At 39.4% G+C, this 57,298-nt stretch carries 58 protein-coding genes, 1 pseudogene, 1 riboswitch and 1 other annotated feature (1 of these 61 cut by a window edge); of the genes and pseudogenes, 38 read left to right on the top strand and 21 right to left on the bottom strand.

The features are described from left to right. On the top strand, window positions 1-1,139 hold the 3' portion of the coding sequence (locus ACIFOT_RS20085; RefSeq protein WP_430067109.1) for a glycogen/starch/alpha-glucan phosphorylase. Its footprint begins 1,255 nt before the window's first position; the window shows 1,139 of its 2,394 coding nt (coding positions 1,256-2,394); its start codon lies off the left edge, out of view; the stop codon is at window positions 1,137-1,139. 36 nt (window positions 1,140-1,175) lie between these two features. On the opposite strand, the gene ACIFOT_RS20080 is transcribed toward ACIFOT_RS20085, so the two are convergent. Continuing rightward, on the bottom strand, window positions 1,176-2,114 hold the full coding sequence (locus ACIFOT_RS20080; RefSeq protein WP_430067108.1) for a 1,4-dihydroxy-2-naphthoate polyprenyltransferase: 939 nt from the start codon (window positions 2,112-2,114) through the stop codon (window positions 1,176-1,178). 342 nt (window positions 2,115-2,456) lie between these two features. Between ACIFOT_RS20080 and ACIFOT_RS20075 the strand changes: the two genes are divergently transcribed. The 6 genes from ACIFOT_RS20075 to menC all read left to right on the top strand — a co-directional run bounded on the left by ACIFOT_RS20075 (window position 2,457) and on the right by menC (window position 9,959). After that, window positions 2,457-3,863 (top strand): isochorismate synthase, encoded by a 1,407-nt coding sequence (locus ACIFOT_RS20075; protein WP_430067107.1) that lies wholly within the window; start codon window positions 2,457-2,459, stop codon window positions 3,861-3,863. Beyond that, on the top strand, window positions 3,860-5,611 hold the full coding sequence (menD, locus tag ACIFOT_RS20070; RefSeq protein WP_430067106.1) for a 2-succinyl-5-enolpyruvyl-6-hydroxy-3-cyclohexene-1-carboxylic-acid synthase: 1,752 nt from the start codon (window positions 3,860-3,862) through the stop codon (window positions 5,609-5,611). Before ACIFOT_RS20075 ends, menD begins: the two co-directional genes overlap by 4 nt. Then, entirely contained in the window at window positions 5,608-6,417 is an 810-nt protein-coding gene (menH, locus tag ACIFOT_RS20065; protein ID WP_430067105.1) for a 2-succinyl-6-hydroxy-2,4-cyclohexadiene-1-carboxylate synthase, read from the top strand. The genes menD and menH overlap by 4 nt, the downstream gene beginning before the upstream one ends. Window positions 6,418-6,434: 17 nt before the next feature. Then, window positions 6,435-7,253, top strand: a complete 819-nt coding sequence (gene menB / locus ACIFOT_RS20060; protein WP_430067104.1) for a 1,4-dihydroxy-2-naphthoyl-CoA synthase — start codon at window positions 6,435-6,437, stop codon at window positions 7,251-7,253. A gap of 109 nt (window positions 7,254-7,362) precedes the next feature. Beyond that, on the top strand, window positions 7,363-8,853 hold the full coding sequence (locus ACIFOT_RS20055) for an o-succinylbenzoate--CoA ligase (protein ID WP_430067103.1): 1,491 nt from the start codon (window positions 7,363-7,365) through the stop codon (window positions 8,851-8,853). Beyond that, window positions 8,850-9,959 carry an o-succinylbenzoate synthase gene (gene menC / locus ACIFOT_RS20050; protein WP_430067102.1) on the top strand — a complete coding sequence of 370 codons (1,110 nt, stop codon included), beginning with the start codon at window positions 8,850-8,852 and terminating at the stop codon, window positions 9,957-9,959. The genes ACIFOT_RS20055 and menC overlap by 4 nt, the downstream gene beginning before the upstream one ends. A 45-nt stretch (window positions 9,960-10,004) precedes the next feature. On the opposite strand, the gene ACIFOT_RS20045 is transcribed toward menC, so the two are convergent. Both ACIFOT_RS20045 and ACIFOT_RS20040 read right to left on the bottom strand, forming a co-directional pair. Continuing rightward, complete coding sequence (locus ACIFOT_RS20045; RefSeq protein ID WP_430067101.1) at window positions 10,005-10,163, bottom strand: DUF1540 domain-containing protein; 159 nt, start codon at window positions 10,161-10,163, stop codon at window positions 10,005-10,007. Window positions 10,164-10,264: 101 nt separating this feature from the next. Further along, window positions 10,265-11,203, bottom strand: a complete 939-nt coding sequence (locus ACIFOT_RS20040; protein ID WP_430067100.1) for a metal ABC transporter solute-binding protein, Zn/Mn family — start codon at window positions 11,201-11,203, stop codon at window positions 10,265-10,267. A 205-nt stretch (window positions 11,204-11,408) separates the two neighbouring features. Between ACIFOT_RS20040 and ACIFOT_RS20035 the strand changes: the two genes are divergently transcribed. Further along, on the top strand, window positions 11,409-11,972 hold the full coding sequence (locus tag ACIFOT_RS20035; protein WP_430067099.1) for a beta-class carbonic anhydrase: 564 nt from the start codon (window positions 11,409-11,411) through the stop codon (window positions 11,970-11,972). Here ACIFOT_RS20035 and yidD read toward each other — a convergent pair. After that, window positions 11,969-12,196, bottom strand: coding sequence for a membrane protein insertion efficiency factor YidD (gene yidD / locus ACIFOT_RS20030; protein WP_430067098.1), 228 nt, complete (start codon window positions 12,194-12,196; stop codon window positions 11,969-11,971). The two genes, ACIFOT_RS20035 and yidD, sit on opposite strands and share 4 nt — an antisense overlap. A 142-nt stretch (window positions 12,197-12,338) precedes the next feature. Between yidD and ACIFOT_RS20025 the strand changes: the two genes are divergently transcribed. After that, complete coding sequence (locus ACIFOT_RS20025; protein WP_430067097.1) at window positions 12,339-12,812, top strand: S-ribosylhomocysteine lyase; 474 nt, start codon at window positions 12,339-12,341, stop codon at window positions 12,810-12,812. 152 nt (window positions 12,813-12,964) lie between these two features. Here the strand turns inward: ACIFOT_RS20025 and ytzI are convergent, their stop codons facing one another. Both ytzI and ACIFOT_RS20015 read right to left on the bottom strand, forming a co-directional pair. Continuing rightward, window positions 12,965-13,135 (bottom strand): YtzI protein, encoded by a 171-nt coding sequence (gene ytzI, locus ACIFOT_RS20020; RefSeq protein WP_430067117.1) that lies wholly within the window; start codon window positions 13,133-13,135, stop codon window positions 12,965-12,967. A gap of 95 nt (window positions 13,136-13,230) precedes the next feature. After that, window positions 13,231-13,488: a DUF6154 family protein gene (locus ACIFOT_RS20015; RefSeq protein ID WP_223595769.1), complete on the bottom strand. Its 258-nt coding sequence runs from the start codon at window positions 13,486-13,488 to the stop codon at window positions 13,231-13,233. 220 nt (window positions 13,489-13,708) lie between these two features. On the opposite strand from ACIFOT_RS20015, the gene ACIFOT_RS20010 reads away from it, so the two are divergent. Both ACIFOT_RS20010 and ytkD read left to right on the top strand, forming a co-directional pair. Beyond that, window positions 13,709-14,032, top strand: a complete 324-nt coding sequence (locus ACIFOT_RS20010; protein ID WP_430067096.1) for a hydrolase — start codon at window positions 13,709-13,711, stop codon at window positions 14,030-14,032. An 84-nt stretch (window positions 14,033-14,116) separates the two neighbouring features. After that, window positions 14,117-14,587, top strand: a complete 471-nt coding sequence (gene ytkD, locus ACIFOT_RS20005) for an RNA deprotection pyrophosphohydrolase (protein WP_430067095.1) — start codon at window positions 14,117-14,119, stop codon at window positions 14,585-14,587. 21 nt (window positions 14,588-14,608) lie between these two features. On the opposite strand, the gene ACIFOT_RS20000 is transcribed toward ytkD, so the two are convergent. From ACIFOT_RS20000 to ACIFOT_RS19990, 3 genes are read right to left on the bottom strand one after another with little or no spacing between them, the layout of a single operon-like run. Beyond that, window positions 14,609-15,415 (bottom strand): ABC transporter permease, encoded by an 807-nt coding sequence (locus ACIFOT_RS20000; protein ID WP_430067094.1) that lies wholly within the window; start codon window positions 15,413-15,415, stop codon window positions 14,609-14,611. After that, window positions 15,396-16,172 (bottom strand): ABC transporter ATP-binding protein, encoded by a 777-nt coding sequence (locus ACIFOT_RS19995; protein ID WP_430067093.1) that lies wholly within the window; start codon window positions 16,170-16,172, stop codon window positions 15,396-15,398. Before ACIFOT_RS19995 ends, ACIFOT_RS20000 begins: the two co-directional genes overlap by 20 nt. A 22-nt stretch (window positions 16,173-16,194) precedes the next feature. Further along, the gene (locus tag ACIFOT_RS19990; protein WP_430067092.1) at window positions 16,195-17,214 is read right to left on the bottom strand and encodes an ABC transporter substrate-binding protein; all 1,020 of its coding nucleotides are present in this window, start codon (window positions 17,212-17,214) and stop codon (window positions 16,195-16,197) included. A 107-nt stretch (window positions 17,215-17,321) separates the two neighbouring features. Between ACIFOT_RS19990 and ACIFOT_RS19985 the strand changes: the two genes are divergently transcribed. From ACIFOT_RS19985 to ACIFOT_RS19965, 5 genes and pseudogenes are all read left to right on the top strand, one after another. Then, window positions 17,322-18,122, top strand: coding sequence for an alpha/beta hydrolase family protein (locus ACIFOT_RS19985; RefSeq protein WP_430067091.1), 801 nt, complete (start codon window positions 17,322-17,324; stop codon window positions 18,120-18,122). A 38-nt stretch (window positions 18,123-18,160) separates the two neighbouring features. Further along, on the top strand, window positions 18,161-18,403 hold the full coding sequence (locus ACIFOT_RS19980; protein WP_430067090.1) for a DUF2584 domain-containing protein: 243 nt from the start codon (window positions 18,161-18,163) through the stop codon (window positions 18,401-18,403). A 977-nt stretch (window positions 18,404-19,380) separates the two neighbouring features. Then, window positions 19,381-19,899, top strand: coding sequence for an RNA polymerase sigma factor (locus ACIFOT_RS19975; protein ID WP_430067089.1), 519 nt, complete (start codon window positions 19,381-19,383; stop codon window positions 19,897-19,899). Next, complete coding sequence (locus tag ACIFOT_RS19970; RefSeq protein ID WP_430067088.1) at window positions 19,883-20,839, top strand: hypothetical protein; 957 nt, start codon at window positions 19,883-19,885, stop codon at window positions 20,837-20,839. The genes ACIFOT_RS19975 and ACIFOT_RS19970 overlap by 17 nt, the downstream gene beginning before the upstream one ends. An 82-nt stretch (window positions 20,840-20,921) precedes the next feature. Continuing rightward, window positions 20,922-22,104, top strand: a pseudogene (locus tag ACIFOT_RS19965) (IS3 family transposase). Here the strand turns inward: ACIFOT_RS19965 and pckA are convergent. Beyond that, the gene (pckA, locus tag ACIFOT_RS19960) at window positions 22,101-23,684 is read right to left on the bottom strand and encodes a phosphoenolpyruvate carboxykinase (ATP) (RefSeq protein WP_430067087.1); all 1,584 of its coding nucleotides are present in this window, start codon (window positions 23,682-23,684) and stop codon (window positions 22,101-22,103) included. The pseudogene ACIFOT_RS19965 and the gene pckA overlap by 4 nt on opposite strands. 264 nt (window positions 23,685-23,948) lie before the next feature. Then, window positions 23,949-24,078, top strand: a riboswitch (SAM riboswitch). Between the two features lie 267 nt (window positions 24,079-24,345). Here pckA and metK point away from each other — a divergent pair. Beyond that, complete coding sequence (gene metK / locus ACIFOT_RS19955; protein ID WP_430067086.1) at window positions 24,346-25,545, top strand: methionine adenosyltransferase; 1,200 nt, start codon at window positions 24,346-24,348, stop codon at window positions 25,543-25,545. Between the two features lie 213 nt (window positions 25,546-25,758). Beyond that, window positions 25,759-27,663 (top strand): asparagine synthase (glutamine-hydrolyzing), encoded by a 1,905-nt coding sequence (gene asnB, locus ACIFOT_RS19950; RefSeq protein WP_430067085.1) that lies wholly within the window; start codon window positions 25,759-25,761, stop codon window positions 27,661-27,663. 167 nt (window positions 27,664-27,830) lie between these two features. On the opposite strand, the gene ACIFOT_RS19945 is transcribed toward asnB, so the two are convergent. Further along, on the bottom strand, window positions 27,831-28,343 hold the full coding sequence (locus tag ACIFOT_RS19945) for a gamma carbonic anhydrase (RefSeq protein ID WP_430067084.1): 513 nt from the start codon (window positions 28,341-28,343) through the stop codon (window positions 27,831-27,833). A gap of 108 nt (window positions 28,344-28,451) precedes the next feature. Between ACIFOT_RS19945 and ACIFOT_RS19940 the strand changes: the two genes are divergently transcribed. Continuing rightward, complete coding sequence (locus tag ACIFOT_RS19940; RefSeq protein WP_430067083.1) at window positions 28,452-29,255, top strand: lysophospholipase; 804 nt, start codon at window positions 28,452-28,454, stop codon at window positions 29,253-29,255. 18 nt (window positions 29,256-29,273) lie between these two features. Further along, complete coding sequence (locus tag ACIFOT_RS19935; protein WP_430067082.1) at window positions 29,274-30,356, top strand: tetraprenyl-beta-curcumene synthase family protein; 1,083 nt, start codon at window positions 29,274-29,276, stop codon at window positions 30,354-30,356. A 22-nt stretch (window positions 30,357-30,378) separates the two neighbouring features. Here ACIFOT_RS19935 and ACIFOT_RS19930 read toward each other — a convergent pair whose 3' ends face one another. Next, complete coding sequence (locus ACIFOT_RS19930; protein WP_430067081.1) at window positions 30,379-30,951, bottom strand: class I SAM-dependent methyltransferase; 573 nt, start codon at window positions 30,949-30,951, stop codon at window positions 30,379-30,381. A 4-nt stretch (window positions 30,952-30,955) separates the two neighbouring features. Next, a complete protein-coding gene (locus tag ACIFOT_RS19925) occupies window positions 30,956-31,906 on the bottom strand; it encodes a TIGR01212 family radical SAM protein (RefSeq protein ID WP_430067080.1) in 951 nt (316 codons plus the stop codon). Window positions 31,907-32,164: 258 nt separating this feature from the next. Between ACIFOT_RS19925 and ACIFOT_RS19920 the strand changes: the two genes are divergently transcribed. The 7 genes from ACIFOT_RS19920 (at window position 32,165) to ACIFOT_RS19890 (ending at window position 39,860) form a co-directional block, all read left to right on the top strand. After that, complete coding sequence (locus ACIFOT_RS19920; protein WP_430067079.1) at window positions 32,165-32,428, top strand: YtzC family protein; 264 nt, start codon at window positions 32,165-32,167, stop codon at window positions 32,426-32,428. Between the two features lie 14 nt (window positions 32,429-32,442). Further along, window positions 32,443-32,622, top strand: coding sequence for a glycogen biosynthesis protein GlgD (locus ACIFOT_RS19915; protein WP_430067078.1), 180 nt, complete (start codon window positions 32,443-32,445; stop codon window positions 32,620-32,622). Window positions 32,623-33,046: 424 nt separating this feature from the next. Next, the gene (locus ACIFOT_RS19910; protein WP_430067077.1) at window positions 33,047-33,559 is read left to right on the top strand and encodes a NapC/NirT family cytochrome c; all 513 of its coding nucleotides are present in this window, start codon (window positions 33,047-33,049) and stop codon (window positions 33,557-33,559) included. A 2-nt stretch (window positions 33,560-33,561) separates the two neighbouring features. Then, window positions 33,562-35,016, top strand: a complete 1,455-nt coding sequence (locus ACIFOT_RS19905) for an ammonia-forming cytochrome c nitrite reductase subunit c552 (protein WP_430067076.1) — start codon at window positions 33,562-33,564, stop codon at window positions 35,014-35,016. 353 nt (window positions 35,017-35,369) lie between these two features. After that, the gene (locus tag ACIFOT_RS19900) at window positions 35,370-36,554 is read left to right on the top strand and encodes an MDR family MFS transporter (protein WP_430067075.1); all 1,185 of its coding nucleotides are present in this window, start codon (window positions 35,370-35,372) and stop codon (window positions 36,552-36,554) included. Window positions 36,555-36,689: 135 nt separating this feature from the next. Beyond that, window positions 36,690-36,912: a binding site (T-box leader), on the top strand. 168 nt (window positions 36,913-37,080) lie between these two features. Next, the gene (gene leuS, locus ACIFOT_RS19895) at window positions 37,081-39,498 is read left to right on the top strand and encodes a leucine--tRNA ligase (protein WP_430067074.1); all 2,418 of its coding nucleotides are present in this window, start codon (window positions 37,081-37,083) and stop codon (window positions 39,496-39,498) included. Between the two features lie 56 nt (window positions 39,499-39,554). After that, entirely contained in the window at window positions 39,555-39,860 is a 306-nt protein-coding gene (locus ACIFOT_RS19890; protein ID WP_430067116.1) for a rhodanese-like domain-containing protein, read from the top strand. 34 nt (window positions 39,861-39,894) lie between these two features. On the opposite strand, the gene ACIFOT_RS19885 is transcribed toward ACIFOT_RS19890, so the two are convergent. The 3 genes from ACIFOT_RS19885 to ACIFOT_RS19875 are packed head-to-tail and all read right to left on the bottom strand — an operon-like array spanning window position 39,895 to window position 41,667. Further along, on the bottom strand, window positions 39,895-40,422 hold the full coding sequence (locus ACIFOT_RS19885) for a ferric reductase-like transmembrane domain-containing protein (RefSeq protein WP_430067073.1): 528 nt from the start codon (window positions 40,420-40,422) through the stop codon (window positions 39,895-39,897). After that, window positions 40,409-41,296, bottom strand: a complete 888-nt coding sequence (locus tag ACIFOT_RS19880) for an FAD:protein FMN transferase (RefSeq protein WP_430067072.1) — start codon at window positions 41,294-41,296, stop codon at window positions 40,409-40,411. Before ACIFOT_RS19880 ends, ACIFOT_RS19885 begins: the two co-directional genes overlap by 14 nt. Continuing rightward, entirely contained in the window at window positions 41,296-41,667 is a 372-nt protein-coding gene (locus tag ACIFOT_RS19875) for a hypothetical protein (protein WP_430067071.1), read from the bottom strand. Before ACIFOT_RS19875 ends, ACIFOT_RS19880 begins: the two co-directional genes overlap by 1 nt. Before the next feature lie 148 nt (window positions 41,668-41,815). Between ACIFOT_RS19875 and ACIFOT_RS19870 the strand changes: the two genes are divergently transcribed. Next, a complete protein-coding gene (locus ACIFOT_RS19870) occupies window positions 41,816-42,001 on the top strand; it encodes a sporulation protein Cse60 (protein ID WP_223595723.1) in 186 nt (61 codons plus the stop codon). A gap of 109 nt (window positions 42,002-42,110) precedes the next feature. Here ACIFOT_RS19870 and ACIFOT_RS19865 read toward each other — a convergent pair whose 3' ends face one another. Next, window positions 42,111-43,379, bottom strand: a complete 1,269-nt coding sequence (locus tag ACIFOT_RS19865; protein ID WP_430067070.1) for an NAD(P)/FAD-dependent oxidoreductase — start codon at window positions 43,377-43,379, stop codon at window positions 42,111-42,113. A gap of 192 nt (window positions 43,380-43,571) precedes the next feature. Here ACIFOT_RS19865 and ACIFOT_RS19860 point away from each other — a divergent pair, with 192 nt between their 5' ends. Beyond that, complete coding sequence (locus ACIFOT_RS19860) at window positions 43,572-45,209, top strand: putative polysaccharide biosynthesis protein (RefSeq protein ID WP_430067069.1); 1,638 nt, start codon at window positions 43,572-43,574, stop codon at window positions 45,207-45,209. Further along, window positions 45,199-45,918 (top strand): pseudouridine synthase, encoded by a 720-nt coding sequence (locus tag ACIFOT_RS19855; protein WP_430067068.1) that lies wholly within the window; start codon window positions 45,199-45,201, stop codon window positions 45,916-45,918. The genes ACIFOT_RS19860 and ACIFOT_RS19855 overlap by 11 nt, the downstream gene beginning before the upstream one ends. Before the next feature lie 27 nt (window positions 45,919-45,945). Here ACIFOT_RS19855 and ACIFOT_RS19850 read toward each other — a convergent pair whose 3' ends face one another. Further along, window positions 45,946-47,214, bottom strand: coding sequence for a TolB family protein (locus ACIFOT_RS19850; RefSeq protein WP_430067067.1), 1,269 nt, complete (start codon window positions 47,212-47,214; stop codon window positions 45,946-45,948). 165 nt (window positions 47,215-47,379) lie between these two features. On the opposite strand from ACIFOT_RS19850, the gene speD reads away from it, so the two are divergent. The 4 genes from speD (at window position 47,380) to ACIFOT_RS19830 (ending at window position 49,361) form a co-directional block, all read left to right on the top strand. After that, complete coding sequence (gene speD, locus ACIFOT_RS19845; protein WP_430067066.1) at window positions 47,380-48,192, top strand: adenosylmethionine decarboxylase; 813 nt, start codon at window positions 47,380-47,382, stop codon at window positions 48,190-48,192. A 124-nt stretch (window positions 48,193-48,316) separates the two neighbouring features. Further along, window positions 48,317-48,742, top strand: coding sequence for an SRPBCC family protein (locus ACIFOT_RS19840; RefSeq protein WP_430067065.1), 426 nt, complete (start codon window positions 48,317-48,319; stop codon window positions 48,740-48,742). Beyond that, window positions 48,743-49,090, top strand: coding sequence for an ArsR/SmtB family transcription factor (locus tag ACIFOT_RS19835; RefSeq protein WP_430067064.1), 348 nt, complete (start codon window positions 48,743-48,745; stop codon window positions 49,088-49,090). It abuts the gene before it with no gap. Window positions 49,091-49,121: 31 nt separating this feature from the next. Further along, a complete protein-coding gene (locus ACIFOT_RS19830; protein WP_430067063.1) occupies window positions 49,122-49,361 on the top strand; it encodes a hypothetical protein in 240 nt (79 codons plus the stop codon). A 73-nt stretch (window positions 49,362-49,434) separates the two neighbouring features. Here ACIFOT_RS19830 and ACIFOT_RS19825 read toward each other — a convergent pair whose 3' ends face one another. After that, the gene (locus ACIFOT_RS19825) at window positions 49,435-51,438 is read right to left on the bottom strand and encodes a YhgE/Pip family protein (RefSeq protein WP_430067062.1); all 2,004 of its coding nucleotides are present in this window, start codon (window positions 51,436-51,438) and stop codon (window positions 49,435-49,437) included. Between the two features lie 125 nt (window positions 51,439-51,563). Between ACIFOT_RS19825 and ACIFOT_RS19820 the strand changes: the two genes are divergently transcribed. Then, window positions 51,564-52,451, top strand: a complete 888-nt coding sequence (locus tag ACIFOT_RS19820; RefSeq protein ID WP_430067061.1) for a LysR family transcriptional regulator — start codon at window positions 51,564-51,566, stop codon at window positions 52,449-52,451. 109 nt (window positions 52,452-52,560) lie between these two features. On the opposite strand, the gene ACIFOT_RS19815 is transcribed toward ACIFOT_RS19820, so the two are convergent. Then, window positions 52,561-53,931 (bottom strand): amino acid permease, encoded by a 1,371-nt coding sequence (locus ACIFOT_RS19815; RefSeq protein ID WP_430067060.1) that lies wholly within the window; start codon window positions 53,929-53,931, stop codon window positions 52,561-52,563. A gap of 184 nt (window positions 53,932-54,115) precedes the next feature. Between ACIFOT_RS19815 and ACIFOT_RS19810 the strand changes: the two genes are divergently transcribed. Beyond that, window positions 54,116-54,244, top strand: coding sequence for a hypothetical protein (locus ACIFOT_RS19810; protein ID WP_430067059.1), 129 nt, complete (start codon window positions 54,116-54,118; stop codon window positions 54,242-54,244). A gap of 72 nt (window positions 54,245-54,316) precedes the next feature. Here ACIFOT_RS19810 and ACIFOT_RS19805 read toward each other — a convergent pair whose 3' ends face one another. Further along, window positions 54,317-54,538 carry a DeoR family transcriptional regulator gene (locus ACIFOT_RS19805; protein WP_173058944.1) on the bottom strand — a complete coding sequence of 74 codons (222 nt, stop codon included), beginning with the start codon at window positions 54,536-54,538 and terminating at the stop codon, window positions 54,317-54,319. Window positions 54,539-54,956: 418 nt separating this feature from the next. On the opposite strand from ACIFOT_RS19805, the gene pepV reads away from it, so the two are divergent. Both pepV and dat read left to right on the top strand, forming a co-directional pair. Continuing rightward, the gene (gene pepV, locus ACIFOT_RS19800; RefSeq protein WP_430067058.1) at window positions 54,957-56,378 is read left to right on the top strand and encodes a dipeptidase PepV; all 1,422 of its coding nucleotides are present in this window, start codon (window positions 54,957-54,959) and stop codon (window positions 56,376-56,378) included. A gap of 23 nt (window positions 56,379-56,401) precedes the next feature. Continuing rightward, window positions 56,402-57,256, top strand: coding sequence for a D-amino-acid transaminase (gene dat / locus ACIFOT_RS19795; RefSeq protein WP_430067057.1), 855 nt, complete (start codon window positions 56,402-56,404; stop codon window positions 57,254-57,256). Window positions 57,257-57,298 lie beyond the last annotated feature (42 nt).

Raw genomic sequence — 57,298 nt, 5'->3', positions numbered from 1 at the left:
ATGGAGTGGCAAAGCTGCATACAGAAATTTTAAAGAAGCGGGAAATGAATCAATTTTATCAACTCTTTCCTGAGAAGTTTAACAATAAAACGAATGGAATTGCCTATCGGCGATGGCTGTTAAAAGCAAATCCAAAATTATCGGCTTTGATTACAGAATCAATAGGTTCCTCTTGGACTTATACTGCAGAAGACCTTGCTAAATTACTTAAATATCAAAATGACCAACCATTTTTAGACCAGCTGCAGAAAATTAAAAATGAAAATAAACAAAAGCTGGCGGATGTTATTTTTGATAAAACTGGGGTTACTGTTGATTCAACAGCGATTTTTGATGTTCAGGTCAAACGCCTGCACGCCTATAAGCGTCAGCTTCTAAATGTATTGCACATCATGCATCTATACAACCGAATTAAAGAGGATTCAAGCTTTACGATTACCCCAAGAGTGTTTATTTTTGGCGCAAAAGCTTCACCTGGTTATTACTATGCAAAAAAGATTATCAAATTAATCAATGCTGTAGCGGATAAGGTTAATCACGATCCAAAGATTGGGGATAAACTGAAAGTCATTTTCCTTGAAAATTATCGGGTTTCCCTAGCCGAAAAAATCTTTCCTGCTGCTGATGTAAGTGAACAGATTTCGACTGCAAGTAAAGAGGCATCAGGAACAGGAAATATGAAATTTATGATCAATGGTGCGCTCACTGTAGGAACGTTAGATGGAGCAAATATTGAAATTCAAGAGCTGGTGGGCGGGGATAATATCTTTACGTTTGGCCTTACAGCAGACGAGGTTCTCCATTATTATCAACATGGCGGGTATGAATCCCTCGAATATTATCATCACGATTATCGTATTCGCCAGGCGGTTGATCAACTCGTGAATGGATTTTTCCCTGATGTTAATAATGAATTTGAGCCCATTTTCGATTCCCTCCTTGAAGAAAATGACCAATATTTCGTCTTAAAGGATTTCGCCTCTTACGCCGACATCCAGCGTAAAATAGGGGAAGCATATCAAGATCAGTTGCACTGGCAAAAAATGAGTTTAACCAATATTGCACGTGCAGGTTATTTTTCTAGTGACCGGACCATAAAAGAATATGCTACGGAGATATGGAAAATAAAATCGTTATAATAAAAAGGCTTCTGCTCGTATGCAGAAGCCTTTTTATTATGCGAAAAAGTGTCCAACGAAAATGCCGATGGCAAGTAAAAATCCAAAAATCGTATTGGTTTGGGCTGTAGCTTTCATAGCGGGCGCCATTTGAATAGGCAGTGTATTTTCAATAAAACCTTTTGTTGCTTTAATCGCTTTTGGGGCGCTTAAAATGACAATCGCCACCCATGCAGGAACGATGCCGCCGATAATAAGTCCTAAAACCCATAAATAAGAGAAAATAAACATACCGGCAAGCAAATTAATAGCCTTCTTTTTCCCTAATAGAATGGCTAATGTCTTACGTCCGTTTTCCTTGTCGTTATCAAGGTCGCGAATGTTATTAGCTAATAAAATTTCACCTACAAGCACCATGCTTGGGATTGATACTAAAATACTCGTACTGTCGACTGTCCCGGTTTGGATAAAGAATGAGATTAGAATAATTAACATTCCCATAAAGAATCCAGCAAATAATTCTCCAAAAGGTGTATACGCAATTGGTACAGGGCCTCCGGTATAAAAATAACCGACCGCCATACAAATAAGTCCAATTAATGCTAACCACCAGCTGCTATTAGCGCAAATATAAATCCCTAACAATAGCGCGATTCCATAAAAACTGAATGCAAGAGTCATGACAGTCTTCGGTTTAATTCCATCACGGACAATGGATCCGCCTATTCCTACAGAATGTTCGTTATCAAGGCCGCGTTTATAATCAAAGTATTCGTTAAACATATTGGTTGCTGCTTGAATGAGTAAACTCGCAATCAACATAGCGATAAATAACCCGAAATGGATTTTGCCAGACTTAAGTGCAAGTGCTGTACCGAGTAAAACCGGGACGAAGGCTGCTGTTAACGTATGAGGACGGGTCATTTGCCACCAAACTTGAAAGCCGCGGTTAGATTCGACGACTGGTTTCGAATTTTCCTGTAAATTTGGCTGCATATTAGTCTCTCCCTTTTATATATTATTTTTTTCTATATTGACAATTTTTTAGGTCTAAAGATTCTTTCCCACACATAAGTGTATGGAATCAGAGTGGTAGTGTCAATGAATTTTTCCTTTCAAATCTAGAAGATAATACCTGTTTGGTTATTATTTAATACTTAGTGGAAAAATAACGAAAAAGTCGTTTTCAACCTATTATTGAAATTTTGATATATAATTAGGAATGAAACAGGATGTTAGTGACAAGTTTTATTGACTTATTTACAATGGGAGTAGTATCTTTAATAAGGCTAAAAATGAATGGATAACAGCAATTTTGGCTGTTTTGGAGGGATTTGTTTGGTAACCATTCAAGAAACGGAAATAAAGGAAAGAGGTCTTGTAGCGGTTGAGCGGGCGAAAAAACTTAACCGGCCCATTTTAATGAGTGAAGTTCATAAAATGGACACGATTAACCCTTTATCATTTTTTAATATAGGGAACGAGCGCTATCTGGGTGAACGGTTTTTCTGGAAGGATCCCAAAGACGAATTAGTGCTTGTTGGACTTGGAATAACAAAACAAATTCAGTCGGATCAGGCTACTGACCGCTTTTTTCATGTTGAAAATGAGTGGGAAACCTTCTTAAGGGATAGTATCATTTTTAACCCTTATAAAGAAATCGGGACTGGTCCATTGATGTTCGGAGGGTTTTCGTTTGATCCCAGCAAAGCTAAAACAGAGCTTTGGTCGAAGTACGCTGATTCATTGTTCCATTTACCAAAATATTTATTAAGTATTATTCAGGGGCAGGCCTATTTAACAACAAATATTGTTTGTACACCAAATGATGATGTTTCTTTATTTAATAAAGTGGTCCAAGAAAGGAATCATCTTTTAAATTCTTTAGGGCAGCGCTCTCGGACGAAAACAACAATCCTGCTTCAAACAGAAGAGATTTCGCCTGAGCACTGGAAAAAGACTGTTGACCAAATTGTGAAGGAAGTATCGACGGGTCCGTTAAAAAAGGTGGTTCTGGCACGCGAGCTTAGACTAACATTTAATCATGAAATTGAGGCTGAGAAGGTTCTCTATAACTTAAACGATCAGCAGCATGAAAGCTTTATCTTTGCTTTTGAATCCAATGGCGATTGTTTCATAGGGGCCTCACCGGAAAGACTTGTAAAGAAGCAAGGGAATGAAATTTTTTCCACTTGTCTTGCTGGCTCTATTTCACGGGGAGAAACAAATGAAGAGGATAGGCTATTGGGTGAAGAGCTTTTAACGGATCAAAAGAATCTTATTGAACATCGATATGTTGTAGAAATGATTAAGGAAGCATTAGAAGAATCATGTGAAAAAGTGATCTTGCCTGAAAAACCTCAACTTATGAAGATTCGAGATATCCAACATTTGTATACTCCTGTGATTGGAAAATGCCATCAAGATACATCTTTATTGCTATTAGTTGAAAGACTCCATCCAACTCCGGCTCTAGGCGGCCTACCTAAAAGTGAAGCAGTTGAAAAAATAAGACAGGTTGAAGACCTTGACCGAGGTTTTTATGCGGCTCCATTAGGCTGGGTCGATTACCGCAAGAATGGAGAATTTGCTGTTTCGATTCGTTCAGGATTAATTCAAGGAAATGAAGCCTCTTTATTTGCTGGTTGCGGTGTCGTGGCTGATTCGGATTCTGAAAGTGAATATATGGAGACGAGTTTAAAGTTTAGACCAATGCTTAGGGCCTTTGGAGGAAATGTAATATGAGTCATCAAGAATCATTAACCGCTTATATTGCGGCCTTTGTAGCGGAGTTAGTCTTTTCTGGTATCACCGATGTCGTCGTCAGCCCGGGTTCTAGATCGACACCAATGGCGATGGTGATGGCTGAACATCCTGATTTAAAGGTGCATATCCATGTAGATGAACGATCAGCTGCTTTTTTTGCGTTAGGAATTGCCAAGATAACAAACAGACCAGTTGCCATCCTTTGTACGTCAGGCACGGCTGCTGCAAATTATTTTCCTGCAATCGTTGAAGCTCGTTATTCTCGAGTCCCATTGATTGTGTTAACTGCAGACCGGCCCCATGAACTAAGGGAAGTAGGGGCACCCCAGGCAATTAATCAAATTCATTTGTATGGGCATCATGTTAAATGGTTTGCGGAAATGGCGCTGCCTGATAAAAGCGATGAGATGATTCGCTACGCTCGGACTTTTTGTGCAAGAGCGGCGGCTGCTGCCACCGCAGCACCTGCTGGTCCGGTTCATTTGAATTTCCCGTTTCGGGAGCCGCTGATTCCTAAATTGGATGAGGAGATTTTCCATGCGAAAGAACGATCAACCGGTTATGTAAAGGTTCATAACGGCGGTTTAACTATTAATGAAGAGCAAATTAAAGAAATCGCAGAAAAGCTTATGGGAAGAGAAAAAGGAATCATCGTTTGCGGAAACATCGCTGATGAGCCATTTGCTAATGCTGTTACCCAACTGGCCGAGTTATTAAAATTTCCGCTTTTAGCTGACCCTTTGTCACAACTGCGAAGTGGTAGACACAGCCTTGAACATATAATTGATACCTATGATACATTCTTAAGAAACGATGAGGCAAAGTCATTCCTAAAACCGGATGTTGTCATACGTTTTGGAGCTATGCCTGTATCAAAAGCATTAACGATTTTCTTAAAAGAAAACCATGCTGCCGATCAATTTGTTATTGATGGAGGCGGAGGCTGGCGAGACCCAGCATCGTTATCAACTGATATGATATTCTGCAATGAAACCATTTTTTGCGAAAAGCTTGGTACATATTTAAAAAGTAAATCACCTTCATTGTTTTTAGAAGATTGGAAGAAGGTTAATAAACTTACATATGAAAATATGGCACGGGTTCGTGATACTGCTGAATTAAGCGAAGGCCGATTGTTTTACCAATTAGCCGAGCTGCTCCCAGGAGGCGCCACTCTCTTTGTAGGTAATAGTATGCCAATCCGCGACTTAGATAGTTTCTTCTTAAACAATGATAAATCCATAAAGGTTGTCGCGAATAGAGGGGCGAATGGTATTGACGGCACGGTTTCTACTGCTTTAGGTGCAGCCCTATACTCTCAGCCTTTATATTTGGTTCTAGGAGATCTAACCTTTTTCCATGATTTAAACGGCCTGATTGCCGCAAAGCTTTACAATATTGATATTAATATTATCCTTGTAAACAATAATGGCGGCGGGATTTTTTCCTTCCTTCCACAAGCTGAACATCCGAAACATTTTGAACTCCTATTTGGCACACCATTAAATATTGAATTTGAGCAAGCGGTCAAATTGTTTCATGGTAAATATACCAAGATCAAAGATTGGGATCACTTTGAATTAGAAATGAAGACGGCAATGAATTCAAAAGGCATTAAAGTTTTTGAAGTAGCTACAAATAGGGACAGAAATCGGGATGAGCATCGCGAATTTTGGCGTTTGGTTTCCCAGGAAATATCAAATTTTGTCACAGGTGAACATGAATGAAGGTAATGGTCGACAATGTTAAGTATCATGTTGAGAAATCCGGCAGCGGATTTCCACTGGTATTGTTACATGGATTTACTGGAGATTCAACGACATGGACTCCTTTTTGTGAATGTTGGGGGAAGCATTCCAATTTAATTATTCCCGATATTATCGGCCATGGAAAAACTGATTCACCAGAAAATAGTAACCGTTACCAAATCGAAAAAGCCGCGAATGATCTAAAAGGCATCCTAGATAATCAGGGTGTCCAGCAAGTGGATTTACTTGGCTACTCAATGGGGGGAAGGCTTGCCTTATCCTTTGCTTTTCTTTTTCCAGAACGAGTCCGTAAATTAATCCTAGAGAGCTCTTCACCCGGTCTTGCGACTGAATCAGAGCGTAATATTCGCCGCATGAAAGATGAAGAACTTGCAAACTTTATTAAAGAAAAGGGAATAAAGTCATTTGTTGATTACTGGGAGGAGATTCCTTTGTTTGCAACGATGAAGCGTCTTCCATTAACCATCAATGAGGCAATTCGGCTTCAGCGATTAAATAACTCACCCCTTGGACTTGCTAATAGTTTACTCGGAATGGGGACCGGTTCTCAGCCTTCCTGGTGGCAAAACCTTCATCAGCTTTCTTGTGATGTTTTGCTGGTAACGGGCAGTGAAGATAAAAAGTTTTGTACAATTGCGGAAAAGATGTTGAAGGAGCTTGAAACTGGGACATGGGTGGTTGTGGAGAACAGCGGCCATGCAATTCATGTGGAAGAACCAGAAAAGTTTGGTACAATAGTAAGTGACTTTTTGTCTATTACATAACTAAGGAGGTTTTCGATTTGGCAGTAGAATGGATTCCAGGACGAAAATATGAAGAAATTTTATATGAAACTTATAATGGAATTGCAAAAATCACCATTAACCGTCCACATGTACATAATGCTTTTACACCAAAAACGGTTATGGAGTTGATTGACGCTTTTGCCTATGCACGTGATGATGCAAGTGTTGGAGTTATCGTTTTAACTGGTGCCGGAGAAAAAGCATTTTGTTCAGGTGGAGACCAGAGTGTCCGTGGACACGGCGGATATGTAGGAGAGGACCAGATCCCTCGGTTAAACGTTCTAGATCTGCAGCGCTTAATCCGTGTTATTCCAAAACCTGTAGTAGCGATGGTAAAAGGGTATGCGATTGGCGGCGGCCATGTATTACATGTTGTCTGTGATTTAACAATTGCTGCCGATAACGCTGTTTTTGGACAAACTGGTCCGAAGGTTGGAAGCTTTGATGCCGGTTATGGCTCAGGATATTTAGCAAGAATTATTGGACATAAGAAAGCGCGTGAAATTTGGTTTTTATGCCGTCAGTACAATGCTCAAGAAGCGCTTGATATGGGCTTGGTAAACACTGTTGTTCCTTTAGAACAGGTTGAAGAAGAAACTCTTAAATGGTGTGAAGAAATGCTTGAAAAGAGCCCAACTGCACTCCGTTTCATTAAGGCTGCTATGAATGCTGATACGGATGGTTTAGCAGGATTACAACAATTTGCCGGCGATGCGACATTGCTTTATTATACTACAGATGAAGCGAAGGAAGGCCGAGACGCCTTTAAAGAAAAGCGAAAGCCTGATTTCGGTCAATTCCCGCGTTTTCCTTGATTTATTGTTTCAGCAGCAGCTTGATGGATTTCCATCAGGCTGTTTTTTCATAGAAAAGCGGAAGCGCCTTGACGCTGAAGCTAGCCAGTTTATAAGGTGGTAACGAAAAATGATGTATGAGAGAATGCCTAATTTTTTGAAAAAGCGCGTGTTTTTAACCCCTGATAGAACTGCTGTTTATTTTGAAAATCAGACGGTAACGTTTAAAGAACTTTATGACCGCTCACTTAAAGCTGCAGGACAGCTCCAAGGACTTGGATTAAAGCAAGATCAATTTATTGGTGTATTGTTAAAAAACCATCTGGATACAGTGGTTATATTATTTGCTCTGCAGCTTTTAGGCGTGAAATCGGTCATATTGAATAATCGTTTGACCTCATCTGAATTAGTTTGGCAGTTAAAGGATTCGAAATCCTCTTTTCTTATCCTTGAAGAAGCCTTATCTGACAAAATGAATGAACAAAATCTACTGATAGAAATGATAACTAAAGAATCCTTATTTAACAGAAAAACAGAGGTGCCTGACATCAGGGAAGAAATCAATCTTGCCGATATTTGTACGATAATGTATACATCAGGAACGACCGGACATCCCAAAGGAGTGATACAGTCCTATGGAAACCACTGGTGGAGCGCTGTTGGGTCTGTTTTAAATATAGGGATCAATGAAAGCGATTGTTGGCTTTGCAGCGTACCTCTTTTTCATATAAGCGGTTTTTCGATCCTAATGCGCAGTGTCATTTATGGAATGCCGATTGTCCTGCATGATTCCTTTGATGCTGAAAAAACGATCAAAGATATAAATGAAAAAAAAGTTTCCGTTATGTCGATTGTGGGGACTATGCTGAAAAGAGTAGTGGAGACGCTTGGAGAACAAAGGCTTGCCAGCCATTTTCGCTGTATGCTGCTTGGGGGCGGCCCTGCACCGCTGCCTTTGCTTGTTGCATGTACTGAAAAAGAGATTCCGGTTTTTCAAACTTACGGAATGACAGAATCCTCCTCTCAAATCGTCACGCTTGCACCAGAATATAGCTTAACTAAGCTTGGTTCGGCAGGCAAACCATTATTCCCTTCGGAAATCCGAATCGAAGGTGAAAATGGGGGAGTTGCTCAAGCTGGTGAGGCCGGTGAAATCATCATTAAAGGGCCCAATGTGACTGCAGGTTATTTAAATCGTCCGGATGCTACGGCAGAAAAAATACGGGACGGATGGCTATATACTGGTGATATTGGCCACTTAGATGAAGATGGCTTTTTATATGTTCTTGATCGGCGCTCAGACTTAATTATTTCAGGCGGTGAAAATATTTACCCAGCAGAAATTGAAGCGGTATTATTGTCCCATCCTAGTGTTCAAGATGCGGGTGTCGTAGGTATTGACGATGAGCAGTGGGGCCAAGTTCCAGTTGTCTTTTTAGTAACCAAAGAGGGAGATTATCCTTGTGAAGAAGCACTAAGGCAATTTTGTGGAGAACGGCTTGCAAAATATAAAGTTCCTAAAGCTTTTTATTTTATAGAAAAGCTGCCTAGAAATGCGGCAAAAAAATTACTCAGGAGAAATCTCAAGGAATGGCTGCTTGAGGGAAGGGTTGATGGATGAGAATATCGACCATAGAGCTATTTATCATTCAAATGCCTTTAAAATCTCCATTTCAAACTCATTTAGGATCAGTTCATAATCGGGAAGGTATCATCGTAAAAGTTACGAATAAAGATGGCATATCTGGTTTTGGAGAGGGAGTAGCCTTTTCCTCACCATGGTACACCGAGGAGACAGTGGCAACGAGTTTGCATATGTTACAGGACTTTTTGATTCCCTTGATGCAAAAACACCAGATACAGCATCCGGATGAGGCAGCTGTTCTTTTCAACAAATCGCTGCGAAGAAATAATATGGCGAAGGCGGCCTTAGAGATGGCATTATGGGATTTATATGCCAAGTATCAATCACAGCCTTTATCCAAAATGATAGGCGGAACACGTACAAGGATTCCATCTGGAGTAGTAGTTGCTACAGATTCGACTGCTAAAGCGCTAAGACAAATTGAGCAATACCTTCAAGATGGTTACCAAAGGATAAAAGTAAAAATTAATCCAAACCAGGATTATTCCTTTTTAGCAGACATCAGACGGCATTACCCAGATTTGCCGATTATGGCAGATGCTAATTCTGCTTATTCATTAAAGGACATTGAACGGCTAAAAGCCTTAGATGAATGGAATTTATTGATGATTGAGCAGCCGCTTGCTCATGATGATCTAATCGAACACGCTATACTGCAAAAAGAAATCATAACACCTATTTGTTTGGACGAAAGTATTGTGTCCTTCGAAGATGCCCGAAAGGCAATTGAGTTTGGCAGCTGTAAGGTTATTAATATTAAGGCGGGGCGTGTAGGCGGTCTCTCGGAGGCGAAACGAATCCATGATTATTGCTTTGAAAGAGGCGTTCCAGTATGGTGCGGGGGGATGATTGAATTTGGCATTTCCCGCGCCCATAATATTGCGCTTGCATCGCTAGCTGGCTTCACAATTCCAGGGGACATTTCTGCATCAAGCCGGTTTTGGGATGAAGACATTATCAGTCCGGAAGTGACCGTACATAATGGAGAAATAGCCGTACCAACTGAACCGGGAATCGGGTATCACATAAATGAAAAACGACTCCAGGAGACGTCACTCTCGCAAAGACTATTTACATTTTAATAATAAAAAGAAACCAGGCATGATTGCCTGGTCCATTTTTTATTATTAGAGATCCCCTGCTTCAAAGGTTTTACAATCAGTTTCTTGACTATTATCGGCCGTTTTCCCTTTGTGGCTCACAACATAGATACTCTCTGCGCTGCATTTATTTCCCTTTGCCCAATACGTACAGTTATTTACTTCACATAAAACATCCTGTGCCATTCGTATCACTCCTTAGTATTTCGGTAATACAGTAATAGCATTTGATGATATAAAGCAACACATGCCTGTAAGTGTCAGGGAATAAAAGTGGTTATTGGTAATTAATTATTTAAAGCAGTTTCTAAAGTATCAAGGTTCTTTTTCATTAAGGAAAAATACGTTTCTTTGTTCTTGATGTTTTCTTTGGTTAATATGGCCAGGTTATGAATCGGTAAGGCTCTTGCCCCGATTTCATCTTGGACAATTTTACCTAGCTTCGAATGAACGTTTTGTTCAAAAAGAATGTAATGTAATCCTTCATGGTCTGCCACGGAAATTATTTTTTCTAACTCTTTTTGGGTCGGTTCATTGGTCGTGGAAAGACCGGATATGCTAATTTGTTCTATTCCATAGCGTTGTTCCCAATAGCCAAATGCAGCATGGGTCACAATGATTTTTTTATGCTTAGCGGATGAAATGGTTTTCTCAAATTGGCCATTTAGTTCGTCTAACTGAGCTGCAAGTGTCTGATAATTTTTATCAAAAAGCTCTTTTTGCTTGGGCATTTTTTCCACTAGGTTATCACGAATAACAGCCGCCATTTCTTTTGAATAAATAGGATCTAGCCATACATGGGGATTAACATCGCCATGATGGTGTCCGGCTTCATCTTCGTCTTCCTCGGCCCCGTTATCTTTTGGCAGCTGAAGCTTATCTGCTGTTGCTACTAAAGATACATTTTCGTTTTTCAAGGTGCTTTTTGCTTTTTCCACAAAGCCTTCCAGTCCTAATCCAATGTAGAAAAATAAGTCTGAATCAGCGAGATTCATCATATCCTTTTGCGATGGTTCAAAGGTATGTTCATCTGCTCCAGGAGGGTAGATGGTTTTTACGTCAACATATTTGCCGCCAATTTGTTCAGTAAAATATTGAAGTGGGAATACTGTTGTATAGATGGTTAACTGGTTCTTATTTTTTTTAGCCGGTTTGTCATTTGAACAGGCTGATAAGAACAGGCTTAATGTTAATAGAAAAGAAAGGAAAAGAATAAATTTTTTCATAAAAACTCCTTTGAAATGTTATAAATCGGATTAATTACGATTTGTTGTCGAAAAATTTTTAGCATTCAGAATAAATACTTTTGTATAATACGGAACGATTCCGATTTCCAATTGTATCTTACAAAAAAATTTGCCTGTTTGCAAGTATAAAATTTGTTTCTATTAAGGCATATTATGTATGCTTAAATAGAAAGGCGGGATTAAAATGACAATCTTAAACGAAATGCTTGAACACAATCAGAAATTTGTAGAGAACCATGAATATGAGAAATATGAAACAACGAAATTTCCTAATAAGAAAATGGTTATTCTCACATGTATGGACACAAGGTTATTGGAATTATTGCCCAAAGCTTTAAATTTAGGTAATGGAGATGCAAAAATAATAAAAGATGCCGGTGCCATTCTTTCACATCCTTTCGGCAGTGTGATGAGAAGTATCCTAATTGCGGTGTATCAACTGAAGGCACAAGAGGTTTTGGTTGTTGCCCATCATGACTGCGGAATGAGCGGCTTAAAAGCGGAACCCGTAATTGAAAGCATGATGGAACGGGGGATATCGGAAGAAACGATTGATACTCTTACTTATTCAGGTATCGATATTAAACAATGGCTTCATGGGTTTGATAATGTAACTGAAAGTGTAGAGCATAGTGTAGGGATTATTAAAAATCATCCATTAATGCCAAAAGGCGTCCCTGTACATGGTCTCGTAATCGACCCTAAGACAGGAAAGCTGGACCTTATTGTAAATGGTTATGAAAATTAACCTTTCTTCTTTTCTGGAACAGGGTCAATTCCCCCAGGGTGAAAAGGATGGCATTTTAATATCCTTTTTATGGTGAGATATCCGCCTTTTAAAGCTCCAAAGCGCTGTACGGCTTCAAGTCCATAATGCGAGCAGGTAGGATAAAAGCGGCAAGTCGGGGGCTTTAAAGGTGAGATTACGCTTTGATAAAAACGAATCAGTGCAATAATTGCTTTTTTTAACATTTTGGTCGCTCCTCAATAATGGTTACTTACAAAATACCATATATTAAAACGAAGGTCTAAATTTGTTAAATATAACTAAGTAGATGAAAAAACTCGGGATTTAGTGTATGATAGTTTGTAGATAAAAAAAGGAGTGATACTGATGCCTTCAGTTGAAAGCTTTGATTTAGATCATAATGCCGTAAAAGCCCCCTTTGTGAGACACTGTGGTGTTCATAAAGTAGGAAGTGACGGTGTTGTTAATAAATATGATATCCGTTTTTGCCAGCCAAATAAACAGGCGATGAAGCCTGATGCAATTCATACACTTGAACATTTGCTTGCCTTTAATATCCGTAAGCATTCCGAGAAGTACGATCATTTCGATATTATTGATATTTCTCCAATGGGCTGCCAAACAGGATACTATCTTGTTGTCAGCGGTGAACCGACGGTAGAGGAAATCATAGATCTTCTTGAGGATACAATGAAAGATGCAGTTGAAATCACTGATATTCCTGCAGCAAATGAAAGACAATGCGGCCAGGCAAAGCTTCATGATTTAGAAGGAGCCAAGCGTCTAATGAACTTCTGGCTTGAGCAAAGTAAAGAAGACTTAAAAAAAGTATTTGGGTGATATAAAAAAAGGCGGTGTGAGCAGAGCAAAGCGTTCACCCACCCAAAATGGCAAATGAATGATTTCACTTTGACATTTATAAACTAAATTCCTTATTGCGGCGCTCCGCCCCTTTTCCTTAAAAATTCCTATTCGTTTTGAATAGGAATTTTTTATGCTTTCTTATTTTCATTTGAATTTAAATGTTTTTTTTGCTCTTGATTATCCACATTAGGATTATTTTCTAACGGGTCAACTGTATGCTTATATGTATAGGCTTTCGAGGTTGTGATCACAGCTAATAACAGCACAACAATAACAATGATGATGCATACGACAAACACTGTATACAAGAATATTCCCCCTTTTCCTTATTGTATCATGAAACAAAAAAGGAAGCCTCAAACTAGCGCTTCCTTTTCTCGCGGCTTATGTAATATTAGTGTATATTTCGTGGATAATAAGTATTGGTGCGATGTTGTCCATACTCTTCTTGCGCAAATTTCCCCTTTAGACTTTCAATTAAATAAAGCCCCATTAAATCGTACAATTCCTGTTTACTCATATCTTGAATTAAAGCGAGAAGGTCTTCATGTGACATTTCCTCTAAAAAAGCAAATGCGAGCATATCGATATCCTCTTCATCACCCGTAAGCTTGTTCCGGTACATTTCATATAGTTCATCGACTAATTTCATACTTGAACACCTCCTGCCTTAAATAGTAGTTTTTCTTTTGAATACGTAAACCATTCTCAAAAACAGTGAAAATTTACTTTTTTACAATTGACTGAAAAATCTGTTTTCTCTGATTGTATGATTATTATATCGTATTCATTTATAAAAAATGAATCGAAATTTGTAAAAGAATAAATTTTATCTTTTTGTGGATTAATAAACAGTAAAAGGGGATGAAAAAATGGATGAACAAAAGAAAACCTATTATATAGACGTAGGGACAGGCGAGATTTCTCAAAGTGCTACCAGTTCAACATGGAGCTATAAAATCCAGGCAACAGATGAAGAAATTATTCAATTACGCGAGTTGTTTGACCAAAATTATTCGACAGAGTGGAAAAACTTTATCAGGGCGCATATACCATTTGTTGAATATCATAATGACCGTGATAATCATGCCTATGATAGTACAATCCAACAAGTGTATGGGATGATCCATAAGCTAGGGGATGAAGAGGCACGAAATCATATTGAAAGTATGAATATTTTACCAAAAGATGAATAAGAAGAAGCAGGAAAATCCTAGGCTCTAGGGTTTTCTTTTTTTGTTATAATAAAAGTACTAAAAAGAATTTGAGGCGGGTTGGGTATGATTGATTTTTTAGATAATAATGGAAATAAGGTGACATTGTCTTTTTCTCATGATGCATTTTTAGAAGAAGCAAAGCATGTTCTCGTCATTTGCCAATTCGGGGATGAATGGGTGCTGACCAAGCATAAAAAACGAGGGCTCGAGTTTCCTGGGGGGAAAAGGGAGTTTGGCGAAACACTCGAGGAAGCGGCTAGGAGAGAATCCTTTGAGGAAACTGGGGCCATATTAGATGAATTAAAATATCTCGCTGAGTACAAAGTGTCAGACAAGGAAGGCTCGTTTGTAAAAGCAGTTTTTTGGGGAAAGGTAAAAAGGTTGGAGAAAACAAATACATACCACGAAACAAATGGTCCCATTTTGGTCAAGGGCGATCTTCTACAGCTTCGTTTTGGAGAAAATTATAGTTTCATCATGAAAGATCCGGTCGTGGAGGAATGCATGAAGTGGCTGCAAAATGAAAAAGAATAGTGGCAAGCTTAATGCAACCCACTATTCCTTGATAAGTTTTTTTTCTAATAGATCAACCAACTGATACATAACCGTTGCAAACAGGGCTATAACCAATAATGATAAGAAGACAAGTGTAAAATTAAATACCTGGAATCCATATATAATCATATATCCGAGTCCTTTTGTGGATACAAGGAATTCTCCGACGATGACCCCCACCCATGAAAGCCCGACATTGACCTTTAATGTTGAAATAATTGTTGGAAAACTTGCAGGCATAATGGCTTCTTTAAAACATTGAAAGCGTGATGCCCCGAAGGTTTGAAGCACCTTTAAATAATTGGGGTCTACTTCTTTGAAGGAAGTATACACGACGATGGCTGTGATGATTACCGAAATAATGACGCCATTGGCAATTATAGAAGTGTATCCAGGACTTAAGGCGACGATGATCACCGGACCCAAGGCTACTTTTGGCATCGCATTAAATATAACTAGGTATGGATCAAGTATTTTGGACACCAAGGGGGACCACCAGAGAATCGCGGCAATCAGGACACCCAATATGGTACTTATAATAAATCCTACAATGGTTTCCATTAATGTGGCCCCTAAATTCGTTAGTAAAGAGCCGTCTTGAATTTTATCTAGGCATAGGGTCCAGATTTTTGAAGGTGAACTGAAAATGAGCGGGTCAATCCATTGCATCCGGCTTAAAAATTCCCAGCTAGAGAATAGGAGCAGGAAAATAATTAACTGATAAAATCGTACCCATCGTTTTTCAATTATTAAGGAATGAATGTAGCTTTTATGGAGGAGTTCCACGTTATATTTTTCCTGGTTCAAGTGACTCCAACTCCTTCCATATCGTTTGAAAGATGTCTTGAAAAGCATCATGATTTCTTGATTCAAAAGGAGAGAGATTCCGGAGCACTTCAGGCATTTCAAACGTTTTATAAATTCTTCCAGGTTTTGCTGAAAATAAAAAGATTCGATCGCTCATAGCGATGGCTTCGCCGATATCGTGGGTTACCAGTATGGCCGTTTTCCCGAATTCATCTAACGTCTGCGAGACTAAATCTTCAAGCTTTAACTTTGTTTGATAATCAAGGGCCGAAAATGGTTCATCAAGCATAAGCAATTTTGGTTCTGTTGCCAGCGTACGGACAAGGGCGACACGCTGCCTCATCCCACCTGATAATTGCTTAGGAAGCTGTTTTTCCACACCAACTAACCCAATTTGATTTAATAGGCTATGTGCCGCTGACTTTGTTTTTTCATTGAGCTGTTTTGATAATTTAAGACCTAATAAGATATTTTCTTCAATCGTTTTCCAAGGAAACAAGTAATCCTGTTGAAGCATATAGCCGATTTCATTTTTAGAGGTAGATACCGGTTTATTTTCTAAAAGAACTGTTCCTTGGGTTGGTTTCAAGAGACTGGAGATAATCGAGAGCAGGGTTGTCTTTCCACAGCCACTAGGGCCGAGGAAGGAAACAAATTCTCCTTCCTCAACCATCAGTGAAATATCGGAGAGGGCCGTGGTGGCAGAGGCTTTGGTGAAATAGGTGTGATGAATATCCTGAACCTGCAAAAAGCTCATGTTGACGGCCTCCCTTTCCTATTTATTTTTTCATTACTTTTTTAGCAATATCGGTATTGACAAGTGTTTTATGATCTACTTCTTTAGGAAGCGAGCCAGCTTCCTTCATGATATTTTGGAGGTTATTCCACTCTTCCACGTCTAAAATAGGGTCCGTGGCATAAGAGCCTTGACTCTTATAGCGGTCAACCACGGTTTTCAAAATCTCATAATCGGTATCTGGAAAATAAGGCTCTACTGCTTTAGCAATTTCCTCCGCACTATGCGTTTGCACCCATTGCTGGGCTTTGTAGATGGCCTTTGTGAATTTTTCGATGGTAGCTTTATTTTCTTTCATATAGCTATCTTTCGCCATAAAGGTTGTATAAGGAACATGGCCAGATTCTTTACCAAAAGAAGCAACAATATAACCTTTTCCTTCTTTTTCAAAAATGCTGGCGGTTGGCTCAAATAATTGGACATAGTCATAGTTGTCAGAGGAGACAAAGGCATTAGCTATGTTGGCAAAATCGACGTTTTGGGTTAAGTTTAGGTCTTTATGAGGGTCAATGCCATGTTTCTTTAATACGAATTCACCGACCATCTGTGGCATGCCTCCGACACGCTGACCAAGGAAGTTAGATCCTTTTAATTGTTCCCATGAAAAATTATCGTTTTTCTTTTTCGCAACCAGGAAGGTTCCGTCTGTTTGTGTTAATTGCGCAAAATTGATAACCGGGTCATTGGAACCTTGAGCATATACATAAATGGATGTTTCAGAGCCGACTAGGGCAACATCTGCACCCCCTGAGATAAGAGTCGTCATCGTTTTGTCGCCGCCGGGGGTTGTGGTGATGGTGACGTCAAGACCTTCATCCTTAAAGAAGCCTTTAGAAGCTGCAACATATTGAGGGGCATAGAAAATAGAGCGGGTAACCTCTGCGATTCTTACTTTTTCTAGTTTTGTTGGTTTAGGTGTGTCATTGTTATTGCAAGCTGCGAGTGAAAACATCAGTATAGCAATGAGGAGAAAGGAAAAACTGAATTTTAACCATTTTCTCATGTATGAACCTCCTTATTTACCATTCAATCTGGGCGTATTGCCTATGATAATGTATGAAAAGGAAAAAAATGTGTGAATGCCCAGTGATAATTAATTTGGAAGGATAGATGACAGAGTTGAACTTTAATGATGGAAAAATCTTAGACATACAGCGGTTTCCTTCACCTAATCCAAAGGTGGAATTAAAAGTTATTACATATCTATCTGGTGGGTTACGGGTAAAGGGAATGCTTGCTGAACCAATATGTGCAGGCCGGATGGATGGTTTTCTTTATTTACGCGGGGGTATTAAAAATGTCGGTAAGGTAAGACCTTCTAGGATTGCTCAGTTTGCCGCTGAGGGGTTTATCGTGTTTGCTCCACATTATCGCGGAAATCAAGGCGGAGAGGGCAATGAGGATTTTGCCGGTGACGACAGGCTGGATGCTTTTTCAGCTTATTTGTTGTTGAAATCTTTACCTAGGGTTCAGGCTATCCATATTTTTGGGTTTTCCCGCGGCGGTGTGATGGCGTTGTTAACAGGGATTCAGTTTCCTGATGCAGCTTCTGTTGTCACTTGGGGCGGTGTCAGTGACATGGCCCTGACTTATTATGAACGGAATGATTTACGAAGAATGATGAAAAGGGTAATTGGCGGGACCCCTGAAAAATATCCAGAACGGTATCAAGACAGAACTCCGCTTTATGGGCTTGAAAACCTTGCATCTCCAGTCCTGATTATTCATGGTGTTAAGGACCACAATGTGTCTGTTGAGCATGCTTACCGACTGGAAAAAAGGCTAAACGAATTGGACAAGCATGTGGCTTGCTGGTACTTTGAGCAATTTACGCATTATTTTCCCCCAGCCAATAATCGAAAAGTGGTTGAAGATTTAACGAAGTGGATGAAATCCAATGGCAAAAAATGATAAAATATGATTATTAAGAGCAGAGGAGCGGATTTTTGATGGGTATGCCTCTTGAATTAAATACGATGATTGTAACAAAGGGTAGAGAGAAGCGAGTGGAAGAAAACCTATTTACTTTAGAAAAGGAAGGATTCAGACTCTATCCAATTGAGATTCCAATTGATGTGAGAAAAACAATCGAAAGCGATTCAAACGGAATCGCAATGATTAAAAAAGTAGAATGGCAAAAAAACAGCACAACCATCACGTATCAACTAATTTCATTGAATTCCACGAACTAAGCGGGCTGATAGATGCCTGCTTTTTTTCATGGTCACTGTGAAAAGCTGACAGTGACCACGAAGGTCTTTTTTTATATTGAACGGTCACTATAAACGGTTTATAAAGCCCGTGCCCGTCACCATCAAAACTTCAAGCTATCGGTCGTTATGAACGGCTTATAAAGCCCGGCACGGTCAAAAAATTCAAGCCGCTGGTCGTTATGAATGGCTTATAAAGCCCGTGCCGTCAAAAATTCAAGCTGCCGGTCGTTATGAACGGCTCATAAAGCCTGTCACCGTCAAAAATTCAAGCTCCCGGTCGTTATGAACGGCTCATAAAGCCCGTCACCGTTAAAAATTCAAGCTGCCGGTCGTTATGAACGGCTTATAAAGCCCGTCACCGTTAAAAATTCAAGCTGCTGGTCGTTATGAACGGCTCATAAAGCCCGTCACCGTTAAAAATTCAAGCTGCCGGTCGTTATGAACGGCTTATAAAGCCCGTCACCGTTAATAATTTAAGCTGCCGGTCGTTATGAATGGCTTATAAAGCCCGTCACGGTCAAAAATTCAAGCTGCCGGTCGTTATGAACGGCTCATAAAGCCCGTCACCGTCAAAAATTCAAGCTGCCGGTCGTTATGAACGGCTCATAAAGCCTGTCACCGTCAAAAATTCAAGCTGCCGGTCGTTATGAACGGCTCCTAAAGCCCGTCACGGTTAAAAATTCAAGCTGCCGGTCGTTATGAACGGCTTATAAAGCCCGTCACCGTTAAAAATTCAAGCTGCCGGTCGTTATGAACGGCTCATAAAGCCCGTCACCGTTAAAAATTCAAGCTGCCGGTCGTTATGAACGGCTTATAAAGCACGTCACCATCAAAAATTCAAGCTGTCGGAAAGTTTAACACAGCTTTTAAATAAAGTGTAAGAATTAAAAAGAATGAAACGTCTTATTATTATAAAAATTTTTTAATCATAAGTACTATGTTAGGGGGGAGCAAGGTTGGAGCGAGCTCATCCAATTGAAAAATGGTTCATTCAATATGAAAAAGATGTCACAAATTATTTAGTCTATTATACAGGAGCGATGGATGTAGAGGATTTGGTTCAGGAGACCTTTTTGCGGGCGTTTCGAGCGTATAGCCGATATAAAAATGAAGCGAGCCCGAAAACCTGGCTGATTTCAATCGCGAGAAATACAGCCATAGATTTTTACCGAAAAAGATCCGTTTGGCAAAAGCTTAAAAAGCTTTTAGATAATGAATCACCAAAACCTCTTGAACCTACAGAGGAAATGCTGCTTAGGAAATTCGAATATGAAAAATTATACGAGGCGATAAACCAACTAAAAGATAATTATCGGGATGTAATCATACTTAGGGGGATTGCCGAACTTTCTTCACAGGAAGCCGGCCAAGTTCTCGGTTGGTCAGAAAATAAAGTGAATGTAACATTTCATCGGGCAGTGAGAAAATTAAATGAGTGTCTGAAGGAGGGGGAGTACTTTGAGGAAATTATCTGATAAAGATTTGTTAGAGATGCTCTCAAATTTTCCAAAGCATGAATTAACAACAAAACAGAGGACGGATATGTTAATGGTAATTGATGAGGCAAGTACTAGAAAACATAGAAAACCATTTAACTTTCAAAGAATGGCAGCGTTGGCCGCCTTATTTGTCCTAGTATTATTAGCTCCACTCCTTTATTTCACTGACAAAAAAGATTCTTCTTCACAACTTACCGGCTCTGGAAGAACCAAGGCAGTACAACAGGGTGAATATTTTGCACTTAAGGATACGGACGGCTCTCCTCTTTATGCAGATAGTAATTTTGGAATTCCAAATAAGGTAAGCCTGCTGGCACCATTGGAATGGATAGCGATGGACCGAAGGGGTGTATCGAAGATAGCCGTTTATTTATGGGGCGACTACGAAAAAGATTTTGCAAATAAACCTCTTAAAATTGATGCTGTACATGTAAAAACAGGGGTAAAAGAACATCTAGCAACAACCGTTATTTCAGGAGGAATGTATGGGTCAGATGGTCATGCAATGACGGGCTTTAAATCGCTTGATTTACCCGGCAAATGGAATCTAGAATTCACGGTAGGCAATAAAAAAATCGGCGAATTTTCTATCTATGTAAAAGAGCCCTATGTTAAAGTTGGTAATTCTACTCTGATGATTTCGCAAGAAGATTTGTTCGCTGGTTTCTACGAGGATGTTTCCATTGAAGCAGAGGGAGATGACCTTCCTTCTGAATTAAAATTAGAGGTATTTGCTGTAGAAAATGGAGAGGTATCCGAATTTATCTTTAAAGATAAAAAAGATTACACGACAATGGATGGTAAAAAGATCTCGATGTATCAAGGAAATTTCCACCTTAAAAAAAGCGGTAAGTACCGTTTTACCATTTTACAAAAATCAGAAGCAGTAGAAGTAAGAAAGCCCTTATCAAATTGAAGAGACCTAGTTAAATAAGACAAAGGAAAAAGCACCCCCTGAATCGTATTTAAATAATACGTGACTCAGGAGGTGTTTTCTTATGGGAAAGAAAAATGCTTACTCAGAAGAAGTTAAAATGGCCGTTATTAAGATGAAATTGAGTGGTGAGTATTCAAACCGTGAAATTATGGATAAATTCGAAATAACCAATGTTACTCAGGTTAAACGGTGGATGCAATGGTATCGTGAAGGGCAACAATATCGTTTAGCACAAGGGATAGGTAAACAATACTCTTATGGGAAAGGTTCTAAAGGATTATCTGAAAATGAACAATTAAAGAGAGAAAATGAGCATTTAAAGGCACAAATAGAAATTTTAAAAAAGTACCAAGAAATCGAGAGGAGTTGGTTCCAGAAGCTGTAGTCGCCTTAGTTGAAAAATTAAAAGATAAATATTGTGTAACTTTACTATGTCATTGCTTAGATATACCTAGATCTACTTTCTATAGGTGGAGAAAATGGGGGCAAAAGGTTAAAACTGAACTCGAAAAACAAATTATTGAAATTTGTAAACGTCATAAATTTCTAATTGGCCATAGGACAGTCAGAGCCTGGCTATTACGCGATTATAAGACGAAGGTCAATCGTAATACAGTACAACGGATCATGCAAAAATATAACCTGCAATGCCGGGTAAAGCCAAAACGTAATAATAATATATCTGGCGAAATGAAGGTAGTCGTACCTAACCATTTGAATAGGAATTTTAAAGCTTCTAGACCAAATGAAAAATGGGTAACTGATATTACTTACCTTCCGTTCGGACAATCTATGTTGTATCTAAGCACAATCATGGATTTATTTAATAATGAGATTATCGCATATCAAATTAGTACCAACCAAGATGTTTCCTTAGTAATAAATACTTTAAAAGACGCTGTAGAAGGTCGTGAATTGAAAGGCTTAATACTTCATAGCGATCAGGGATCCCAATATACGTCCCACTCATTTCAAAGAATAGCAAAAGAAAAAGGCATTACCACAAGCATGTCCCGGAAAGGCAATTGCTTGGATAATGCCGTCATTGAATCCTTCCACTCCACCATAAAGTCGGAAGAATTCTACTCTCAAGGAAGAGAGTTTCTTACAAATTCTATTGTAATCGAAAGAGTTGAAAAATTCATCAATCATTATAATCAAACACGACTTCAGGCAAATTAAACTACCTGTCCCCTATTGAGTTTAGAAAACAGTTCAAATTTATAAGGGCTTTTCGTATTTAAGCGATCGGTCCGCCTTTTTCTTCGATTTCAGCAGCGACATTCGTAAACTTTTTAAAGTTTCCACGGAACTTAGCAGCAAGTTCTTTTGCTTTCACTTCATAGGCTTCTGGGTCTGCCCACGTTTTATTTGGCTGAAGAACTTCATCAGGAACACCGGCAATATGAAGCGGAATATTCAGGCCGAAGATTTCATCCTTGACTGTTTCTACATGGTTCAATTCACCCTCAAGTGCCGCTTGAACCATTGCGCGTGTATAAGAAAGCTTCATACGGTTTCCGACACCATATTCGCCGCCAGTCCAGCCTGTATTGACTAAAAAGACATTGGCATTATGCTCAAGAATTTTTTCACCAAGCATTTCAGCATAACGAGTTGCAGGAAGCGGCAAGAAAGGCGCTCCAAAGCAAGTAGAGAAGGTTGCTTGTGGAGATGTGATTCCACGCTCGGTTCCGGCAAGCTTTGATGTATAACCGCTTAAGAAATGGTACATTGCTTGCTCTTTCGTTAATTTTGCAATTGGAGGCAAAACTCCAAAGGCATCTGCAGTTAAAAATACAATTGTATTTGGATGCCCTGCGACGCTTGGCAGAACAATATTATCTATCGCCTGAATTGGATAGGCTGCTCTTGTATTTTCAGTTAATGTTCCATCATCATAATCCGGGATTCTGGATTCTTGGTTAACCGTAACATTCTCAAGCACAGTACCGAAACGAATGGCATCGAAAATTTGCGGTTCTTTCTCACGGGTAAGGTTAATACATTTCGCATAGCAGCCGCCTTCAATATTAAAAACGCCATTGGAAGACCAGCCATGCTCATCATCGCCGATAAGCTTTCGATTTGGATCTGCTGAAAGGGTAGTTTTTCCCGTACCGGACAAACCAAAGAATAATGCCACATCCCCTTCAAGCCCAACATTCGCAGAACAGTGCATCGAAAAAATATTGTTTTCAGGAAGCAAATAATTCATAACAGAGAAAATTGATTTTTTCATTTCACCGGCATATTCCGTTCCACCGATTAACACAATGCGTTGTTCAAATGAAATAATAATAAAGGTTTCTGAGTTTGTGCCATCTACAGCTGGGTCTGCCTTGAAATTAGGAGCAGAGATTACCGTAAAGCCTGCTTCATGTTCGAGCAATTCGTCTTCCGTTGGACGAATGAACAGCTGGTGAGCGAATAAATTATGCCATGCAAATTCATTTACGACTTGAATTGGCAGCTGCGATTTTTTATCGGCTCCGGCAAAACCTTTGAATACAAAGAGCTCATTTTGTTCCTTTAAGTACTCTAATACCTTTTGATAGAGGTTAGTAAATACTTCTTCGGAAATAGGCTGATTGGATCCCCAAGCGATTTTATCCTTTGTTGAATTTTCAACGACAATAAATTTATCTTGCGGTGAACGTCCTGTATACTTGCCTGTGGAAACACGAACTGCACCAGTTGAAGTTAAGGATCCTTCATTTCGGTTTAGAATTTTTTCAACTAACTGAGGAACTGATAATTGAACTTGGACATTATTTTCTTTAAGTAATTGCTTTAATTCATTGGGAATATGAACAGAATTCATTTTTAATTAACCATCCTTTTTATTTAATTTAAAATGGCGATTATTATATCGATTAGTATAACACATTTATAAAATTAGTCTATACTATTTAATTATTTCAAGTTGTATTTTATACATTATTCAGGGAATAAGCAAAAAGAAAATATTTATATCATGAAATTAAAATATTTTTATATTTATAGCCATTTGCATGGTAAAAGTTTCATAAATATCGATTGACACCCTTCAATATTGTAGGGTATGATTTTAATTTGAACGGATACTCTCTTATCCCGAGCTGGTGGAGGGACAGGCCCTATGAAACCCAGCAACCTGCAAACGAAGAATGGTTTTGTTTTATTTTTCGGGCAAAGGTGCTAAACCTGAGGCAAGGCTTGACCTTGAACGATAAGAGTGAAAGGCACGCAAACATTTGCACTCAACCTTTCCTCATGCGATGGAAAGGTTTTTTGTTTTTCGTGCTACATAATCGCTTTTTGTTTATCCCATCGTGAGAATCTTCAGCCGGGTTTATTATTAATACTGTGTTTATTAATAAAATACCCGTGTTTATTTCATACTACTAAGGGAATGAGTTCCGTATCAACCCGAGGTTAAACTAACAAGGTAACATAACCCCACACATAACCTCACTTTATTCAATAATATAGGAGGAATTCAGATGTCAACAAAACGTCGTTTGTTCACTTCTGAATCAGTAACTGAAGGTCATCCTGACAAGATCTGTGACCAAATTTCTGATTCCATTTTAGATGCTATTTTAGCAAAGGATGCTAATGCCCGTGTTGCGGCTGAAACTTCCGTAACAACAGGCTTAGTACTTGTAGCTGGGGAAATCACCACTTCTACTTATGTGGATATTCCAAAAATTGTTCGCGAAACAGTTAGGGAAATTGGTTACACTCGTGCAAAGTACGGCTTTGATGCGGAAACTTGTGCCGTATTAACATCGATTGATGAACAGTCTCCAGACATTGCAATGGGGGTTGACCAAGCGCTGGAAGCTCGTGAAGGACTAATGTCTGATGAGCAAATCGAAGCAATTGGTGCAGGGGACCAAGGTTTAATGTTTGGCTTTGCATGTAATGAAACAAAAGAGTTAATGCCTCTTCCAATTTCACTTGCTCATAAGCTGTCACGCCGTTTAACAGAAGTTCGTAAAGAGGAGCTTTTACCTTATCTACGTCCTGACGGTAAAACACAAGTTACCGTTGAATATGATGAGAACGATAAACCAGTTCGCATAGATACAATTGTTATTTCGACGCAGCATCACCCAGAAGTTTCGCTCGAGCAGATCCAGCGAAACCTTAAAGAATATGTGATTAATCCAGTTGTTCCCAATGAACTAATTGATGAAAATACTAAATACTTTATTAACCCGACTGGCCGTTTTGTTATCGGCGGACCACAAGGGGATGCAGGCTTGACAGGACGCAAAATCATTGTTGATACTTACGGCGGTTATGCTCGTCATGGCGGCGGTGCTTTCTCTGGTAAGGATCCAACAAAAGTTGACCGTTCTGCCGCTTATGCAGCACGTTATGTAGCAAAAAATATCGTTGCAGCAGGTCTTGCTGATAAGGTTGAAGTACAGCTTGCTTATGCAATCGGTGTAGCAAGACCAGTTTCCATTTCTGTGGATACTTTTGGCACAGGTAAAGTAAGCGAAGATGTTTTAGTTGATCTTGTAGATGCAAACTTTGACCTTCGCCCAGCTGGCATTATCAACATGCTCGGACTTCGCCGCCCAATTTATAAGCAAACAGCTGCTTATGGACACTTTGGCCGTACAGATGTTGATCTTCCTTGGGAGCGTACTGATAAAGCTCAAACATTACGTGAGCAAGCAAATCTATAATTAGTCTGATAAGGAGTTGCATATATATGTAACTCCTTTTATTTATTAGAGTCTATTTTAATATAGGGCGGGTTTAAGTAGGTCGAAAGAAGTGAAAAATGATTGTACTTGATTTTCCTCAAGTTCACAGTTCCATTTTAAAAAAAAAGTGGTAGTATAAGAGAGTATGTTTTTTAGCAAGGATATTTTGAACTGGAGTAGGTGAGGTACATAATGTGTGGTTTTATCGGTTGTGTACACGACAAAACACAAAGCTATAGTGATGAACAAAAACAACTATTTAAAAATATGAACGATATTATAACCCATCGCGGGCCTGATGATGATGGTTTTTATTATGATGACCATATTCAATTTGGCTTCCGCCGCTTGAGTATTATTGATATTGAATCAGGACATCAGCCGCTGACCTATGAAAATGAGCGCTATTGGATTATTTTTAACGGCGAAATCTATAACTATGTAGAGCTTCGTGAAGAGCTTCTCAATGAGGGCTTAAAATTTGCGACAAGTTCAGATACAGAGGTTATAATCGCTCTTTACAGCCACTTGAAGGAAAAAGCAGTGGAAAAGCTGCGCGGCATGTTTGCCTTTGTCATTTGGGATAAACAAGAGCAATCGCTTTACGGGGCACGCGACCCGTTTGGAATCAAACCGTTCTTCTATTTTGAAGACGGCGAAAGAACGTTCTTTGCTTCTGAGAAAAAAAGTATTCTCCTTGCATTAGAAAACGATGTGCTAAATTTTGATTCCTTACAGCATTATTTAACCTATCAATTTGTCCCTGAGCCAAACACCCTGTCAGAAGGAATTAAAAAGCTCGAGCCCGGACATTATTTTACAAAGAAAACCGGCTCTAAAATGGAAATGAAGCGTTATTGGAAGGCACATTTTAAGCCAGTTCAGAAATCAGAAAATGATTTCGTCAAAGAAATCCGTGACATCCTATTTGATTCAGTCGAGAAGCATATGCGAAGCGATGTTCCAGTCGGCTCCTTCCTTTCCGGCGGAATCGATTCTTCTATAATTGCGTCCATTGCCAAGCAATTTCATCCTGCAATCAAAACCTTCTCTGTAGGCTTTGAGCATAATGGATTTAGTGAAATTGATGTTGCCAAAGAGACAGCCGAGAAGCTGGGCGTGGAAAATATCAGCTATGTGATTACTCCTGAGGAATATATGAATGAAGTTCCAAAAATCATGTGGCATATGGATGATCCACTTGCAGACCCTGCCTGCGTACCGTTATACTTTGTAGCTCGCGAAGCGCGGAAGCATGTTACGGTTGTACTTTCAGGTGAAGGTGCAGATGAGTTGTTCGGCGGATACAATATTTACCGCGAACCGCAATCGTTAGAGGTATTTAATAAAATTCCGAGAGTCGGTAAGGTGCTATTAAAAGGGATCGCTAATATGATGCCTGAAGGCACGAAAGGCAAAAGTTTTATCGAACGCGGCGTGACACCGATGGAAGAGCGCTATATCGGAAATGCCAAAATGTTCACCGAAGAGGAAAAACGAGAACTTTTAAATGTGTACCGTCAAGGATTAAACTATACAGACATTACAAAACCTCTTTACGAAGAATCCAGAGGCTATGATCCTGTTGACAGAATGCAATACATCGATATTCATACATGGATGCGCGGAGATATTTTATTAAAGGCTGATAAAATGACGATGGCACATTCGCTGGAGCTGCGTGTTCCATTCCTTGATAAAGCTGTATTTGAAGTGGCTTCGAAAATTCCAACAAGCTTAAAAACAGCTAATGGTACAACCAAGTATATTTTACGTAAAGCAGCTGAGGGTGTTGTTCCAGAACATGTACTGAATCGTAAAAAGCTTGGCTTCCCAGTGCCAATCCGTCACTGGTTAAAGAACGAAATGAATGATTGGGCAAAGAAAATCATTCGTGAAAGCAATACAGATCACTTAATTAATAAACAATATGTGTTAAGACTGCTTGAGGACCATTGCCAAGGCAAAGCTGATAACAGCCGGAAAATCTGGACAGTGCTTATGTTTATGGTATGGCATCAAGTATATGTCGAAGACGTTTATTCCTTTCAGCGTGAATATGCAGCAGCAAAAGCTCTTGAAACACTGAAAAACTAATTATAAAAAATGCACCCGGAAAATTTCGGGTGCATTTTTTATGTCTAGCTCCAGCGTCTAGGGGCTCTTGGGTCTACAGCCAATCCGTCGAAAAGGTTAAAAAGCAACCTTTCCGCCGGCTCGACTTATGCTTGTCACCCCTGAGCAAGGTGCTTCCGCATTTCTTATTATGATTGTAAGGACTTATAATATTGCGCTTTCTCAGCGTACTCTCTCGTGATTCTTTCCATATCTTCTATATCCTCTGGGGTTAATTCTCTAATAACTTTAGCCGGCCTGCCAAATGCTAATGTATTAGGGGGGATTTTTTTTCCTTGCGGGACAAGGCTTCCTGCCCCAATAAAGGCCCCTTCACCAATTTCAGCTTGGTCCAAAACGATGGACCCCATTCCGATTAAGGCCCGTTTCCTGATGATACAGCTGTGAAGAATCACCTGATGCCCAATCGTTACTTCATCTTCTAAAATTAGCGGGTTATTGGGACTTTGGTGTAATATAGAATTATCTTGGATATTTACTTTATTGCCAATCTTTGTCGGGGCAACATCGCCTCTAATGACGGAATTAAACCAAACGCTGGACTCTTCTCCAATTTCAACATCGCCTGTAATCGTGACATAATCTGCGATAAAGGCCGATTCGGCAATTAACGGATACTTATCTTTAAAGGGATAAATCATACTAGTAGCTCCTTTTTTGATGATAGTTCTATTGTAGCGAAGATTGGGAGCCTTTTTCAAAGCTAAAGTTTTTTATTATTTTCAACTATTTTAGGGGGATATAAAAGTATGTGGAAGTGGGAAGCAGAAGGGGATGCAAAAGCGGTCATTGTGATAGTACACGGGGCAATGGAGCACCATCGCAGGTACGGGTGGCTGATTGAGATGTGGCGTTCTTCAGGCTTTCATGTCATTATGGCTGACCTTCCTGGGCAAGGTATGACAACACGAGCCAACCGCGGTCATATCGATTCCTTCGATGATTACATAATTGAAGTGAAGGATTGGGTACAGGCAGCCTACCGCTATAATTTACCAGTGTTTATACTGGGGCATAGTATGGGGGGGCTGATTTCAATCCGCCTTCTGCAGGAAGAAAGATTAAATATTGCAGGGGTTATTCTATCATCACCATGCTTAGGCCTTGTAAATACACCTTCAAAATTTTTAGAGTTTGTTTCACATGGGTTAAATGTCGTATTCCCTTCCTTCAGGGTCAATTCAGGTTTAACCGTTCACATGGCGACGAGAAATGCAGACGTAAGGGAAGCTGATTCCAATGATACTCTTTATGTGACAAAGGTTTCGATAAGATGGTATCGTGAACTTGCTGCGGCTATGAAGGAGGCATTCCTTAAGCTTGAACAAACTCAAGATATTCCGATGCTTCTTATGCAAGGCGGGGATGACAAAATTGTCAAGAAAGGAACCGTTAAGGAATGGTTCAATCATGTCCCATTATCGGAAAAAAGGTTTAAAGAATGGCCAAAATACTACCATGAAATTTTTAATGAACCTGAGCGTGAAGAGGTATTTGAATACGCAAAGGATTTTGTTATTAGTCAATTAAAAGCAATTGGTTATATTGTATAGAAAGGGTTGTCGTATTCCATGAAGCCAATCACCCTTATGTCCAGGGTTTATCGAAAAATACTTCCAGCCGTACACAAAGAATTGGCTTATTGGAAAAGCCGAGCTGAAAAAATTCCGAATCCTGAACTAAGAACTCAGGCTCTGGCTAGTATTGAGCATAAAACCTTTCATTGTGAGGGAGGAAGTATTCTAGCTATCACTTCAGGTGAACATTATAAAAAAGCAATTAAGTTTATTGTTGCTTATCAAACGATTAGTGACTATCTTGATAATTTATGTGACCGAAGCACCTCACTAGATCCCGATGATTTTGCGGTCCTTCATGAATCAATGCACGATGCACTTATATTAGATGCGGAAAAGAAAAATTATTACCGGCTCCGCGAGGATCAGGATGATAATAACTATTTGAATGATTTATCAGAAGCCTGCCGCGATATTTTAAGGGATGTTCCTCATTATGAATTGATAAAGGATTATCTGCTTGAACTGTGCCAATATTATTGTGATCTGCAAATTCATAAACATGTAGTGAAAGATGAACGAGTGCCGCGTCTTGAAAATTGGTTTCATCGCTATCAAAATCAATTGCCGCCGATGGAATGGTATGAATTCTCTGCCTGTTCTGGTTCAACATTAGGGATATTTTGTCTGATTTCTTATGCGATGAGGGAAGATTTTCAGGCTAGTGACGCCGAAAACATTCGAAAGGGTTATTTTCCCTATATTCAAGGCTTACATATCCTTTTGGATTATTTTATCGATCAAGAGGAGGACGTTGCCGGAGGCGATTTGAACTTTTGTTCTTATTATGAAAGCGAAGAAACGCTTTTTAAGCGGTTAAAGCATTTTGTTACGGAGGCTGACAGGCATACGGAATTTCTTCCCCATAAAAAATTCCATCAGTTAATTAATCGCGGACTATTGGGGATATACTTATCTGATTCAAAGGTCCGAAAACAGAAAAATGTACGTAAGCTAGCAAAAGGAATTATCAAATCTGGCGGATGGATAAGTTATTTCTTTTATTTCAATGGACTTGCCTACCGTTCGCTGCAAAAATCGGTGCCATCCTTTGTAACTAGACTTATGATAAAATAAAAAACCAGGCGTGGCCTGGTTTTTACCTTTTTTCAATTGCAACAACAAACGGAGGGTTATTCAGTTGATTGATAAATTGATACTGAAGAACATGTGCAGTTTTTTGGTCTATTTCTTGGCAATATTGAATTAGAGAATCCCGTTCAACGGCCCCTTTCTCGTGACCGTGATAAATAACAAGAACAATGATTCCCTGAGGTGCCATAATCTTCATTAATTGCTCAATGGCAACAATAGTCGTTTCTGGCTGGGTCACAATTGATTTATCACTGCCAGGGAGGTAACCAAGGTTAAAAATGGCCCCGGTAATTTTTCCATGATAATTCGTTGGTATTTTTTCTGATAAATGCTCGTGACCTTCATGAAAAAGGGTTACACGCTCTAACATTGCGTGTGCGCTTAGGCGTTCATTGCTGGCATGGATAGCTTCCTCTTGAACATCAAATCCAAACACTTTACCGGTTTCACCAACCAAATCGGCTAAAAATAACGTATCATGTCCATTTCCTAAAGTAGCATCTACGACAACATCGCCGGTTTGAATAGCTTTTTTAAGTAGGCTTTTTGCATACGGAAGAATTCGTTCCATTTTCATCGATTTAAACCCCTTGATAAAATTTGCCTTGCCAACTTTCCCGGCGTTTTAGTTCCGCATCAATCGAGTTTAATACTTCCCATTTGTTTACGCTCCACATCGGACCAACCATTAAGTCAATTGGTCCATCACCTGTAATTCGATGGACAATCATTTCCGGCGGTAAAATTTCTAATTGATTGCATACTAAATTTACATAGTCCTTTTGTGAAAGAAACTCGAGCATACCCTTTTCATATTGTTTCACCATTGGAGTGCCTTTTAAAAGATGAAGCAAGTGAATTTTAATTCCCTGTACATCTAATTTGGCAACTTCCCGCGCCGTTTCCATCATCATGTCATACGTTTCGAGCGGCAGGCCATTAATTAAATGCGAACAAATCCGAATACCATGTTTCCTTAACTTATTGACACCATCTACATAGCATTGAAAATCATGTGCACGGTTGATCAGTAAAGCCGTACGTTCATGAACCGTCTGTAAGCCTAACTCAACCCATAAATAGGTTCGTTCGTTTAATTCCGCTAAATATTCGACAACATCATCAGGGAGACAATCGGGACGGGTAGCGATCGAGAGACCCACTACGTTTTCCTGCTTTAGTACAGTCTCGAACTTTTCTCGCAATACCTCAACTGGAGCATGAGTATTAGTATAGGCCTGAAAGTAGGCCATATATTTACCATCCTTCCATTTTGCATGCATTTTATCTTTAATTTTGTTGAATTGTGTTTCAAGAGGCTCGGCACGGTTCCCGGCAAAATCTCCGGAACCTGAAGCACTGCAAAAGGTGCAGCCGCCATGGGCGACCGTACCATCACGGTTAGGACAGTCAAAGCCGCCATCTAACGCGACTTTAAATACCTTATGACCAAATTGATTTCGTAGGTGATAATTCCAAGTATGATAACGTTTATTATCAGATGCATATGAAAAAGGTTTTGTCTGAAGCATCCTGAAAACCTCCTTTATTTTGTAATTATGTTGATTGGAGCGGAAAGCGAAGCGCCTGGGGCGCAAATCAACATATTCAAGTTTAAAAAAAGTTTGCATAACTTTCATTTTAACATGAAGCGAAAAGCTTATCCATTGCGTTTATCACAGTTGAATTCCCAACATTTATCAAATCGTTCATTGTCATAGGAAAGCAAATGGAGAACAGAATAAGAAATGAAGCAGTGTGCTTCTAAAGAGAAGAAGGGGGTTCTAAAGATGGCAACTCGTGAATCCATGGAGACATTAATGCAGCAATGTGAGGATGCTATTCGATATGCCCAGGAACAATACAAGGAAAGCAGCCTTCAAGAGCATTATAATAACGACGATTACACTAAAGCCTTACAAACGCTTGAAGAAACCTACCAAGATATTGCAACAATGGCCCACAGTGCAAATTCTCAGCAGCGGGAGCAGCTTCACAGAATGAGGCTGCAAATTCAACAGCTTCAAAACAATATGATCCTGCAAGGGCATTAAGGGAGGGAACCTTTTTGAAAAAACGTTCAAAACAACAAAACCCCGAACAAACAACACGAAATGGCATCAATAATCAAGACCTTGAATTCGGACAAGATGTTGATGTCGTCAAGCAGGCTAAAAAGAAATATGAAAATTCAGGCGGCCAGCCAGTTAAATCGAAAATGCATCAAGAAAAAGACCAATCGTCATAATAAACATGCAAGATCCCTCATTTTTTTCTTAGAGGGGTCTTTTTTTTCTGCATCTAATCGCTTTCAAAAGTGGTAAAAATCACATGTGATATCAATTTCTCATTAAAAACACCTTCAAAATAGGATAAAAAACCTGTTCACATTTTCGAAACATCTCTAATTTTATGTGTGACGCACGTCACAGATTGAGCTGTTTTTTAATGGTTTAAATAAGATATTAGATTATAAAATTAATTCCAAAACCTCCACTTTTTGCTGGATAAAAGATTGTTTACTAGCATCTTTTTTAAAATTTTTATGTGAATTAATTCACAAAATTTTTACATCAATTAACCGCACACAGTTTTCGTTGTCAAATTTGGATTAAGGTACTAAGGTACTTTAACTATATAAAGAGAGAAAGAACTTTATGGGAGGTGAAGAGATGATTAAAAAACTTCTTAAAATCGACAAAAAGCTCTTAGTTGTTATGGCTCTGTTAGGCGGAGTATTTTTATCGCTTGTAACAGTAAAAACCATGGCCTACACAGATTCACCGGGCTTTTGTCAAAACTGTCACACGATGCAATCGGTTTATACCTCATTCATGGACTCAACCCACGCAAAATTGTCCTGCAATGACTGCCATCTTCCCCACGAGAATATAGCTAAAAAGCTTTTTTTCAAGGGTCGGGCAGGGATGACACATGTGTACTACAACTCCTTAGGCACAGAGGATATTCCTGACGTCATTCATGCGGCAGACAGAACAATGAAAGTCATTAATGAAAACTGTATCTCCTGCCACAAAAGTACGATTACGAACGTATCACATGATGCTAAGGATAGCTGTGTTTCCTGTCACAAAACCGTACCGCATGGAAAAGGCTTTAAGGATGATCATTATAAAGAGCCGCCTAAATCAGGAGAGTTATTAGAGAAAAAGGGAGGATTTTAAAAATGGGAAGGTTAAGATATGGGGCATATCTTTTCCTGGTCGCAATGGTATTGATCATATCCGGGTGTGATCATGATTCCGGTGAGAAAACAGCCGCTGCAGCAGGTCAAAAGACAACGGGCCTATCTGAAGACGAAATTAGTAATGAGGCGTTTAAAAAATTATTCCCGCTTCAATATAACAGCTATAAGAAAAATGAGAAAATGGAAGACACTACCTACGGAGGCTCTGAAAAACGAAGCAAATATGAAGCAGATAAGGAGCCGCTGCTGCCAATCCTATTTAACGGATATGGATTTGCAACGGAGTACAATGAAGAACGCGGCCATACTTATGCACTAGAAGATATTCGCAGCATTAAACGGATTACCGATAAATCAGTTGGATCTTGTTATACATGTAAATCAACAGCAGTGCCAAAAATGATTGAAGAAATGGGTGACCACTATTGGGGAGCAAATTTTAATAAGGAAATTTGGCCAAAAGGGGAGGCCTTGGGTCACTCACCAATTGGCTGCTCTGACTGTCATGATCCCAAAACAATGGATTTACGTGTAACGCGGCCAAGCTTTTTTAAAGCGCTAAAAGCACAGGGTGTTGATGTTTCTAACCCAACGAAGAATGAAATGCGCAGCTACGTTTGTGGTCAGTGCCATGTTGAGTATTATTTTTCTGCAAAAAACAGCGAAGTTACTTTTCCGTGGACGAAGGGCTTCAAACCAGAGGACATGTATGAATATTATAATACTATTGCCAAACAGAATGGGTTTGAAAAAGACTGGATTAGCAATATTTCCGGAACTCTAATGTTAAAATCGCAGCATCCTGAGTATGAAACACATATGTCAGGAACACACGGAAAAGCAAATGTATCCTGCGCTGATTGTCATATGCCATATGAGCGTGTAGATGGAAAAAGAAAAATCACCTCACACTGGTGGACTTCACCACTTAAAACCATGCAAACTTCTTGTGGACAGTGCCACGGTGATCGTGATTTGGATAAACTAAAAGACCGCGTTCTTGAAATTCAAGAAGCAAACGTAAGTGCCTTACATGAAGCTCAAGAAGTTTCAACCACCTCACACTATTATGTAAACAAAATGATTACGTCTGGTGTAAACAAGGATAAAATAAAACAAGCTCAAGAATATGTACGCAAGGGTCAATGGTACTGGGATATCGTTGCTGCTGAAAACTCTGCCGGCTTCCACAACCCGCAAGGATCGATGGATTCACTAAGGATTTCAATTGAGCAGTCCAACAAAGCAATCTGCTTAGCGACGGAAGAACTAGTGAAAAAAGGCGTCAATATGGAAGAGCTTGATAAGGAAATTGAAAAAGTGAAAAAAGCAGTCTTAGAAGAAAAAGAAAATGATAAGAAAAAAGACAAAGCGGTAAATGCCTACTTCCCTGCACAAGCACCGATTGTACCGGCTACGCCAATAAAAAAATAGACTCCTTCCTTTAGAACCCTTATTCGTCCCGCCAAGAAGGAACAAGGATGATATTGGAAAGAGGCTGAGAATAAGATGAGTTTTGAAACACTGTTTCTTGTATAGATACAGTGTTTTCTATTTATTTTGTCAAAAGATTAGTGAGGTGTCAATTTGAGGAATTTTTATCTCGGAAGGCGGATATAATTAAGAGTTTCGCGAAATTAATTTGAGGTTAAGCGAAATTCAAGCTTAAACACGCGAAATCCTTTCCTTACGATTATTGTTTATAGAAAAAGATTGCACATAAATATAAAAAGGTCTAAAATTACCAAGGATATCGAAATAATTTTATGATAAAGGAGCGTATTTTCATGCCACGTGCCTTATGGCTTTTAATTATCGGGATGGCAGTGAATGTAATCGGCTCTTCTTTTTTATGGCCTTTAAATACCATCTATATTCACGAACATTTAGGAAAATCCTTATCGGTTGCTGGAATTGTTCTGATGTTGAATGCAGGGGCAAATGTCATCGGAAATTTATACGGCGGCCATTTATTTGATAAAATTGGCGGCTATAAATCTATTCTTCTAGGAATTTTTATTTCACTTGCAGCCCTTGTCGGATTAACCTTTTGGCATGGCTGGCCAGAATATGTTGTTTTTCTAACGATTGTTGGCTTTGGAACAGGGATTATTTTTCCCTCCATGTATGCGATGGCAGGCTCAGTATGGAAAGAAGGCGGGAGAAAGTCATTTAATGCCCTATATGTCGCGCAAAATCTTGGCGTAGCAGTAGGTGCTGCACTTGGGGGATTGGTAGCAGATTACTCATTTCAGCTTATTTTTCTTGCCAATATGGTTATGTATGTGATCTTCCTGCTTATTGCCGTTTTCGGATATAAAGGTATTTTAGTAGATTCGGAGAAACAAGAAAATAAAGCAAAAGCAGAAAAAGGAATAAAATCCAAGGCGAATCTTCAGGCATTAATGATTCTTTGCTTAGGCTATTTACTATGCTGGGTAGGATATGTTCAGTGGACTACCACAATTGCCTCCTACACACAGGAAATCAATATAACCTTAACGCAATACAGTTTCTTATGGACAATTAACGGAGCGATTATTGTTCTAGGTCAACCGCTTTTGCATGGGGTGCTGAAATATCTTTCTTCATCTTTAAAGCTTCAAATACTTATTGGAATTGGCATTTTTATTATCTCATTTATTGTTGCAGGGAACGTCAGCGCCTTTTCAGGATTTCTAGTTGCTATGATAATCCTAACAATTGGTGAAATGTTCATTTGGCCTGCCGTCCCAACTGTTGCCTTCAGTCTGGCACCAAAGGGCAGGGAAGGCTTCTACCAAGGAATCGTCAATAGCACTGCAACCGGAGGAAGAATGATTGGCCCGCTGTTAGGAGGCATGCTTGTAGATTTATATAGCATATCAGCCTTATTTACCGTTTTAATTGGATTATTTCTCATTGCAATCGTCACGACCCTTTTATACGACCGAACCTTAAGGGTGTCAGGCACCGTCCGTGGACAAATTTAATGATTTGTCCACGTGTGGTGGACGTCAGGTTTAGAGGTTTAAATGGGAAATTTGTTGTCCATTATGAAATTAGGCAGCGGGGTTACTTGCAAATTGATGGGAAATTTAATACAATAACCGTAATACTTTTATATTGAAAAAACAGTGATTAGGAGTAGTAATGGTCCCTATCCGCACTAAGAGAGTTGACGGCTGGTGAAAGTCAACCGGGTAAATCATGAACTCGCCTATGAGTCGCAAGCATGAATCTAAAGTAATGCTTGCCGTTTACCGCGTTAAGGATAATGAAGCGAGTGTTTTAAACACTAATGTGGGTGGTACCGCGGGAAGATACATATACAATCCTCTCGTCCCTTTTTGGGATGAGGGGTTTTTTATTTTTTTATCCAGCTACAGCGCCTAGCACCTCTTTGGTCTAAGCCGAATCCGCCCGAGAAGGTTAAAAAGCAACCTTCCCGCCGGATCGCCTTATGCTTGTCGGGGCTGGTCAAGGCGCTTCCGCTTTTACCTTAAGGAGGAACAGAAAATGAGTTTCGATCATCAGCAAATCGAAAAGAAGTGGCAAAAGAAATGGGAAGAAGAAAAGACCTTTAAAACAAGCGAAGAATATGATAAGCGTAAATTTTACGCTTTAGATATGTTTCCATATCCATCAGGAGCCGGCCTTCATGTGGGGCATCCAGAAGGCTATACAGCAACCGACATTCTTTCACGAATGAAGCGGATGCAAGGATACAACGTTCTTCACCCAATGGGCTGGGATGCATTTGGCCTTCCGGCAGAGCAATATGCCCTTGATACCGGGAACGACCCTGCGGAATTTACCGAGCAAAATATCAACACTTTCCGCAGACAAATTAAAGCATTAGGTTTCTCTTACGATTGGGATCGTGAAGTAAATACAACAGATCCTGAATATTATAAATGGACACAATGGATTTTCTTAAAGCTTTGGGAAAAAGGTCTAGCTTACATCGATGAGGTAGCGGTGAACTGGTGCCCGGCACTTGGAACTGTCCTTGCGAATGAAGAAGTCATCGATGGTAAAAGTGAACGCGGCGGTCATCCTGTTGAACGTCGTCCGATGAAGCAGTGGATGCTTAAAATCACGGCATACGGCGACCGTTTACTTGAAGACCTTGAAGAGCTTGATTGGCCGGAAAGTTTAAAAGAAATGCAGCGCAATTGGATCGGACGATCTGAAGGTGCGGAAGTAACATTTGCCATTGATGGGCACGAGGAAACCTTCACAGTATTCACAACGCGTCCGGATACGCTTTTTGGTGCCACCTATGCGGTGCTTGCTCCTGAACATTCTTTTGTAGATAAAATTACAACTTCTGAGCAGCGTTCAGCCGTTGAAGCATACTTAGATAAGGTAAAGTTAAAAAGCGACCTTGAACGTACAGACCTTGCGAAAGAGAAAACTGGCGTATTTACGGGTGCTTACGCAATCAACCCAGCTAATGGCGAAAAAATGCCAATCTGGATTGCCGATTATGTATTAGCCAGCTACGGAACAGGGGCCATTATGGCGGTGCCAGCTCACGACGAGCGTGACTATGAATTTGCTAAAGAATTTGGATTACCAATTAAAGCGGTTGTAGCAGGCGGCGATATTGAAAAAGAAGCCTTTACAGGCGATGGTGATCACATCAACTCCGAATTCTTAAATGGTTTAAATAAAGAAGACGCGATTTCTAAAATGATTACCTGGTTGGAAGAAAAAGGTATCGGTACGAAAAAGGTAACGTACCGGTTACGTGATTGGTTATTTAGCCGTCAGCGCTACTGGGGCGAACCGATTCCAATTATTCATTGGGAAGATGGCACAATGACAGCGGTACCGGAAGAAGAGCTTCCATTGACATTACCAACAACGAAGGATATCAAACCATCAGGAACAGGTGAATCACCACTTGCTAATATTGCTGAATGGGTAAATGTCCTCGATCCGGAGACAGGCAAAAAAGGTCGCCGTGAAACCAATACAATGCCACAATGGGCTGGCAGCTGCTGGTACTATTTACGTTATATTGATCCAAAAAATAGTGAGGCCCTAGCAGCACCAGAAAAACTAAATCATTGGTTACCGGTTGATATTTACATTGGCGGAGCTGAACATGCCGTTCTTCACTTGTTATATGCCCGCTTCTGGCATAAATTCTTGTATGATATCGGTGTGGTTCCAACAAAAGAGCCATTCCAAAAGTTATTCAACCAAGGAATGATCTTAGGCGAAGGCAATGAAAAAATGAGTAAATCAAAAGGAAATGTTGTCAATCCGGATGATATCATCGACAGTCACGGTGCAGATACACTTCGCTTGTATGAAATGTTTATGGGACCTCTCGATGCATCGATTGCATGGTCGACAAACGGCTTGGACGGTTCCCGCCGCTTCCTAGATCGAATCTGGCGATTATTCGTAGAGGAAAATGGGGAGTTAAGTCCTAAAATTCAGCCGGATGTAGAAGCATCGAATTTGGAAAAGGTCTACCATCAAACGGTGAAAAAGGTTACCGAGGATTATGAGGGACTAAGATTTAATACCGCAATTTCACAAATGATGGTATTTATTAATGAGGCCTATAAATCATCAGTTCTACCTAAAAATTACGTTGAAGGATTCGTCAAAATGCTTGCACCGGTTAGTCCGCATGTTGCTGAAGAGTTATGGGAAAAACTAGGCCACAGCGGCACGATTTCCTACGAAACATGGCCAGCATATGATGAAGCTAAGCTAGTGGACGAGGAAGTTGAAATTGTCATTCAAGTTAACGGTAAGGTGAAAACGAAACTTATGGTTCCAACTGATGCAAGTAAAGAGGCGTTAGAAGGAATCGCCATGGATGATGATCGAGTGAAGGAACAAATCGAAGGAAAAACAGTTCGAAAAGTTATTACTGTTCCGGGCAAACTAGTTAATATTGTAGCAAACTAATACTATTAAGCATCCTCCTTCTTTAGGGGGGATGTTTTTCTGAAAGGATGAGTGGGATGGAAGAAATTCAAACAATTACACCTGAGGAGTTACAGAAGAAGCTAGAAGCTGGGGAAAAACTGGAGCTTGTCGATGTAAGAGAAGATGATGAGGTAGCTTTTGGAATGATTCCAGGTGCAAAGCATATTCGCATGGGAGACATACCTGCGAACCTCGACTATTTTGACAAGGACAAAGAATATATTTTTATCTGCCGTTCTAGCGGCCGTAGTGGCAATGTTTGCCATTATTTGCAAGACCAGGGCTACAAAGTCCGCAATATGGTGGGCGGAATGCTGAACTGGACAGGTGAAACAAAATAACCGATTCCTTTAGGGAATCGGTTTTTACTTGCCTTTATGGAGAAACCTCAAGTTTTGGTTTACTCTTTTGCACCATGAAAGCTATAAGTATAGCAGGAATAATATTAACAGCTGCAATCACCACTGCCTGAAAATCCGTTCCAATAAATAGGCCATGAATCGTAACGAATAAATATAGAATCGGATTAAGGGCATGTAATTTCCGCCATTTTTGATAGCCAATCTTTTTCCTCACTTTTGAGGTGACTATCGTCATGATCAAGAAATATAAGGAGAAAATCCCCAATGCCATTGGCAGGGGCTTATAGTCAGTATTAAAAGGAATCAATACTTCAACCCAATTAAAAGATATATTAGTATCAATCAATAGGAAACCAACATGGCCCAGGGTAAGAAACAGCGCCAAATTTGCCAGGGATTCATGCAAAACCAACGGAATGGTTACATTACGTTTGCGCTTTTTTTGAACCTGAGAGTAAAGTCCAATGAGCACCGACAAGTATAATAATAAGTAGGCTACTGTACCCGTGGCTCTAATTATATACCATTCAAACATTTCCATCCTGTCTGCCTCTTTTCCAAATCTCTCCGTCTTTATTGATCAATACGGATAAGCACCCTTTACTCTCTAACCAATCTTGTCCTTTATCTGCACCTAATAACAGGGCAGTTTTGGCCCAAACATCAGCTTCCAGGGCAGTTGGAGCCGTAACAGTTGCCGATACAATTCCGGTTTCAGAAGATTTTCCGGTACGGGAATCTATTAAGTGATGTGCCTGTTTACCATTTAGCATCCACTTTCTTTTCATGGAAGTTGACGTTGCCAGCGCTCCATCTTTTACCTGGATCGAAGTAATGATTTTTGTATTTTCAAATGGATTCTCAATCCCAATGTTCAACTGCCTTGGCAGGGAGCCAAAAATACGAATATCGCCGCCAACATTGATAAACCCAAAGCCTATTTTTGCTAAAAGATTTGCAGCATTGTCAATTACCCAGCCCTTGGCAATTCCTCCAAGGTCGATTTTGGTATGAAGCATGACCGACTGCAAACTCTCATTTAAAGTAAATGGGTTTATAGCAGCAATCGCTGAGGGGGAAGCTATTTCTAGCTTTTGCCCTTTAATGATTTCAATAGATTTTGAATAACCGATGCTTTCAAGTGCCGTTAAAACACCTGGATTAAAAATTCCATCTGTTTCTTTATAAAAGCTCTCAGCCAAAGTTAAAATTGAAAACATGTCGGCCGAAATGGCAACCTCTTTTCTGATTTGTTGGTTAAGGAGCGAAAGTTCACTATCCTCTTTGAAACGGCTGCAGGTATCCTCCACACCTTCAAACAATTTATAAACCGGCATCAAATCATTTGCAAACAGCTCACAGCTAATCGAAATCTTTAGGATCGTACTCATGGAGTTAAATTGATAGTTATACATTAGGTTCCACCTGTAGTTGTATCAAAGCCGCCATGATGTCCAAATCCAGGACCGCTGCCATTTGAAAATTGATCTTGCCCACTGCTATTGCCAGATTGATTATCGCTGCCAAAATTATCAGCAGTTCCTTGATCGTTTTGATTAAATTGACTATCTCCTCCCCACGAACTGCCTTGTTCTGGTTGCTGACCGAAATTAAAATTGTCCTGAGTTTGCTGATTAGAATTATTGTTAGAGGGTTGCCCTTGATCTATTGCCACTTGATTAGTAGCTTTATCTCCATTGGATAATCCAAGATAGGAAACCATCCCAGCGACTAAGGCCAGGCTGCCAAAACTGACTCCCCAAGAGATTTTTTGTTTTTTATCCATTACTAATGCTCCTTTCAAACTTGAAAATGTCTTTCTAGAAAATAATTTACAAGCCCAAACTTAAAATAAACTTAACTTTTCTAAGAGATTAATTTTAAAAATTCAGAAAAATGGTGATAATGATAGAAAAAAAGAAAGGGAGAGGACCATGATACAGGTCAAATTGTTTGATCGCGAGCATGAAAAGGATTTAGAAAAGGAAATGAATCATTTTTTACGAGGGTTGGATGAAAAGAGTCTATTAGATATTAAATATAATGTGGCAGCGATGACAGAGGAAGAAGAGGAAGAACAAATTTATTGTTTTTCAGCAATGATCATATATAAGGCCTGATTTTTGACATCAGGCCTTTTTTAATTGATAGTATAAATTTTGACTTCGAGAATTGTCCAGCTCCAGCGCCTAGCCCCTCGAGGTCTCTAGTCGGGGCTGATCAAGGCGCTTACGCTTTTTTTGTATCAATAGCAGCATTGGTTCCAGCCAATCTTCCAGTAACAAGAGCAGAGGTGATATTATATCCGCCAGTGTAACCATGAATATCAAGTATTTCACCGCAAAAATAAAGGCCGCTCATGAATTTTGAGCCCATAGTCTGGGGTTCGATTTCTTTCACGGAAACCCCGCCTCCCGTTACGAAAGCTTTTTCTAGAGGAAGAGTTCCATTAACTTTAATCATAAATTGCTTGCAGCTTTTAGCAAAACTACGGAATTTTTCGTTGGAAATCGTGCCTCCTTGCTCCGCAGCTTCAATTCCGTTTTGCTCTAATAGAAAAAGGAGATATCGCTCCGGAAGCATTCCTTTTAAAGTGTTCTTGATACTCTTCTTAGGTTCCATTTTTACAAGCTTCACAATTTCTTGGAAAAGCTCTTCTTCCTTTTTATCTGGAAGAGCATCAAGGCTCATCGTTACTTCTTTCAGGTTCCATTTTTTCAAAGCTTTTACGACAAACTGACTGCAGCGGAGTACAGCTGGACCGCTGATTCCAAAATGGGTAAAAATCATATCCATCCGGTGAGAAATGAGCGGCTTCCCTTTTGGATTTAACACACTGAGTTCAATGTCTCTTAAAGAAAGACCTTGCAGCGATTTATCCCGAATAAATGGTTCACTTGACGTGACCGGGACTTCCGTTGGAAACAGTTCGGTAATCGTATGTCCTGCTTTTTCCGCCCAGGCATAGCCATCTCCAGTTGATCCTGTATGGGGAACAGACTTGCCGCCAACGGCAATGACGATGGATTTTGTCCCAATTTTTTGTCCGTCCTTTAACAATACTCCAGAAACATGGCCATTTTCATACAAAACATCTGCTACAGGGCTATTTTTAAAAATCGTCACCCGCAGCTTTTCCAATTGAGTTAACAAAGCATCAACGACAGACTGTGCTTTATCAGATACTGGGAACATCCGCCCGTGATCTTCTTCCTTTAAAGCGATTCCTAACCTTGCAAAGAACTTAATAATATCTTCATTATTGAAAATAGAGAAAGCACTATACAAAAACTTCCCGTTTCCAGGCAAGTGCTTAATGATTTCTTCTACGGGCAGGCGATTGGTTACATTACAGCGTCCGCCGCCGGAAATCGCCAGCTTTCTTCCAAGCTTGTCCCCTTTATCAATTAACAGCACCTTAGCCCCTTTTTCACCCGCAGCAATGGCTGCCATTAAACCAGAAGGGCCGCCGCCAATGACAATGACATCAAATTCCATAATTGCACCAACTTTAAATAGATTCACCTCATTATAAACATTTCATGGCGAAAATAAACGATTTTCACAAATTTAACTTGGTTGTTAGTAGCATCAGAGGGAAAAGAGTTGTAAACTACTAATAGTGTGCAAAAAAAGTCGAATTTTTTATGTGAAAAAGCGCACGTATTTCTTCGGGTAGGAAGGGATTCTATGCAATCTAAGCTTTTAAGAGGAACATTTATTTTAACCTTTGGAACAATACTATCGAAAATTCTTGGATTAATTTACGTTATTCCATTCTTTCAAATAGTCGGTCGGTCAGGGACGACCCTTTATCAATTTTCCTATGTTCCATACACCATTTTTATAAGTGTCGCAACAGCGGGCGTCCCGCTGGCTGTTTCAAAGTTTATTTCAAAATACAATGCCCTTGAGGAATATGCGGTCGGCCGGAAATTATTCAAATCAGGGCTAATGATTATGTTATTAACCGGTTTATTTGCATTCCTAGTCATGTATTTTGCATCACCGACATTAGCGGAAATGAGCATTAGCGGCGATAAAAAGGCGAATTTATCAGAGGTTACAACCGTCATGCGTGCAGTGAGTTTTGCCTTGATAGTTGTCCCGTTTATGAGTTTAATCCGCGGCTATTTTCAAGGTCATCAATCGATGGGTCCATCTGCTCTTTCACAAGTGGTGGAGCAAATTGTCCGAATTACATTTACTCTGCTGGGCGCATATGTTGTATTGCATATGTTTAATGGAAAAATGGTTACGGCTGTTAGTGTAGCTACGTTTGCTGCGTTTATTGGGGCAATCGGAGGACTGCTGGTTTTATTTTGGTATTGGTACAAAAGAAAGCCGTATTTAGATGAGTTACTTCAGCAAGATAAAGGCACTATAGATATTTCCCTTAAAGAAATATATAAAGAAATCTTTATCTCAGCCTTTCCATTTGTATTGGTGGGAATTGCCAATCCATTATTTCAAGCCATTGACCAATTCACCTTTAGTAAAGCAATGGCCGAAATAGGGAAGGCTCCACAATTAGCGGAATCCTTTTTCTCCATTTTGAATTTTGAATCACATAAAATCGTCATCATACCGGTATCACTTGCGACTGCCTTTTCGTTAACACTTGTACCAAGTATAACAAAGGCTTTCATTGAAGGAGATAGAAATAGCCTAAACCACCAGCTTAACCAAACCTTTCAGGTCCTATTATTTTTAACTTTGCCGGCAGCTATTGGGTTATCTTTATTAGCAGAGCCGGTTTACACGGCATTCTATCAGCATGATTTGCTTGGGGCAGGAGTTTTAAGGGTCTATGCTCCAGTGGCCATTCTCTTTTCCCTATATTCTGTAACAGCCGCAATTCTACAGGGAATTAATGAGCAGCGCTATACCATTTTAAGTCTGCTGGTTGGTTTATTAATAAAATTAACCTTAAATATCCCTTTGATAAAAATGATGGAAACAAAAGGAGCAGTTTTAGCGACAACCTTAGGTTATACCGCTGCAATTATCATTAATTTAATCGTCATTAAATTGTTCGCCCGCTATCCATTCCGCCTTGTTTGGAGAAGAAGTTTGTTAATTATTCTCTTCGCGGGAATGATGTGGGTAGGTACGGAAATCGTATATAAATTATTATTGTTATTCCTTTCACCTGCTTCAAAGGTACAATCCGTCTTAATCATCCTAATTAGTGCTGGTGTTGGAGCCGGAATCTATTTTTACCTGGGGCTAAAATCGGGTCTTGCAAGACGCCTATTCGGCGATAGGATAGATCGATTAATGACAAAATTAAAATTACCAGGAAGGAGGGGAACCCTTGAGAATTGACAAAATGCTGGCTAATCTCGGCTATGGGAGCCGGAAAGAAGTCAAACAGCTGTTAAAAAGCGGTGCCGTTAAGGTAAACGATGCGATTGTGAAGGATGCAAAACAACATATTGACCCAAACTCACAAACTGTAACCTTAAACGGTGAAGTCATTGAATATAAAGAGTTTATTTATTTAATGATGAACAAGCCTCCAGGAGTTTTATCGGCAACGGAGGATAATCAAGGTGAAACAGTTATCGACTTATTGGAGCTTGAAGACCAAGTTTATGAGCCATTTCCTGTTGGCAGGCTGGATAAGGATACAGAGGGATTACTGTTAATTACAAATGACGGGCAATTGGCGCATCGATTGCTTTCTCCTAAAAAGCATGTCCCCAAAACCTATTTTGCTGTCATCGATAGGGAAGTAACGGAGGAAGATGTGGAGGCATTTGCCAAAGGAGTCACATTGGATGACGGTTATGAAACAAAACCAGGCGAATTGAAAATCTTAAAATCGGGAATTCGTTCGGATATTGAGTTGACTATCACCGAAGGAAAATTCCATCAAGTAAAAAGAATGTTCCAAGCGGTCGGAAAAAGAGTCGTCTATCTTCAGCGGATTTCAATGGGGCCGCTTGCATTGGACGAATCACTTGAGCTTGGCGAATACAGGGAATTGACGGATGAAGAAGTAGAATTATTAAAAGACTATCAAGTAAAGTGAAAAAGCAGCCAATTGGCTGCTTTTTCGTTATTTCTTTTCTGCAAAAAAATCATACGCTTGAATATTTCTAATCCACTCTTTTGGATTTTGACCATTATAATCGGAAATCCATAAATCCTGCTTATGAAAGTCGGCAATATCCCTTTTTCGCAGCCAGGTTAATTTATTTGCGCCGGGAATGTATTGAGGATGATAGTCACCAAAATCCTTTGGAGGGTGTGTAATTTGAGTTTGAGTTTGGTCTTTTATTTTTATTAAAAATAAAGAAGGATCAGGCCGATTTTTTTCATCATTGGACCAATCCGTTTCCTTAACCCTTGAAACATAAAGAGAATTGTCATCCTTCCAGGCAAAGCCCATCTCTGCAAAATGAGCTGGTGTAAGTGTCGTCGATTTAAAAACTGGCATTTCGGTAATTTTCATATCTTTATTCTTAAAGCCTAGGACAATTCTCCCGCCGCCGGCAATATATCCTAATAAGTTTTGGGAGTATGCCCATTCTGGAGAATAGCCCTCATTTATGGTTTCATCTAAAACCGCAAAATTATGCCCGGCAGTACCAATAACACAAACCATATTGCTGTCCATGGCCCATGATGCAGTCGGGGGACTTACAATAAAGGAAACCCAGTTACCATCAGGGGAAAAATGAAAATTCCAGGCATCAAATGCTACCATGTTAACATTTCCTTTTTTTAGTTCATTGGGAATGGTAAATAACTGCTTCACGTTTTTAGTAAAGCTTGTCATTTTAGCTAAATCCTTTTCGAGTCCGATTTTAAAAAGAATCGGATTTGTCCATCCATCCGGTCTTAAGGAAGCACTTGAGGCTGTAATGAAGGATTTTCCATCAGGATACCAATTATAATCCCCAACACCCAAAGCAATGTTATAAAAATGTTCAAGGTTCGAGACGTTTAATACCCATCCGCTTTTAAAGGCAACAATATTTTCGACTGGAGACCACTTTGGATTGGTCCCGTCACGCGTAATGTTGATATGCTTTTTCGTGTCAACATTATAAACCCATATTTCTGAATGCGAATCTGTGTTAGAGTTGGGCTTTTTTCTAGCCTCAAGTTGATACAAAATCCATTTCCCATCATGGGACCATTGTGGCTGGTAGGAATGCTCGGATTGCTCTTTAGTAATTTTTGTTTCCTTACCATTTATTTTCACCCAAACAAATCCATCTCTAAAGAAGGCAACTTTAATGTTGTTTTCAATTGGTGCAGCTTGTACCATATTCGGAACGAGCAAAATTAATACAATTATAATCCAAAAAAATCTTTTCATTATTTCACCTCATCTTCAATTATTTTCCACCGAAATCTGAGAATTATGAGGAATATTAGTATCTTTTACCATGCAATATTAGTTTTCCATAAAAAAAGGAACTATGGGTAAATTAATAATATTTACTTACGATTATTACCTTTTTATCTTAGGGGGACAGCGTTCATGAAATTGACACATGAGCAGGCAATTGAATTACACGGCTTTAATAACCTTACTAAATCGCTAAGTTTTAATATGTATGATATTTGTTTTACGAGAACCCGGGAAGAACGTGAGGCGTATCTAAAGTATATTGATGAGCAATATAGTGCGGAAAGATTGCAAAATATATTGAAGCATGTTTCCGATATTATAGGAGCACATGTTTTAAATGTTGCCAGCCAGGATTTTGAGCCGGCAGGCGCGAGCGTCACCTTGCTTGTATCTGAAGGACCTGTTGCAGCAAACGCCCCAGAAGAAGCATTCGAGGAATCTCCTGGCCCCTTGCCGGAATCTGTGGTGATGCAATTAGATAAAAGTCATATTACGGTTCATACATACCCTGAATTTCATCCTGATGAAGGAATAAGTACATTTAGGGCTGATATTGATGTTTCAACCTGCGGCGAAATATCACCGCTTAAGGCACTGCATTATCTTATTCGCGCGTTTGAGACAGACGTTATGACGATCGATTACCGTGTTCGCGGCTTTACAAGAGATAAAACGGGACACAAGCTATTTATCGACCATGAAATCAGCTCTATTCAAAATTACATTCCTGATGATGTAGGAGAATTATTCGATATGATTGATGTTAATGTCTATCAGGAAAATATTTTTCATACGAAATGCAAACTGCGTGAATTTGATTTAAATAACTATTTATTTGGTTACACAAAAGATAAATTATCCCCAGATGAACACATTGAAATAACGCAAAGGTTAAAGCTAGAAATGGACGAAATTTTTTATGGAAAAAATATTGTGCAATAGAGCTCGATTTCAAGGGCTCTTTTTTTTTAAATAATGCTTGACGTGCAACCAAATGGTGTTATATTATCTTGATGTGAAACCAAATGGTTTCGTATTGAAAAAGAGATTAGAGGAGGATTAGCAAATGGGAAATGAGACACAACAAACATTAGAGGATATAAAGTATACGTTGGTTTATAATGCTCCAATTAATAAAGTATGGGATGCAGTAGCAACATCAGAGGGACTTGCAGCATGGTTCATGCCCAATGATATGAAACCGGTAGAAGGGCATGAATTTCATTTAAATGCTGGCCAGTTCGGAATGTCACCTTGTAAAGTCACAGAAGTCAATCCACCTAACCGTCTTTCTTTCAATTGGGGTAAAGATTGGACTTTAACTTTTGAATTAAAAGAACTTGAAGGAAAAACAGAGTTTACCTTAATCCATGGCGGCTGGGATATTAATAAAGCAACCGAATTTGGTGCACCGCATGCTCCAATTCGCGAAAACATGAACCAAGGCTGGGCAGGACTTGTTAAAAAATTGCAAGGATATGTTGAGGCGTAAATGGGTGCTTCTTCAGCAAAGCATGATGTCTTTCAAGCCATTGCTGATCCGACCCGCCGGAGCTTATTAAAACTTTTAAGCAATCAAGAATTGCCTGTTACAGCTATCAGTGAACATTATCCCATTAGCCGGACAGCAGTCTCCAAGCACCTAAAAGTATTAGCGGATGCCGGGCTGGTTAAGGAGAGGAAGGTCGGCAGAGAAACAAGGTATAAGCTAGAACCTGAGCCGCTATTTGAACTAAAAGATTGGCTCCAATATTTTGAACTATATTGGCAAAATAAGCTTACCGCACTTAGACTATTTGTTGAAACGGATTCCGATATCGAGAATCAAAAGAAAAAGTGATATCATTTGAATTATTTAGGAGGCAAAAGATATGGACAAGCAAGGACAGGAAATGTTTTTAAATTTTATTTTACAAAGAGTGCAAGAGGGCAAAGAGGAAGAAGCAAAAGAAATACTTACAGAAAACTTCAGGAAACAAAATGAAGGCACTTTTTCACAAGATGATATTCAACAGTTTATCCCGAAGATGATTAGCCTATTAAAACCTGAAAAATTAGATGAAGTACAAGCAGTGGTAAAGCAATTTTCTGGAGATTTCGGCAACAAGTAAAGCTGTCAATTTTCAAAGGGCAGTACGATTTCTGTTGTGAAATCGTACTGCTTTTCTATTTGTTTGGATATTTTTAATGGACGGTATCGACTGTAGGTTTTGAATGCTGTACAAGGCTTGTCACCCAAGTAACTCCTCCAGCAATTACTAAATAAAAGATTAAGATCATAATTTGGTGCCCGAGCTGTGACCAATCCCCTAATGTAATGACATCCTGGAATCCCCGTAAAGAGTGTGCCATAGGCAGAACACTTCCAATCTTACTAAGAACAGGGTTACCCAATTCACCAGGGAAAGTACCGCCGCATGTGGCCAGCTGAAGCACTAAAAATGTGACAGCTAGGAACTTTCCTGCTACTCCAAATAACGTCACCAGCATTAGAATAAAGGTCATGAAGGTAAAGGAAACAATGATACTTGATAAAATAAACATCGGGATACTCGCCACATGTACTTTAAATCCAAACAAAATGACCAAATCCACAATGATGGCTTGGATTAGCCCAATTGAGTACTTAAGGGCAAGTTTATTGATAAAGTGTACAGTTCCATTAACCTTTAGATCTTGCCTGCGTCCTAATGGCAGAATATTTGCAGCCATGATTCCTCCCACATAAAAGGCAAGCGAAAGAAAATATGGAGTAATCCCTATACCGTAATTTGGAACATTGGATAATTCTGATTCTACTAATTGTACAGGCTCTGAGAACATTGATGTTAATTGGTCATTATTATTGTGCACAGTCGAAGTCTTCTTTGCTGCATCCGTTAATTTAGAGGATAACTCATTCGAACCAGCAGCTAATTGGCCGAGGCCCTTAAGCAATTGATTGGAACCATCACCTAACCGAGTACCGCCTTCTGCTAAATCGTCTATCCCATGATTTAAAGTTGAGAAGCCTTTCTCCCATTGAGTAAATCCGCTCGCAAATTGAACCGTTCCATCGGAAATTTGTTTAGCACCATCAGCAGCTTCCTGCATTTTTGGACCAAATTGCTTCATTCCATCATTAAGCTTGGATGCTCCTAGGGCAATTTCTTCTGCACCTGTCGCAAGCTGAATTTGTCCAATGTTAAGTGTGTCTGATGCTTGGGCTAAACTGTTTGCCGATCCTATGATTTGCTGGAAATCTGGGTCATCTGCTGCTTCAGGATGATTTTGCATGTACTTTTCCAGCATTGTTTTAAGGTTATAGGCTGTGCTTTTCGTTTGTATAAGTCCTTGAGCCTGCTTCTTATTTCCATCAGACCAGGTATTTGTACCATCAAGTAAATGAGCCGCACCTGCTTCTAATGAGGCATGTCCATCTGTTAGCTTTGTCAATCCGATGGCCAATAGTTGAGTACTGTCCTGAATTCTTTCTAACCCTTGCCCCAATTTCTGCTGGCCGCTGGAAAGTTTACTGCTTCCTTCCTTGAGTTGTTTAGAGCCATCATTTAAACGCTCAATTCCATCCGAAAGTGTAACCATTCCATTTTTGGCTTCGCTGGTACCTTGATATAATTCATTTGCCCCTTCACCGGCAGCACTTAATCCATGTGCTAGCTCTTGGAATTTTGTAAACACGCCATCTGCATAGGATTTTGTGATGCTGGCCGCAATTTTTGTTTTCATTTTTTCTGTTGCGGTTGTGCTAATTTGTGAGGCAACAAAGTTTTTACCAGGATTCGTTTTATACATTAGTTTGGCAGGTTTGGGATGTTCATCCATTAATGTACTTACGCTTTGTGAAAAATCCTTCGGAATCGTCAGGACCATATAGTAATCTCCGTTTTTAAGTCCTTGATTTGCCTTCTTTTCTGATACAAACTGGAAGTTCAAATCCTTGTTTTCTCTTAGATTGTTAACAAATTCTTCTCCTGCATCAATGGGTTTTCTATCCATCATTCCACCTTTATCTAAATTCACTACAGCTACTGGAAGCTGGTCTAAACGACCATATGGATTCCAATATCCAGCGATAAAGAAGCCAGAATAAATTAATGGCACAATGAGAAGAAAAATTAACGCAATCCTCCCATGCTTATGATGCCACATCGCTTTTATATCTTTTAATACTAAATTTATCCCCTTCATATTTCCCCCTAATATCGTAAATTTATTAACATAACCAATATGATAAATACTTTTCGATATAATGTATAATATATAATTATCTATAAATTGATAGCTTTAAATCTATAGTAGTAGGTGGACATAGCATGGAGCTTTTGCAGCTGAAGTATTTCCAAACTGTTGCCCGGCTTGAACATATGACTAGGGCATCAGAAGAACTTAAAATTGCCCAGCCCTCTTTAAGTAAAACTATATCCCGTTTAGAAGAAGATCTCGGTGTACCGTTATTCGATCGGGCTAATAGGCAAATAAGATTAAATGCTTTTGGTAAACTATTTCTGGAACGAGTAGACGGGGCATTTTTGGAGTTGAATGAGGGAAAAAGAGAAATTGTGGAATTAGCTGAAAGGAGCCAAAATCAAATAACATTGGCCGTCAGCATTCCAAGAGTTTTGCCAGATTTGTTGAGTTCGTTTTTAAAGCAATCACCTGATGTGAAATTTCAGCAGGTATTAGAATCCACTAACTCCATGAAACGCCAGCTTGAAAAGGCAGAAATTGATTTTTGTATTTCTTCCGTGCCAATGGAAGGGGATGAGCTTGTTTGGGAACCGCTAATCACCGAAGAAATTTATTTAATTGTGCCACCGCATCATCGGCTGGCTAATAGGGAAACAATTTATCTTTATGAAGTAAAGGAAGAGCCGTTTATTAGTATGAATACAGGTTATGGATTCCGGAATTTAACCGATGAATTTTGCCGTCAAGCTGGTTTTGTTCCAAATATTGCGTTCGAAGGGGATGAACCAGGGGTAATTGGTGATCTTGTTAGACAAGGCCTTGGGATTGCCTTTGTATCAGAATTGTCATGGGTGCATAACTTAAATCCTTTTTCACACAAGATACAAATCATTGAACCAAATTGTCAAAGAACAATTGGCTTAGGATGGTCAAAAAGGCGATTTCATTCTGATACGGCCAAACAATTTCGCCAATTTGTTATCGATTACTTTTCAAAAATATCACTTTCTTAAAATAGAGGCTCCCCGGCACGCCCGCAGAAAGCGAAGCACCTGAAGGGCAAATTAACAACAAAGTTTAATAGATCCGAATTAAAAAAAGTCAGCAATATTTGGTGACTTTTTATACTTGTCTAATTGAATTCAAGTTTCCTGAGGTCCATCTTTTTTTAACAGCGAAGGAAAGAATAATTAAAACCCCTACCGTTGTGAGAGAAACGGTTGATCCAATTACATTGTCAGGGTTTAAAAGAAACCCAATAAAGATGGTGCATAAGGACACAATTGCAAATATTGTTGTATATGGAAACCATTTTACACGAAAAGCCGATTGCTTTTTATAAAGGGGACGCAGTTTTAATTGGGCCGCACAAATACTAATCCAAATTAACATTACCGTAAAACCTGGAATGGTCATAAGATAGCTGATGACCTGACTAGGCGTTATATAAGCTAAATAAACACCGCCTAAAATAAAGGCACTTGTAATCAAAATCCCAGTTAAAGGAATGCCAGACTTCGAGGTTTTTAACAAGCTTTTTGGTGCGACACCGCTTTGTGCCATCGAGAATAACGTTCTCGACGTCGCATATATGCCTGAATTTGCCGCTGATAAAACGGCTGTTAATAAGACGAAATTCATAATATGTGCTGCACCAGGGAGACCTGTGCTGCTAAATACTTGAACAAACGGGCTTTCTGCGCCGGAAACTTTATTCCATGGCATAATTCCACAAATAATCAGGATCGGTAGAATGTAAAAAATAATGACGCGCCAAACAGCGCCCTTGATAATTTTCGGCAAAACTCGTTCAGCTTCTTTAGTCTCAGTAACGGCAACGCCGATTAATTCAGCACCGCCATAAGAAAACATGACTACTAAAAACGCACTAAACATGCCGCCAGCACCGTGCGGGAAAAATCCCCCATGTGCTGTATAGTTGGTGAAAGAATCGTGCGATGACCCTGGAATGATCCCTAATAGAAGGAAGAATCCCAGCACAATAAAAGCGATTAACGCCAAAATCTTAATTCCTGCAAACCAAAACTCCAGCTCACCATAATATTTCACTTGGGTTAAATTGATTCCTACAATGACGACTGCACAAAGAAAGCTTAATAGCCATAATGGGGCAGAAGGGAACCAATATTGCAGAAAACTTCCTGCCGCTAATAATTCAACCACTGTAACAAGGATCCAGTTAATCCAGTACAGCCAGCCGACAATGAATGAAACCTGAAAGCCGAATGCTTTATTTACTAGATGCTGCACATTGAAGTTCGGAAAGGCCAGCGCCATTTCCCCTAATGCGGCCATGATTATAAAGAGGATGAGCCCGCCAATTAAATAAGTAACGACGACGCTAGGCCCGGCAATATTCAATGTATCCGAGCTTCCCTTAAATATCCCCGTACCAATCATGCCTGCCACTGCAATAAACTGTACATGCCTCGGCAATAACCCCTTTTTTAAGTTCTGATGATTGTTTTCCATGTTGTTTCAACCCACTTTTCTCTTTTACTTAGACGCTTTTAAGCGCTAAAGTATTTTATACTAATATAGCATATTATGAAAAACTGTCAAACCCATATATTTTTCACTTAAAGAATATTTTTTGCCTGAAGGAAACTTTATTAGATGCGGCGAATATTATATATACAAATAGGAGGCGAATGAGATGTTTATTAACCCTCGATTGCAGCGGAGAATTTACCTATATTCATTTTTATTTAAAAAGCTCGGAATTTTAAGTGAACAAGAATTCAACAACATTATCAAATTTGATCAGATGCATGAACATCGGTAAATTACTCAGGAACAAAAAAGTACACGATTATCTCGTGTACTTTTTTTATGCTTATTTTCATGTTTTTTTGTTTTAAGATGACATCTTCACTTTCTTTTCTGTAGTAGTCCATTTTCCGCGGCTTGGGCTTATGACCAAGTCATTATAGGCTAAGACATTTAAATCTCGTTGTATGGTGCGAGGAGTGATACCAAATTCCTCTACAAGTTCCTGCGTTGTGACAGTGCCGTTATTGCGGATAAACATGTAGATACATTTGATGCGGTTTAACATCCGGTTAGTTGAAGGTTTCAAAGAACCACTCCCTATCCTAATTTCAAACCTATGGCTTAATCCCTCTACCGACAGCCTCTTTGACAATATGTAGTTTTCTTTTCCGCGCAGACAACTCCTTTTCATGGATGCTAGAAGCGGGTACTTAGATGTCATACATCTAACCATATTGTACCCATAATTTCTGAAAATTTCTACCACTATAGTAAAATTTACAAAATAATCTTTCTAAATTTACAAATATTGTTCGGCTTTTTTCCCTCCCTTTTCATGGCTGATACTATATCGTATGGGGAATAATGTTTGGTTTATGATAATTTTTTGAATTTTTAGTAAAAAACAATTTGTTATTTGGATAGTTTTTTTAAAATTGATAAGATAATTGCCATAATGATATTGTTAAAAATGAAATAATTATCTTAATATGGGGGTACAAACATTGACACAGATTAATTGGATGAGTGAGGTTGAAAAAAGAAAAGATGCACTCATTAAGGACACCCAGGGATTATTACATATTAAAAGTCTTTTAGACGAAGAAAATACTTCTTCGGACGCGCCTCTCGGGCAGGGTGTAAAAGAAGCGCTCGAGTATATGCTACAGCTCGGTGAAAAAGATGGATTTACTCCGAAAAATGTTGGGAATTTAGCTGGCCATCTGGAGTTTGGTGAAGGAAATGAGCTTCTTGGCATTCTCTGCCATGTGGATGTAGTTCCAGAAGGGGACGGTTGGTCAAGCGATCCTTATGGGGCAGAAATTCGTGATGGAAAAATTTATGCCCGCGGTGCTTTGGATGATAAAGGGCCAACAATGGCGGCTTACTATGCGCTGAAAATTGTGAAGGAACTGGGATTGCCCCTTAAAAAGCGAGTTCGAATGATCATTGGAACGGACGAGGAAAGCAATTGGCGCTGTGTGGAGCATTATTTTCAGCATGAAGAAATGCCGACTCTAGGATTTGCTCCAGATGCTGATTTCCCCATAATTAATGCGGAAAAAGGGATTGCTGATTTCGATATGGTTCAGAAAAAATCTTTCAATGACAGCGCTGAAGGAGAGGTTGAGGTCATCAGCTTTGTTTCCGGAAAGAGGTACAATATGGTGCCAGATTACGCTAAAGCCGTATTAAAACTAAAAGAAAATCAAGCTGGGTTACTTGAAGACTATTCATCCTTCATGAGGGAGTATGAGCTCGAACATATTCATCAAGCCGAGAACGGAACATTAATTTTAGAAGTAAAAGGTATTTCTGCACATGGAATGGAACCAAAAAACGGGAAAAATGCCGGGTTGTTTTTAGCAGAATTTCTATCAAAGCAAAATTTAGAGGTGAAAGCCTCCCATTATTTCCAATTCGTATCCCGCTACTTCTTTAATGATTCAAGGGCTGTAAACCTTGGAGTAGCTTATTCTGATGATATCTCGGGAGATCTTACCATCAATCCAGGCAAACTGTCATTTTCGCCACAATCCGGTGGCAGTATAGGCATGACATGCAGGTACCCTGTTACAAACAAAATGGAGGACACTAAAACCAAGCTGGATGATCTTCTTATAGACGAAGGCTTCGAAATTAACCATTTCTCAGACTCTAAGCCGCATCATGTGGATGAAAAGGAATTCCTCATACAAACCTTGAAAAAGGTGTATGAAGAACAAACAGGTGAAAAAGCTGAAATGATTGCTATTGGAGGCGGAACCTACGCCCGTTCCCTCAAATCGGGTGTAGCCTTTGGACCGCTATTTCCTGGAAGACCAGATATTGCTCATCAAAAAGATGAATATATGTATATTGAAGACTTGTTAAAAGCAACAGCGATTTATGCACAAGCAATCTTTGAATTGGCAAAAAATGAATAACTATATAAAAGGGGAAATCGGAAATGAAATTCGCAATTTTAAACGGTACAATAATCGATCGATCTGAAGCAAAAGTGGATGTAGAAGACCGCGGCTATCAATTTGGTGATGGGGTATATGAGGTCATCCGGGTCTATAACGGTAAAATGTTTACTGTAATAGAACATCTGGAGAGATTTGTGAAAAGCTCTAACAGTATCGGTATTTCGCTGCCAATTACCATAGAACAAATAACACAATTGCTTGAAGAACTTATTGACAAAAATAATCTTCAACTTGGGACGATTTATATGCAAATCACAAGGGGAGTCGCACCGCGGAATCATGCTTTTCCTACGGAAGAGACCGTCCCATCGCTTGTGGCTTATACGAAAGAAGCAGGACGACCTGCAGAAAGTTTGAAAACGGGCGTAAAAACAATTCTCACTGAAGATATCCGCTGGCTGCGCTGTGATATTAAAAGTCTAAATTTACTAGGCAACCTATTAGCGAAACAAAAAGCAGCTGAAGGAAGGGCGTTTGAAGCAATTCAGCATCGTGGTCAGGATGTTACCGAAGGAAGCTCATCGAACATCTATATTGTAAAAAATGGCGTTGTCATTACGCACCAATCAAATAACCTAATTTTAAAAGGAATCACAAAGGATGTTATTTTGAACCTTTGTTTAAAAAATAATATTCCTGTTGAAGAACGAACTTTTACACTAGATGAATTGGCCCAGGCTGATGAAGTGTTTATGTCCAGTACAACAGCAGAGGTCATGCCGATTATCGAAATCGATGGCAAAAAAGTAAGGGACGGGTTACCAGGCCCTGTTACAATAAATATACAAGAGCTATTTGTTCAAGAAATAGAAGAACAATGTGGAAATCTATAGAATTAGAAAAAGACGTGCAATTTGATATTATCCCCTTTAAGT

Source organism: Neobacillus sp. NRS-1170, assembly GCF_050468025.1.
Note: the sequence above shows the minus strand (reverse complement) of the source record. Positions and strands in the feature narration are given on the sequence as shown.

What these genes read in the sequence shown, in the direction of transcription:
- ACIFOT_RS20080 (WP_430067108.1), bottom strand. Translation starts at nt 2,114, where the DNA reads ATGCAGCCAAATTTACAGGAAAATTCGAAACCAGTCGTCGAATCTAAC.
- menD (WP_430067106.1), top strand. Translation starts at nt 3,860, where the DNA reads ATGAGTCATCAAGAATCATTAACCGCTTATATTGCGGCCTTTGTAGCG.
- menH (WP_430067105.1), top strand. Translation starts at nt 5,608, where the DNA reads ATGAAGGTAATGGTCGACAATGTTAAGTATCATGTTGAGAAATCCGGC.
- ACIFOT_RS20055 (WP_430067103.1), top strand. Translation starts at nt 7,363, where the DNA reads ATGATGTATGAGAGAATGCCTAATTTTTTGAAAAAGCGCGTGTTTTTA.
- menC (WP_430067102.1), top strand. Translation starts at nt 8,850, where the DNA reads ATGAGAATATCGACCATAGAGCTATTTATCATTCAAATGCCTTTAAAA.
- ACIFOT_RS20045 (WP_430067101.1), bottom strand. Translation starts at nt 10,163, where the DNA reads ATGGCACAGGATGTTTTATGTGAAGTAAATAACTGTACGTATTGGGCA.
- ACIFOT_RS20040 (WP_430067100.1), bottom strand. Translation starts at nt 11,203, where the DNA reads ATGAAAAAATTTATTCTTTTCCTTTCTTTTCTATTAACATTAAGCCTG.
- ACIFOT_RS20035 (WP_430067099.1), top strand. Translation starts at nt 11,409, where the DNA reads ATGACAATCTTAAACGAAATGCTTGAACACAATCAGAAATTTGTAGAG.
- yidD (WP_430067098.1), bottom strand. Translation starts at nt 12,196, where the DNA reads ATGTTAAAAAAAGCAATTATTGCACTGATTCGTTTTTATCAAAGCGTA.
- ACIFOT_RS20025 (WP_430067097.1), top strand. Translation starts at nt 12,339, where the DNA reads ATGCCTTCAGTTGAAAGCTTTGATTTAGATCATAATGCCGTAAAAGCC.
- ACIFOT_RS20015 (WP_223595769.1), bottom strand. Translation starts at nt 13,488, where the DNA reads ATGAAATTAGTCGATGAACTATATGAAATGTACCGGAACAAGCTTACG.
- ACIFOT_RS20010 (WP_430067096.1), top strand. Translation starts at nt 13,709, where the DNA reads ATGGATGAACAAAAGAAAACCTATTATATAGACGTAGGGACAGGCGAG.
- ytkD (WP_430067095.1), top strand. Translation starts at nt 14,117, where the DNA reads ATGATTGATTTTTTAGATAATAATGGAAATAAGGTGACATTGTCTTTT.
- ACIFOT_RS19995 (WP_430067093.1), bottom strand. Translation starts at nt 16,172, where the DNA reads ATGAGCTTTTTGCAGGTTCAGGATATTCATCACACCTATTTCACCAAA.
- ACIFOT_RS19990 (WP_430067092.1), bottom strand. Translation starts at nt 17,214, where the DNA reads ATGAGAAAATGGTTAAAATTCAGTTTTTCCTTTCTCCTCATTGCTATA.
- ACIFOT_RS19985 (WP_430067091.1), top strand. Translation starts at nt 17,322, where the DNA reads ATGACAGAGTTGAACTTTAATGATGGAAAAATCTTAGACATACAGCGG.
- ACIFOT_RS19980 (WP_430067090.1), top strand. Translation starts at nt 18,161, where the DNA reads ATGGGTATGCCTCTTGAATTAAATACGATGATTGTAACAAAGGGTAGA.
- pckA (WP_430067087.1), bottom strand. Translation starts at nt 23,684, where the DNA reads ATGAATTCTGTTCATATTCCCAATGAATTAAAGCAATTACTTAAAGAA.
- metK (WP_430067086.1), top strand. Translation starts at nt 24,346, where the DNA reads ATGTCAACAAAACGTCGTTTGTTCACTTCTGAATCAGTAACTGAAGGT.
- asnB (WP_430067085.1), top strand. Translation starts at nt 25,759, where the DNA reads ATGTGTGGTTTTATCGGTTGTGTACACGACAAAACACAAAGCTATAGT.
- ACIFOT_RS19945 (WP_430067084.1), bottom strand. Translation starts at nt 28,343, where the DNA reads ATGATTTATCCCTTTAAAGATAAGTATCCGTTAATTGCCGAATCGGCC.
- ACIFOT_RS19940 (WP_430067083.1), top strand. Translation starts at nt 28,452, where the DNA reads ATGTGGAAGTGGGAAGCAGAAGGGGATGCAAAAGCGGTCATTGTGATA.
- ACIFOT_RS19935 (WP_430067082.1), top strand. Translation starts at nt 29,274, where the DNA reads ATGAAGCCAATCACCCTTATGTCCAGGGTTTATCGAAAAATACTTCCA.
- ACIFOT_RS19930 (WP_430067081.1), bottom strand. Translation starts at nt 30,951, where the DNA reads ATGAAAATGGAACGAATTCTTCCGTATGCAAAAAGCCTACTTAAAAAA.
- ACIFOT_RS19925 (WP_430067080.1), bottom strand. Translation starts at nt 31,906, where the DNA reads ATGCTTCAGACAAAACCTTTTTCATATGCATCTGATAATAAACGTTAT.
- ACIFOT_RS19920 (WP_430067079.1), top strand. Translation starts at nt 32,165, where the DNA reads ATGGCAACTCGTGAATCCATGGAGACATTAATGCAGCAATGTGAGGAT.
- ACIFOT_RS19910 (WP_430067077.1), top strand. Translation starts at nt 33,047, where the DNA reads ATGATTAAAAAACTTCTTAAAATCGACAAAAAGCTCTTAGTTGTTATG.
- ACIFOT_RS19905 (WP_430067076.1), top strand. Translation starts at nt 33,562, where the DNA reads ATGGGAAGGTTAAGATATGGGGCATATCTTTTCCTGGTCGCAATGGTA.
- ACIFOT_RS19900 (WP_430067075.1), top strand. Translation starts at nt 35,370, where the DNA reads ATGCCACGTGCCTTATGGCTTTTAATTATCGGGATGGCAGTGAATGTA.
- leuS (WP_430067074.1), top strand. Translation starts at nt 37,081, where the DNA reads ATGAGTTTCGATCATCAGCAAATCGAAAAGAAGTGGCAAAAGAAATGG.
- ACIFOT_RS19890 (WP_430067116.1), top strand. Translation starts at nt 39,555, where the DNA reads ATGGAAGAAATTCAAACAATTACACCTGAGGAGTTACAGAAGAAGCTA.
- ACIFOT_RS19885 (WP_430067073.1), bottom strand. Translation starts at nt 40,422, where the DNA reads ATGGAAATGTTTGAATGGTATATAATTAGAGCCACGGGTACAGTAGCC.
- ACIFOT_RS19880 (WP_430067072.1), bottom strand. Translation starts at nt 41,296, where the DNA reads ATGTATAACTATCAATTTAACTCCATGAGTACGATCCTAAAGATTTCG.
- ACIFOT_RS19875 (WP_430067071.1), bottom strand. Translation starts at nt 41,667, where the DNA reads ATGGATAAAAAACAAAAAATCTCTTGGGGAGTCAGTTTTGGCAGCCTG.
- ACIFOT_RS19870 (WP_223595723.1), top strand. Translation starts at nt 41,816, where the DNA reads ATGATACAGGTCAAATTGTTTGATCGCGAGCATGAAAAGGATTTAGAA.
- ACIFOT_RS19865 (WP_430067070.1), bottom strand. Translation starts at nt 43,379, where the DNA reads ATGGAATTTGATGTCATTGTCATTGGCGGCGGCCCTTCTGGTTTAATG.
- ACIFOT_RS19860 (WP_430067069.1), top strand. Translation starts at nt 43,572, where the DNA reads ATGCAATCTAAGCTTTTAAGAGGAACATTTATTTTAACCTTTGGAACA.
- ACIFOT_RS19850 (WP_430067067.1), bottom strand. Translation starts at nt 47,214, where the DNA reads ATGAAAAGATTTTTTTGGATTATAATTGTATTAATTTTGCTCGTTCCG.
- speD (WP_430067066.1), top strand. Translation starts at nt 47,380, where the DNA reads ATGAAATTGACACATGAGCAGGCAATTGAATTACACGGCTTTAATAAC.
- ACIFOT_RS19840 (WP_430067065.1), top strand. Translation starts at nt 48,317, where the DNA reads ATGGGAAATGAGACACAACAAACATTAGAGGATATAAAGTATACGTTG.
- ACIFOT_RS19835 (WP_430067064.1), top strand. Translation starts at nt 48,743, where the DNA reads ATGGGTGCTTCTTCAGCAAAGCATGATGTCTTTCAAGCCATTGCTGAT.
- ACIFOT_RS19830 (WP_430067063.1), top strand. Translation starts at nt 49,122, where the DNA reads ATGGACAAGCAAGGACAGGAAATGTTTTTAAATTTTATTTTACAAAGA.
- ACIFOT_RS19825 (WP_430067062.1), bottom strand. Translation starts at nt 51,438, where the DNA reads ATGAAGGGGATAAATTTAGTATTAAAAGATATAAAAGCGATGTGGCAT.
- ACIFOT_RS19820 (WP_430067061.1), top strand. Translation starts at nt 51,564, where the DNA reads ATGGAGCTTTTGCAGCTGAAGTATTTCCAAACTGTTGCCCGGCTTGAA.
- ACIFOT_RS19815 (WP_430067060.1), bottom strand. Translation starts at nt 53,931, where the DNA reads ATGGAAAACAATCATCAGAACTTAAAAAAGGGGTTATTGCCGAGGCAT.
- ACIFOT_RS19810 (WP_430067059.1), top strand. Translation starts at nt 54,116, where the DNA reads ATGTTTATTAACCCTCGATTGCAGCGGAGAATTTACCTATATTCATTT.
- dat (WP_430067057.1), top strand. Translation starts at nt 56,402, where the DNA reads ATGAAATTCGCAATTTTAAACGGTACAATAATCGATCGATCTGAAGCA.